We start from the raw sequence: 57,671 nt of genomic DNA, 5'->3' as shown, positions 1-57,671 counted from the left end.
GCCAGGCGCGCCCGGCCGAGCCAGTTGTACGGGCTCGTCGGGCGTACGTTGACCCGTTCGCTGAGCAGCGTCCGGGCCAGGTCGTGCCGGTCGGTCCGCAGCGCCGCCTCGACCAGGGTCTGCTGGATCGCGTCGCGCTGGGCGTGGCTGCCGCCGTAGGTGTTCAGCCGGTGCCGGATCGGGACGAGGGTGTCGATGGTGTCCGCGTATCGCCCCCGCTCGAAGGCCACCAGCGCGCGGCAGACCGGCAGGCCGACCTCCGCGGTCATCGCGTGGTTGGCCACGCCCGGGTGCGGATCGGCGAGCCAGGTCTCGCGGTCGTCGACCACCGCCTGCGCGTCGGCGATCCGGCCGGCGCCGAGGTAGGCCATCACCGCGTGGGTGTCGTTGAACGCGTAGTACGGACCGTCCGCTCGGGCCGCCCACGCGTCGGCGAGCCGGTTCCAGCGCTCGGCCTGCGGGTTGCCCGCGAGATGGATGCGCCACAACAGGGCCGAGGCGTCCAGGAGTTCCATCGCCGGCCCCGCCGACTTGTCGTGATGCAGCACCGCGTCGTAGACGGCCAGCGCGCGGTCGATCGCACCGGCCTCGATCGAGAACAGGCCGTAGTGCCACCAGTTGTGCACGTTCAGGTAGTTGCCGCCGGTCCAGTCGGCGGTGCGGGCGTCGAGGTAGCGGATGCCCTCGGCGAACCGACCCTGCATCTCGTACGTGTGCGCGACCGCGTGGATCGCCCACACATCGCGCGGATTCGCCGCCACTGCGGCCGGCCCGGCCTGTTCGGAGCGGGCGTAGTGCCCGGCCTCCTCCAGACCGAACGCGGCCATGCCCAACACCGGCCCGTAGTGCGGATCTTCTTGATCCCACGCACTCAGCGCGCCGCCGACCCGGTCGCGCAGCCGGACCGCGTCGCCGGTGAGGAAGTCGATCTGATGGCCGACCAGCAGCGCGAGCGCGTCCCGGGGGTACCCCACGGCGACCTCGTGCAGGATGTCGCCGGCCCGGTGGATGTCGCCCGCCAACCACGCGTCGGCCGCCCGCATGTGCGCGATCTCGCGCGCGCCGACCCTGGTCGGGGTGGGCACGAAGGCGGCGTAGCGCTCGCGCGCGGCCGCTGCGTCGACCCACTCGGTGCCCAACAGGCCGAGGTAGGCCGCGAACACGTTGGCCATCGGCGCGCCCGGGTCGGCCGCCAGTGCCGCCTCGACCTCGGTGCTCACCTCCGGCCGGAAGAACAACAGTGCGTCGAGCGCGCGTTCGTAGTGCCGGATCGCCTCCGGGCCCATGCCCGACAGGTCGAGCCCGTGCCGATCCACCGTGCTCATCGCGGGGGTCCTTCCGTCGCGCCGATCGCCATCGACCAACCATGGCACGGCACGATGCGCCGGCGTCGATCATCCGTGTGGCGCTCCGCGGGTCCGCCCGGCCGCGTCGCCGAAACGCCGGCCGGCGCCGACACCCGTGAGCGGGTGTCGGCGCCGGTGGTGGCAAAAACGGTGTGGAAAGACGTCAGCCCTTGCGGGTCGCCTTGGTCCGCGTCTCGGCCGGCTGGTTCGGCACGTTCCCGCCGGGGGTGCGCTCGGCCGTCGTGCCGAAGGACGCGGCGGCGGGTGCGGACCGGGCGGCACGGCTCAGGCTGTCGCTCGCGGCAGCGGTGTCGCCGTTCGAGTACTCGATCGTGCCGGGCAGCCCGATCGCGTTTCCGGCACTCTCGGCGACGTCGGCCGACAGGGCCACCTCGCCGCCGAGGATCGCGACGAGCCCGACCGCCGGGCTGTTCCGCGTCAGGTAGTCCTCCGTCGGGTCGCTCAGCCGGGTCGGGTCGCTCAGCAGGATCGGTCCGTGGACCGCGGCCAGCAGCGCGCCACCGGACATCGCGTCGTGGAACGAGGCCATGGTGGCCACGCCGACGACGCGGGTCGGGTAGAAGAAGGTCCTCGCCGCGATGGACGCGGTCTCCACCGCGTCGTAGCCCTCGACCCGGTAGAAGTCGCGGTCGCCGTCCTCGTACAAAGCGGTCGCGGCCGGTGTGCCGACACCCCAGACGTCGGCGGAGGGATGTTGCGCGAGGTAGGTCCGCACCGACGCGGGAAGGCTCCCGCCGTCGGTGAGCAGTACCACGGCGTCCAGGTTGGCCGCCGCGGGACCCGCGGAGAGCGCGTCGTAGTATTCGCGACCGGTCGCGAACAACACGTTCTTCGGGTTCGGGTTGGTCTCGTTCGCGATCGCGATGGCGGTCTCGTACTGGGAGTTCCCGGCCAATCGCTTCACGGTGTAACCCAGATCCCGCACCTTCTGCTCGACGGCGGTGTCGATCGCGAGCGGGCCGCCCAACATGTAGACGGTCGATCCGCGCGGAAGGATGCGGGCGATCTCCGCCGCCGTGGCGGCCGGCAACCGGTCGGGCTCGGACAGCAGCAGCGGCCCACCCTTGGCCGCCGCCAACGGCACGCCGACCAGACCGTCGCCGAAGTGGTCGTTGCGCGTGATCACCGCGGACTTGGCCTGCCGATAGCCCGGCTTGGCGACGCCGTTGTCGGCCCACAGCGCCTGCGAGGCGGCGGTCGCGGTCTCCACCGAACTCGCGCCGCCCAAACGGTTCACGTAGTTCTTGCGCACCGACTGCCAGGACGCGCTTCGGATGCAGTTGCCCGCGCCGCCGGCGAGCACCTGCTCCGGGGCGGCGGACCGCCGCACCGCGAGGACGTCGCAGCCGAGATCGGGCAGCCGCTTGGTGTACGCCAGGTCGACGCCGTCGGGCGAGGGCGACAGGTGTCCGTAGTTCGTGCCCGGGTCGATCCCGGACAGGTCCGCGGCAGTGCCGTCGAGTCTCATCGCGGCGGGTCGCCACTCCGACTCGGGCCGGCCCGCCGCCGTCGGCGCACGGTAGATGACGACCTGGCCCGATGCGTCGAACTCGGCGTCCCTCGCGTCGTCCCGAAGCTTGCGCAGTGTGCCGTCCGTCGTGAACAGCCATAGACGCTGGGCGTTGCCCACGCCGGACGATTTCGTGGCGACCACGACCGATCCGTCCCCGGCGATGGACATCGAGGTGATGCCGGGAGTGCCGGTCGGCTCCGTGGCGGCGAGCCGAATGTACGGCTCCGCTCGGCCGCCGTCCGCGGACACGGTGAAGACGTCGTAGTTGGTCTGCGGACCGGTACCGTGGGTGAACAGCAGCCAGTTGCCCCCGGGCCACCACACGATCGGGCCCGCGGTTTCGTTGGTCGCGTTCGGGCCGGTGTCCACGGCCCGGATGTCCGAGCCGTCCGCCCGGGCCGTGAACAGCTTCCAGCCGTATTCGGCCTGACCGTGTCGAATGGCCCAGTAGGCGACTCGGGAGCCGTCGGGCGAGAACACCGCGTCCTTGGCGGAGCCCATCCCGTTCGGCAGCGGCAACAACCGCGACTGTCCGGTGACGGGGTCCACGACGCCGACGCGGTACTGGTCCGTCTGTTCGTAAGGGGCGTCGTTGAAGCGGGTGTAGACGATCACCCCGTTGTCCCCGGCCGACGTGGCGCCGGCCGGGGCGGCACCGAGCATCACCAGACCGGTGGCGGTGATGGCTCCGGCGGACAGGGCGGACAGGAACTTCCTACGTATGGGAGTCATCCATGTCTTCCGAAAAGGGCGCCCCCGACAGAGGGTCTCCGTTCCGCGAAAGTGCGCGCATACGATCGGTTCCCCCACCCGCCGGTTGCGCGATCAAGTACAACCGGCCGGATGCTAGCGCGGCCCGCCGACACATCGCCATGGAGTTCCGGCACGGGTGTCGAAACCCTCGCGTGGCGGTTGCCGGCTCCTCGGCCGACCCGTTGCCGGCGCTCCCCACACCTGCTCAGGCGGCCTCGGGCCGTGTCGCGGCCAGTTCCGGCAACACCGTGTCGAGGGGCGCTGCCGTCACGTCCAGGATCTTCGTCGTCAGTGTCGCGTCGAGGATGGAGTCGTTCTCGGTGAGGTAGAGCATCTCCTCGACCTCGGCGATGATCGGGTTCTCCTTGCCGATCGCGCGCACCTCCTCGGCCGTCATCCGGGTCAGCCGGGGGACGGGCGAGCCGGTGAGTTCGGCGAGGCGGGCGGTGACGGCGCGGGCGGACCGGGTCGACGACGGTACGTGCCACGCCCGGCCCCAGGACTCGGTGGAGCGCGCCGCCGCGACCAGGGTGCGGGCCACGTCGCCGATGTAGGACCAACTCCGCGGTGCGTCCGGGTCGCCGGGCAGTGCGGCGGGGGTGCCGGCGAGTACGTGCGGGACGACCAGGAAGTTGTACAGCGAGGCCGCACCGGCCCCCACGAAGTCGCTCGCGCGCACCTCGGTGACCCGGACCCGGCCCGCGACGTGCGCGGCGAGCGCGTCCGTCCACATCGCCGCGCGTACGCGGCCCTTGACGGTGCTCGGCGCCATCGGCAGGTCCTCGGTCATCGGCCCGTCGACCGGGCCGTAGCCGTACACGTTGCCGAGCATCACGTAGTGCGCCCCCGAGCGCTCCGCCGCCGTGAGCAGCGCCGCGGCCAGTGGCGGCCAATCGGTGGGCCAGCGGTCGTAGGCCGGCATCGCGCAGTTGAACAATGTCCGTGCGCCGCACGTGAGTTCGACCAGGCGGGCGGCATCGGTCGCGTCGGCGGCGACGCGTTCGATCAGCGGATGCTCGGGGCCGGTGCCGCGGCGGGTGACGATCCGGACCCGCTCGCCGGACTCGGCGAGCAGCAGCGCGGTGGCCGAACCGGTGGCGCCGGCACCGACCACGACGTGGAAGACGGAGGACGAGGACATGTTCGCTCCGGGTGGGAGAGGGGAGGAAGGGGTGTCCGAAGGGACGTGATCACCCTCTCGCCCGCGCCTGGTCGTACGGTAGTGGCCGGAATGCCAAACATCCGGAGGTTCGGGCCATGCATCGAGTAGCCGTCGTGGCCGTGCCACCGGTGACCACCTTCGACCTGTCCATCCCGGAACTGGTGCTCGGCGCGGTCGACGTGGTCGACGGCGTGGCCGGCTACCGGGTCCGGGTGTGTACCGCCGAGCCCGGCGCCGTGGTCGGCACCGGCAGCCTGGACATCGTGGTGCCGCACGGCCTGGACGCGATGGACGACGCCGACACGGTGATCGTCACCGGTACCGGCGCGCGAGCGGACGCGGACCCGCGCATCCTGGCCGCGCTGCGTACCGCCGCGGCGGCGGGAAAGCGGGTGGCGTCGATCTGCACGGGGGCGTTCGTGTTGGCGCAGGCGGGTCTGCTGGACGGGCGGGCGGCCACCACGTACTGGACGATGACCGAGGAGTTCCGCCGCCGTTTCCCGGCCGTGGACCTGCGGCCGGACGTACTGTACGTCGAGGACGGGCCGATTCTGACCTCCGCCGGCCTGTCCGCCGGGATCGACCTGTGCCTGCACCTGATCCGCACCGACTACGGCGCCGCCACCGCCAACATCGTCGCGCGCCTGGTCGTCGCGGCACCGGTACGCCCGGGCGGCCAGGCCCAGTTCATCGAGTCGCCGCTCCCCCCGGAAAGCGGCGTATCGCTCGCCGACACCCGTGCCTGGGCGCTGGCCCGCCTCGACGAACCACTCACCCTGGCCGACCTCGCCGCGCACGCGAACACCAGCGTGCGCACCCTGACCCGACGCTTCCACGCCGAGACGAGCCTCAGCCCGTTGCAGTGGCTGCTTCACCAACGGGTGGACCGGGCACGGGAGTTGCTGGAGACCACCGACCTGTCGATGGAACTGGTCGCCCACCACAGCGGCATCGGCACCACCGACTCGCTGCGCAAACACCTCGCGCGCAGCACCGGTCTGACCCCGAGCGGCTACCGCGCGGCGTTCACCCGGATCCCGGCCGACTCCGGCGGCGCATCGGGTGCCTCATCGGGTGCCTCCCGCGCCGGGGGCTGAACGCCGTCGACGGGGAGGTGCCCCGACTGCTCGTCAGCCGGCCGCAGTCACCTCGATCTCGACCGGATCGTTCCGGGCCGATCGTCGTGCCGCACTCGGATTGCCGACGCAGAGTCTGTGAACCGGCTGTTCGGCGTTGGGCCGGCTGTGGAACAGTCGCGGGATGAACGATTTTGTTCTTCCGAACCGTTGCGAGGATGTGGTGCAGGATTTCGATCACGACGAAACGCCGCACACGTGCCACGGCCACGGGAACGCCGAGGTCGGACTGACGTTTCCGGTGCCGGGGAGCCCGGCGCTGCTCCAGGTGGTCAAGGAGGCGGGGACCAGTCTTCAGCTGTGGTCCGTACGAGAGGCCGGCTGGCCGTTCGGCGAGTGGATGTACACGGCGCCCCAACAGGGCGAAGAAGGCAGCCTGTTGGTCTACGACACCGGCCCGGGCGCGCTGCCCATGCTCAGGGTCACCAGTGACGGTGCGTGGACGCTTCAACTGAAGGAGCCGAGTGCGGCGCGCGAGCTTACGGAGACGCTCGCGGGTCACGGCCCGGAGGTCGTGCGCTACGACGGCCCGCCGTGCGTGGCCACGCTGACCAGTGGCGTCCCCCGATCCGGCAACGTGCAGATCCGGGTGCTGCCCGAATCCGGGGCAGCGGAAGCGTCGGCCGTGGATCCCGAGGACGCGTCAGCCGAGCCGGCGGAACGGCCGGCCGAGGTCGTGTACGTGGGCGAGGGGCAATATTGCATCACCCTGGACGGCCCACGACTCGTGGTCGTCCAGACCGCGGATACCTGGGAGTTGTCGATGCCTGCGGCTCCCTTGGACGACGAGGTTCGCCCGCCCGCCGAGCCCTCGGCCCATCGCGGGATGGGCTCGCGCACCCTCGCGGTCACTCTGCCCGACCCGGATGCCCCGGCCATCCTCGAGGTGGTCGCGTTCGCGAACGTGGGTGTGGATGTGCCGGAGTGGCCCCTCCAGGAAGGCGTGTTCCATACATACAGGGTGGGACCGGGAAACCCGACGCAGCGCTACCTGCTGTTCCCGAAGCCGAAGCGCGACGCTCCGATCGAGATCGAACTGGACGCGCCGGGCGGTGAATGGGAGCTACGGGTCACCGAGTTGGCGGGCGCGCGGCCGTTGGATCGGCGCATCAAGGGCTTCGGGAGCGACGTGCTGCGCTACGACGGGCCGCCGGCGCGCCTGGTTCTGCACGATCCGGTGGAGCCGCCGACAATCCGCCGATGGGCACGAAATCCACAGGGGGAGTGGACGTTCATCCGCCTCATTGTCGATCCGAAGGACGTGCAATCGGTCATCGGAGTCGGCCCCGAACCCGACATGATCAGTGTGTCGGGACAGGGCGCCTGGGAGATCTCGGCGCTTCCCGTCGACGACATTCGTGACTTCGATCGCTCGATCTCCGGACGCGGCCCGGAACTCGTTCGCTACACAGGGCCTGATGCCACGCTCGATATTCGTGCGGGAGCGGTGCGGCTGGGCCGGGTGTTCGTCGGTGTTCCGGCATTCGAACTGGCGCGAAGCAGGTATTACCGGGCACTTGCCCATGGCGGACGTCGGATGCTCTCCCGGCGAGTCCGTTTCCCGGTGACCGCCGGCTACTTGACCGTCAGCGCAGACGAGGGGCAGTCCTGGCGGATCGACGCGTACCCGGAGGATTGATCGCAGCGTGTGACCGGGCCCGAGCGTCGGACGGAGCCCGGCCCCGGCTCGCGGCGGTCGGTTCGGGGAAGGAGGGAGCTCCGGCTTACCCGACTCGCGCCCACGTGGGATCGTCGGACGATGTACGAACCTGGTCGGGGCAACAGTGCGGTCCCCGGGCCGATCCCGGGGCACGGGCAGGACGACACGCCCTTCACCCATCGGGGCATTGGCGACGCCGACGTGGTCTTCGATGTTCCGGTGCCGGGTCGGGTCGCCCTGATGCAGATCGAGAGTGCACCGGGTGAACACCTGCGCCTGTGGCGGATCGACCGGCCGGGTGGACCGGTCGGGCGGTGTGTCTACGCCGGGCCTCCCGAGGGCTCCGATGCGAGCATCCTGACATTGGACGAGAGGTTGCGGGCGGTGACGGCCGTGCGTGTGCGGTGTGCCGGCGCGTGGTCGTTGCAGCTCAAGCACCCGGACGCGGCGCGGGAGTTCGAGCGCTCGGTCGAGGGATTCGGCAGCGAGGTGCTCTGGTACACCGGGCCGCTCGGGGTGGGCCGGCTCACCGGCGCGCGATCGGACGGGCCGGTCGACGTGCGGTTGGCGTCGCCGTCGGTGGGGGCAGTTGCCGGCGTGTGGCAACGGATCGAGCTGTGTTCGGAACGTCCTTGGCAGTCGGGGGAGTTCCAGGTGGCGGGACCCCGGATGGTGGTTGTCGCCGCGCGCGGGGCGTGGTCGATCGATGTCGAGCCGACGCCGCCGATTCGGCCCGATCTGCCCGCAGGGACGTTCGTGCTGCACGGCGTGGGCGACCTCGCGGCGATCGTGCCGATCACGCGGGCTTCCGAGCTCTCGGTGCTCGAGGTGGTCTGGGTATCCGGGGCCGAATTCACCGTGGAGTGCGGCGAGTACGGCAGCCGACGGGCGTACCGCCATCGGATCGGGCCGGATCGGCAGTGCCTGCGGTTTCGGCTCGGCGTCGAACTTTGGGCACGCGGGGTGCCGGTCCGGATCGTCGGGCGGGGCAGCGAGTGGGAGGTGCGGACGACCTCGGCCGGCGGTGCGCGTTCGGGCACCGGTCTGGGCGTGGGCGACTTCGACGCGGCCGATGCGGCCGGGTTTCGGCTCCTGCCGATGCGCCGACCGCTGGGCCCGGAGGAACTCGTCGCGGATCGGGTGCCGACGGCCGAGGAGTGGCTGCGGCCGGTGTGGACGCCCGAAGCCGAGGCCGCCGCGGAGACACACGGCGACCCGCAGCATGCACCGGAGCCGGCCGGCAGGAAGGATTCGCGGGCCCGTCGCCTGCTTCGTCGGCTGGGATTCGGATCCCGGTCCGGCGGATGCCGCCGCACCGGCTGAGCGACGAGCCACCCGAGGCACCCCCGCCGCCCATATCGCAGGCTGAGCCGTGCCGCGGTGTCGCCGCGCCGTCCTGCCGCGCCGTCGTGCCGCAGCTCCCGCCGCCGTGCCGAGCCGCCGTGCCGAGCCGCCGTGCCGCGGCTCCGCGTCCCCGTGCAGTCGTACCTTCGCGCCGCGGTGCCGCCGTGCCGTCAGCGCGTGGGCTCGTGCCGCCGACCGCCGACCCCGCGGCGGATGCCGCCCCCTCAACGGTGTCCCGGCCCGAGCCGTGCCGGAGCGCCGACCGGCACCTGACCTGACCGGACCGTCCGGCGGGGTCCCGCATCACGCCACCTCGAACTCCGCCTCCCGCATCCCCAACAACCGTCCCAGCTCGGCGCGCCCCACGTCGGTGGCCCGGACCGCGCGGCCCGTGCCGACGCGCTCCGTCCAGTCGCGGGCTCGGAACAGGCGGCACAGTTCGGCGCCGGCGGTGCCCGCCAGGTGGTGGCGACGTTCGGTCCAGTCCAGGCACGGGCGGGCCAACGGGCGTTTGCGCGAGGTGCTCAGGTCGGCGCCCAGGTCGGTGAGCCAGTCGATGCCGGTGTCGGTGAGCGCGAAGCCGGTGTCCTGGCGGAGCAGGCCGCGGGCGGTGAGCGCGTCGGTGATGGCCACGCCGAGCCGGCCGGCCAGGTGGTCGTAGCAGGTGCGACCCCGGGCCAGGGCCGCACCGGCCGAGTGCGCGCGCAGCGAGTTCGCCGGCCGAGGGGTTACGGGTGTCGCGTAGGCGGCCAGGTCCTCGACCATCCGGGCCACTCCCGCGTCGGCGAGCCGGACGTAGCGGTGCCGGCCCTGCCGTTCCTCGACCAGCAGGCCGCCCTCGACCAGCCTGGTCAGGTGCTCGCTGATCGTGGACGGCGCGACCCCGCAGTGCCGGGCCAGCTCACCGCCGGTCCAGGCGCGCCGATCCAGCAGGGCCAGGCACACCGCCGCGCGCGTCTGGTCGGCGAGGAGCGCGGCGAGGGCCGCGAGTCGCGGGACCGAATCCGGGTCGGTGGCGCGTGCGATCGAGTCCATGCCGCCATCATCGGCCGGCCACCCTTCGGCGTGCGCCGAAGGGTGGGCCGAACCCCGGCCCACCGCGCGCTACGTACGGCGGCCCATTCGGTTCGAACCCGCAAGCCCGCAAGCCCGCCGACCCACCCGGCTCGCCCCCGACGCCCCGTCCCCCTCCTGACGCTCTGTCAAGATGGACGCGTGCTCCTACCTCTCGCGGGCGTCACCGTCGTCTCCCTGGAACAGGCCATCGCGGCGCCGTACGCGACCCGGCAACTGGCCGATCTCGGCGCGCGCGTGATCAAGATCGAGCGGCCCGGCGCGGGTGATTTCGCTCGTGCCTACGACGAAACCGTCGAGGGATTGTCGAGCCATTTCGTCTGGGCCAATCGAGGCAAGGAAAGCCTCGCGCTCGACCTCAAGGACGAGCGGGCGGCGGAAATTTTGGACCGGCTGCTCGCGCGCGCGGACGTTTTCGTGCAGAATCTGGCGCCCGGCGCGGCGGATCGCCTGGGGCTCGGCGCGGCGGATTTGCGGGCCAGATTTCCGCGGCTGATCGTCTGTGGAATATCGGGTTATGGGACTTCCGGCCCCTATCGCGACAAGAAGGCGTACGACCTGCTCGTGCAGTGCGAGGCCGGGTTGTTGTCGGTCACCGGCACGCCGGACGCGCCCGCCAAGGCGGGCATCCCGATCGCCGACATCGCCGCCGCGATGTACGCCTTCACCGGCATGCTGACCGCCCTGTACGAGCGCCGAGTCACCGGCGAGGGCAGCGCGTTCGAGGTGTCCATGCTGGATGCGCTCGGCGAGTGGATGGGCTTCCCGTACTACTTCGCGACCTACGGCGGGACGCCACCACCGCGCACCGGGGCCCGGCACGCGGCGATCGCGCCGTACGGCCCGTATCGCGCCGGCGACGGCGGCCAAGTGTTCGTCGGCGTGCAGAACGACCGCGAATGGGCCGCGCTGTGCGAGCGGGTGCTGGGTCGGCCGGACCTGGTCCGGGACCCGAGGTTTCGCACCAATTCGCTGCGGGTGGCCGGCAACGAGCGGCTCACCGAGCTGATCGAGGCGGTCTTCGCGGACCGCACCGTCGCCGAGATCGAGGCGAGCCTGGACGAGGTCGGCATCGCCAACGCCCGGATGCGCACCATCGCCGAGTTCGCCGAGCACCCGCAACACGCCGCGCGGGACCGATTGCGGCTGATCGACTCGCCCGCCGGTCCGCTGCGCGCGCTGCTGCCGCCGGTCACGGTGACCGGCCGCGAGGCGGCGATGGGCCCCATCCCGGCGGCCGGCGAGCATACGGCGGCGATCCTGGCCGAGCTCGGCATCGCGCCGAAGTGAGCGATCGGCCCGCTCGACCGGGCGCGGGGGGCAGGGCGTACGAGGGGGTGGCGGGGGCCGCCGGGGCGCGCCGGGGAAAGAAATACTTCCCCGCTCCCGGGGTCGACGACTTTTCCGTGCTAGCCTCGAGGCAGTTGCAGTAGTGGTTCCCATGAATTTCGTGAGCGCCTTACGGTCGTGACCGTCGGGCGCTTTTTGTTTATGTCGAACCAAGTTCATGTGAAAAATGGATTGCTGTTGCGACTTGGTCTTGTGCATGTGCACATTTCCATTTGGCACCACGAAGGAGACTTGTATGGCTACTGGAACCGTGAAGTGGTTCAACGCGGAAAAGGGCTTCGGCTTCATCCAGGCGGACGACGGCGGCCCGGATGTTTTCGCGCACTACTCGGCGATCCAGTCGCAGGGCTACCGTGAGCTTGTCGAGGGCCAGAAGGTCTCCTACGACGCTGTTCAGGGCCAGAAGGGCCCGCAGGCGGAGAACATCACCGTCTGACGGCACACATCTTCGACAGGCACGGCCCGCATCGATTCGGTGCGGGCCGTGCCTGCGTGCGCGGTACCCCGCCCGCGCGCCGGCGTCTCCCTGCCGGCTCGCGCGCCGGCTCGCCCGTCTGCCCGCCCGCCCTCGGTGGATGATGCGTGCATGGGATACATCGGAAACGACGAACGCCTCGGTCTGCTGCGCGTGATCCGCGCATGCGACCGGATCCTGTCCGGGGTACGACCCACCACGGTCACCGAACGGCTGGCCCGGCTGTCCGCGTACGCGCAGGACGAGGTCGACCCGGACGAATGGCCCGACATGTACGGCGACGGCGGCGCGGTCGCCCGCCTGGAGGCCCGTACGGCCGAGCTGCTCGGCACCGAGGCGGCGCTGCTGTTCCCCACCGGCACCATGGCCCAGCAGGTGGCGCTGCGTTGTCACGCCGGGGCGACCGGTTCGAACGTGGTCGGCATGCACCCGAGGGCCCATCCGGTGACCTACGAGCGCGACGCGGTGTCGATCCTCTCCGGACTTCGGCCGCTGCCGCTCACCCAGGGTCCCGGTCAGATCACCGCCGAGGACATCCGCACCGCCGGTGAGCCCTTCGGCACCCTCTTCTACGAACTCCCGCTGCGTGATCACGGGTTCGTATTGCCCTCGTGGGAGGAGCTGATCGCGACCGTGCAGGCCGCACGGGACCGCGACGCCGCGCTGCACCTGGACGGCGCGCGGTTGTGGGAGAGCACCACGCACTTCGGGCGCGGGCTCGGCGAGATCGTCGACCTGTTCGACTCGGTCTACGTCTCCTACTACAAGGGCCTGGGCGCGAGCGCCGGTGCGGCCCTGGCCGGCACCGCCGAGCTGATCGAGGAGGCGCACGCGTGGCGTCACCGCTACGGTGGGCGCCCGTTCCAGACCTGGCCGATGGCGCTGGAGGCGCTCGCCGCCCTGGATCGCACGCTGCCTCGGTTGGGCGCCCATGTCGCGCACGCCGCGACCGTGGCCGCCGGCCTGGCCCGGGTACCCGGCGCGATCGTCCACCCGGCCGTCCCACACACCCACCAGTTCCAGGTGTGGCTGCCGTACCCGGCCGAACTGCTCACCCGGGTCGCCATCGAATACGCCGGCGAGCGCGGGGTGTGGCTGGCCGGCAGGTGGACCGCGCCGGGCCCGCCGGGCCTGTCGTACACCGAGATCACCGTCGCCGAGCCCGCGCTGGAATGGACCGCCGACGAGGTCGCCGCCGAGTTCGGCGCGTTCGTGGAGCGGGTGCGCGAGAGTCGCTGACCGACGGCGCCCGGGCGCGGGCCGGATCGCGGGCCGGTTTCGGCGGTGACATGTGTCACCACCGGCGCCGACGCCGATCCGGGCATGTTGCGTCAAGGCGGGCCACTGAGCGATGCTGGCCCCGCGCCGGCCCTACCGGCGCGGGGAGGGCGTGGCAGGAACCCGGTGTGATCCCGGGACGGTCCCGCCACTGTGACCGGCTCCGCCGTACGACGTCATCCGACGGCTGCGACGTGACCGGGAGTCAGGAACTGCGCGTCTCACCCCGAGTCCGATGGGGCGAGGACCCCGGAGAGGCGCTCCAGGTGACGATTTCGTCCTGCCGGCGTTCTTGCGTACGCAGCCTCGACTGCGACACCCACTTCAGCGACATCACCGCGCGCTGCCGCGGCGCGTTCGACCACGACATCCACCACGTGGTTCGCCACGCCGGCATCGGCGGAGGCGCCCGGTGATTCTGCTCCTGTCGACATCCGACACCGACCTGCTCAGCGCCAAGGCGAGCGAGGGCGAGTGGCGCCTGGCCAACCCGGCCCGCGTCGACGTCGCCGACCTGCCCGCGCTCCTGGACGGCACCGACCTGGTCGTGGTCCGCCTGCTCGGCGGGCGACGCGCGTGGGAGGCGGGCCTGGACGCGCTGCTGGCCGGCCCGCGCCCGGTCGTCGTACTCAGCGGAGAACTCGCCGCCGACGCCGCGCTGATGGAACTGGCGACCGTACCCGCCGGGGTGAGCGCGCAGGCGCACGCCTACCTCGCCCAGGGCGGCCCGGCCAACCTGACCCAGCTGCACCGCTTCCTCTCCGACACGCTGCTGCTCACCGGACACGGCTTCGAGCCGCCCGTCGAGGTGCCCTCCTGGGGTCGGCTGGATCGGTCGGCCCGCGAGGTCGAGGGCCCGGCCGTGGGCGTGCTCTACTACCGCGCCCACCACCTCGCCGGGAACACCGCCTTCGTGGACGACCTGTGCGCGGCGATCGAGGAGGCGGGCGGGCGGCCCGTACCGATCTGGTGCGCGTCGCTGCGCGGCGCGGACGAGTCGTTGTTCGCGGCGCTGGGCGAACTCGACGCGCTGCTGGTGACCGTGCTCGCGGCGGGCGGCGCCGGCGGGGCCAAGCCCGCCGAGGTCTCCGCCGGCGGCGACGACGAGCAGTGGGACGTCGGCGCGCTCGCGGGACTGGACATCACCATCCTCCAGGCGCTGAACCTGACCACCAGCCGGGCCGAGTGGGAGGCGGGCGACGCGGGCCTGTCACCGCTGGACGCGGCCACCCAGGTCGCGGTGCCCGAGTTCGACGGGCGGCTGATCACCGTCCCGTTCTCGTTCAAGGAGACCGGCTCCGACGGGCTCACCCACTACGCGGCCGACCCCGAGCGGGCCGCGCGCGTGGCCGGGATCGCGGTGCGGCACGCCCGACTTCGGCACATTCCGGTCGGCGAGCGCAAGATCGGCATGGTGCTGTCCGCGTACCCGACCAAGCACTCCCGGATCGGCAACGCGGTCGGCCTGGACACCCCGGCCTCGGCGGTCGCGCTGCTGCGCGCGATGCGCGCGGCCGGCTACGACGTCGGCGCACCGGAGGGAGCCGACGCACTGCCCGGGCTCGAACCGCCGGACGGCGACAAGCTGATCCACGCGCTGATCGCGGCGGGCGGCCAGGACCCGGAGTGGCTGACGGAGGGTCAACTCGAAGGCAACCCGGTTCGCATCTCGGCGGCCGAGTACCGCGAGCGCTACGCCAGGCTTCCGCTCGGGCTGCGCGCGAACATCGAGGAGCACTGGGGTCCGCCGCCCGGCGAGCTGTACGTCGACCACTCGCGCGATCCCGAGGGCGAGATCGTGCTCGCGGCGTTGCGCGCGGGCAACGTGATCCTGATCATCCAACCGCCGCGCGGCTTCGGCGAGAACCCGGTGGCCATCTACCACGACCCGGACCTGCCGCCGAGTCACCACTACCTGGCCGCCTACTGGTGGCTGGACGCGCCCGCCGGCCCGGGCGGGTTCGGTGCGCACGCGCTCGTCCACCTGGGCAAGCACGGCACGTTGGAGTGGCTGCCGGGCAAGAACCTGGGCCTGTCCGCGGAATGCGGTCCGGACGCGGTGCTCGGCGATCTGCCGCTGGTGTACCCGTTCCTGGTCAACGACCCGGGCGAGGGCGCGCAGGCCAAGCGGCGCGCGCACGCGATCATCGTGGACCACCTGGTGCCGCCGATGGCGCGGGCCGAGACGTACGGCGACCTGACCCGGCTGGAGCAACTGCTCGACGAGTACGCCAACGTGCAGGCGCTCGACCCGGCCAAGGGCCCGGCGCTCCAGGCACAGATCTGGACGCTGATCCAGGCCACCAGGCTCGACCACGACCTGGGCATCACCGACCGGCCGCACGAGGCCGAGTTCGACGACCTGATCCTGCACCTGGACGGGTGGTTGTGCGAGGTCAAGGACGCGCAGATCCGCGAGGGTCTGCACATCCTGGGCAGCGCGCCCACCGGCGAGGGCCGGATCAACCTGGTCACCGCGATGTTGCGGGCGCGTCAGGTGTGGGGCGGCAAGGCCGCCGCGCTGCCCGGGCTGCGCGAATCGCTCGGCCTGGTCGAGGGCGGCAGCGCCTCGCGCACCGAGACCGACGACGCCGAGGACCGCGCGCACCGCCTGGTCGCGGCGATGGAGGCGGGCGGGTGGGACCCGGACCGGGCCCTGGCCGTCACGCACGAGGTGCTGGGCGCCGAATCGGCGGCGGTCGCCGACGTGTTGGCGTTCGCCGCGAGCGAGATCGTGCCGCGCCTGGACCGCACCAGCGACGAGATCGGCGCGGTGCTGCACGCGCTGGAGGGCGGCTACGTCGCGGCCGGCCCGAGCGGTTCGCCGCTGCGCGGGCTGGTCAACGTGCTGCCGACCGGCCGCAACTTCTACACCGTGGACCCGAAGGCGATCCCGAGCCGGTTGGCCTGGGAGACCGGACAGGCGCTCGCCGACTCGCTGTTGGCCCGCTACCGCGCCGACAACGACGGCGACTGGCCGCGCTCGGTGGGCCTTTCGGTGTGGGGCACCAGCGCGATGCGCACCAGCGGCGACGACATCGCCGAGGTGCTCGCGCTGCTGGGCGTGCGCCCGGTGTGGGACGACGCGTCGCGCCGGGTGACCGGGATCGAGGCGATCTCGCTCGCCGAGCTGGGCCGGCCGCGCGTGGACGTCACCGTGCGCATCTCCGGCTTCTTCCGGGACGCCTTCCCGCACGTGGTGCTGCTGCTCGACGACGCGGTGCGGCTGGTCGCGGAGTCGGCCGAGCCGGACGAGGACAACTACGTCCGGGCGCACGTGCGGGCGGACACCGCCCGACACGGCGACGCACGCCGCGCGACCACGCGCGTGTTCGGCTCCCGGCCCGGCGCGTACGGCGCGGGGCTGCTGCCGCTGATCGACGCGCGCACGTGGCGCGACGACGCGGACCTGGCCGAGGTGTACGCGACCTGGGGCGGCTACGCCTACGGCCGGGGCCTGGACGGGGTGTTCGCGCGCGAGGACATGGAGGACGCGTACCGCAGGATCGCGGTCGCGGCCAAGAACACCGACACGCGCGAGCACGACATCGCCGACTCGGACGACTACTTCCAGTACCACGGCGGCATGGTCGCCGCCGTGCGCGCGCTGACCGGCACCGCGCCGGCGGCCTACATCGGCGACTCGACCATGCCGGACGCGGTCCGCACCAGGACGCTCCAGCAGGAGACCGCACGGGTCTTCCGGGCCCGGGTGGTCAACCCGCGCTGGATCGAGGCGATGCGCAAGCACGGCTACAAGGGCGCGTTCGAACTGGCCGCCACGGTGGACTACCTGTTCGGCTACGACGCCACCACCGGTGTGGTCGCGGACTGGATGTACGAGAAGCTCGCGAGCGAGTACGTCCTGGACGAGACGAACCGGGAGTTCATGCGCACCTCCAACCCGTGGGCGCTGCGCGGAATCGCCGAACGACTGCTCGAAGCCGCCGACCGAGGCATGTGGGAGAAGCCGGAGGCGGCCACGCTGGACGGGCTGCGCGAGGTGTACCTGGATGTCGAGGGGGACCTCGAAGGCGGCGAGGACGCGGGGGATGGCTGAGGGCGCTTCCGAAGCCGGGCCCGAGGCCGAGGCCGAGACCGGGTCCGGGTCCGCGTCTGGGCCCGGACCGGTGTCGAGGTCGGTGTCGGGGGCGCCGTTCTCCGGCACCGGCCCGGTCTGCGTGGTCGGGATCGGGGACGACGGCTGGGTCGGGCTCTCCGAGGCGGCGCGGGCGTTGGTGGGCGCTGCCGACGTGTTGGTCGGCGGCGCCCGGCATTTGGCCATGGTGGAGGGTGGCGCGGCCGAGCGGGTCCAGTGGCCGTCGCCGTTCTCGGTGGCCTTCGTCGCCGACCTGGCCGTGTCCCGGAAGGTGTGCGTGCTGGCCAGCGGGGACCCGATGTTCTACGGCGTCGGGGCCGCGCTGGTGCGCAGGTTGGGCGCCGACCGGGTCACCGTGCTGCCGGTTTCCTCGTCGGCATCGTTGGCCTGCGCGCGGCTGGGTTGGGCGGCGCAGACCGTCGCGGTGGTCAGCGCGGTGGGTCGCCCGCTCGATACCTTGGCGGCCGAACTGTCCACGGATGCGAGGGTGTTGGTCCTGAGCGCGGATGGGCTGACGCCGGGGCGCGCGGCCGTGCTGCTGTGCGAACGCGGGTTCGGGACGAGCACGGTCACCGTACTGGAGCACCTGGGTGGTCCGGCGGAGTCGGTGTGGCAGGGCAGCGCCGACGCGCTCGCGGCGGCCCCCGAGCGGCGGTTCGCGGACCTGAACGTGGTGGCCGTCCGGTGCGAGGGGGGTCCGGGGCTGAGTCGGTTGGCGGGCCTTCCGGACGATGTCTACGAGCACGACGGCCAGTTGACCAAGCGCGAGGTCCGCGCGATGACGTTGGCCGCGCTCGGACCGCGTCGGGGCGAGCTGTTGTGGGATGTCGGCGCGGGTAGCGGAAGCATCGGGATCGAGTGGATGCGGACGCACCCGACCTGCCGGGCCGTCGGCTTCGAGACGCGCGCGGAACGGGCCGAGCGGGCCGCGGCGAACGCGATCAGACTCGGCGTGCCGGACCTGCGGATCGTGGTCGGCCGAGCGCCGGACGTGCTCTTCGGCCCGGCCCCGGACGCGATCTTCATCGGCGGCGGGCTGACCGTGCCCGGTGTGGTGGAGCGTTGCTGGGCCGCGCTGCGCCCGGGCGGGCGGTTGGTGGCGAATGCCGTCGTCGCCGAGACCGAGGCCGAGTTGTTGCGGCATCGTGCCGTGTTCGGCGGGGAGTTGACCCGCATCCAGGTCACCCGGTCCGCGCCCGTGGGCCGGTTCACCGGGTGGCGGCCGGCGATGCCGGTCACCCAGTGGGTGGCGGTCAAGCCCCGCTTCGAGTCTGTTACCCAGCCTGATTCCCGCGAGGAGTAGTGCAGCCATGACCGTCCACTTCATCGGCGCCGGCCCCGGCGCGGCCGACCTGATCACGGTGCGGGGGCTGCGGATCATCGCCGCGTCGCCGGTGTGCCTGTACGCGGGTGCGCTCGTGCCGCGCGAACTGGTCGACGCGGCGCCGCCCGGGGCCCGTCTCGTGGACACCGCCGAGCTGAACCTGGATCAGATCGTCGAGGAACTGCGCGCCGCACACGCGGCCGGGCACGATGTGGCCCGCCTCCAGTCGGGGGACACCTCGTTCTTCAGCGCGGTGGCCGAGCAGCAGCGCCGGCTCGACGCGCTGGGCATTCCGTGGGACATCACCCCGGGTGTACCGGCGTTCGCCGCCGCCGCGGCGGCGATGGGTCGCGAGCTGACGCTGCCCACGGTGGGCCAGACGGTGATCCTGACCCGAGTGGCCGGCAACGCGACGGCAATGCCGCCGGGCGAGGACCTGGCCACGCTGGGCCGCTCCGGCGCGCTGCTGGTGCTGCACCTGGCGGTGGGTCAGGTCGAGCGGGTGGTCGCCGAGTTGACCCCGCTGTACGGAGCCGAATGCCCGGTTTCGGTGGTCGCGCGCGCGTCCCGCCCGGACGAATTGATCGTGCGCGGCGAACTGGCCGATCTGGTGTCCCTGGTGCGCGACAACGGGATCAAGGCGGTGGCGATCATCATGGTCGGCCGGGTGCTGGGTGAACCGGGTTTCTGCGACAGCCACTTGTACAGCGAGATCCGCGATCGCACCGAGCCGAGGCCGGTCGGGTGAGCGGGGCGGGTCCGGATCGGGCGCCGGTCGGCGATCCGAACGGGTCGGGGCATGGAGCGGAGCTCGGTTCGAGGCCGAGTCGGGGACGCGGGTTCGGCCTAGGCTTTGTTCGGTGCGGCGCGGCCGATGATGGTGCCCGTGCGATTGATTGCGATCACGTCTACGGTGATCGGCAGTTCGCTGCCGCGCAGCAGGGCTCGGGCGGCGTCGCGGGCGGCTTCCGCGACGGCGTCGCCGAGCGGGACGTCGGCCGCGCGGGCCAGTTCGAGCGCGTGCAGGGCGGTGTTCGCGGCCCGGATGTGCGCGGCCAACTCGGCGTTGCCGCCGACCGCCGTGGCCCGGTCGGCGAGGGCGTCCAGGTTCACCTGCGAGCGGCCCGAGTGCAGGTCGAGGTGACCGTCGGCGAGCTTGGAGAACTTGGCGAAGCCGCCGGCGATGGTCAGGCGCGGAATCGGGTGCCGGCGCAGGTACTTGAGCAGCGCGCCGGCGAAGTCGCCCATGTCCAACAATGCCGTGCCGGACAGGCCGTACACCTCGGCGCCCACCCGCTCCGAGGTGGTGCCGGTCGCGCCGAGCACGTGCGTCTCGCCGGTGGCCAGCGCGACGTCGATGCCACGGCGGATGGAGTCGATCCAGGCCGAGCACGAGTACGGGATGACGACGCCGGTGGTGCCCAGGATGGACAGGCCGCCGAGGATGCCCAGGCGCGGATTCCAGGTCTGTTCGGCGATCCGGGCGCCGTCGTCCACCGACAACTCGACCGTGACGTCACCGGAACCGCCGTGCGCGGCGGCCACTCGGGCCACCGCTTCCCGGATCAGCCTGCGCGGGACGGGATTGACGGCGGGTTCGCCGACCGCGAGTGGCAGGCCGGGCAGGGTCACCGTGCCGACGCCGGGGCCGGCACGGAAGGTCACGCCGGTGCCGGGCGCCGCGTGCCGCACGGTGGCCCGGATCAGCGCACCGTGCGTGACATCGGGGTCGTCGCCGGCGTCCTTGACCACACCCGCCATGGCGGCTTCGGCCGCGCGGTCGTCGGTCGAGGGGCGAACGGTGGTCGCCGGCTCGTTGGCGGAAAGCCCGCCGGTCGTCGGCCGCGCCGTCGTGAGTTGCTCGACGGCGAGTGCGAACGCGGGTGTCTGGCCGCCCGGCAGCCACACGGTCACCGGGTCGGGGAATTCGCCGGTCAGCAGGGCCTGGTAGGCGGCGGTCGCCGCGGCGGTCGCGCATGCTCCGGTGGTCCAGCCCCGGCGCAGGCTATCGGGGCGGGTCATCGGTCGAGGAGCCAATCGTGAGCGGATCGAAGGAAGCACGCACCGACGCGCCCGGCGACGGGTCGCCGAGCGGCGGGCCGACCGGCGGCCGCGTGGTGCTGCTGCTGGGAGGTACCGCGGAGGCTCGGGTGCTTGCCGCGCGGCTGGCGGCCGTACCGGGGCTGCGGGTCGTGTCGTCGCTGGCCGGGCGTACCAGCGCGCCCGTGTTGCCGGTCGGCGAGACCCGGGTGGGTGGCTTCGGCGGCGTGCCCGGCCTGGTCGCGTGGTTGCGGGCACGGGCCGCGGTGGCGGTCGTCGACGCCACCCACCCGTTCGCCGCCCGGATCTCGGCGAACGCGGTCACCGCGTGTGCCGAGGCGGGCGTCCCGCTGCTGCGCCTGCAACGGCCGGGGTGGACCGCCGTACCGGGTGACCGCTGGTATCCGGTCGACTCCGCGGACGAGGCCGCCCGTGTACTGCCCGGCCTGGCCCGGCGGGTGTTCCTGACCACGGGCCGTCTGGAGACCGCGCCGTACGCACACCTGGACGACCTGTGGTTCCTGCTGCGCAGCGTCGAGCCGCCGACCGGGGCACTGCCGCGGGCCTGCGAAGTCCTGTTGTCCCGAGGGCCGTTCACGGTCGAGGACGAGATCGCGCTGCTGCGCGACCGGCGCATCGACGCGATCGTGACCAAGGACAGCGGCGGCGCCCCGACCGCGGCCAAGCTCACCGCCGCCCGCGAGCTGGGCCTGCCGGTGGTGCTGATCCGCCGCCCCGAGGTACGCGCGCCGCAGCAGGTCACCGACGCGGCGGCCGCCGCGCGGTGGGTCCTGAGCGGGTCGGCCGCGGCGGCCGGAACGTGAGTCGCGCACGCCACTCACTGTGACACACGGCCGCCGCGGGTCGATCTTGGCGCCCCGGTCGGGCAGTGGGCCGCTCGCGCCGAGCCACCGCCCCGGTCGGGGCGGGCCGACCCGACCCAGGATCGTCGACACGGGTGCCCCGGGTCGTCAGGCCGGGTAGCGCCGCGGCGTGTACACGCCGGTGCCGCCGTCCGGCCGGCGGTAGGTGCGGGTCTGCGACGAGCCGATGATCAGCAGCGTACGCATGTCGACCACCTCCGGATCCAGATCGGCCAACCGGACCACGTGCACCGCCTCGGTCGGACCGCCGACGTCGCGGCCCACCACCACCGGGGTGTCCGGCGCGCGGTGCTTGAGGAACAGGTCGCGGGCCTCGGCGACCTGGGTGCGCCGGGTCTTGGAGGCCGGGTTGTAGATCGCGACCGCGAGGTCCGCCTCGGCGGCGGCGGTCAGCCGACGCTCGATCACGTCCCACGGCTTGAGGATCGCGGACAGGCTGATCACGCAGAAGTCGTGGCCCAGCGGCGCCCCCGCACGAGACGCCACGGCCTGCATCGCGGACAACCCGGCGACCACCCGGACCGGGACCTCGGTCGCCGTCTCGTGCGCGGCCTCCAGCACGGCGGACGCCATCGCGAACACGCCCGCGTCGCCGGAGGAGACCACCGCGACTCGGCCTCCCGCCTCGGCCAATCCGATGGCGTGGCGCGCACGTTCGGCCTCGACCCGGTTGTCGGTGCGATGCCGCTTCTGGCCGGGACGGGGCTGGACGCGATCCACGTACGGGCCGTAGCCGACCACGTGGTCCGCGGCGGCGAGCGCGGCGTGCGCGTCGGGGGTGAGCCACTCCGGACCGGCCGGCCCGAGACCGACCACGTCGATCGAGCCGAGTTCGCCGGTGGGTTCGGGCAGCACGTACGCCGGCTCGGGCACCCGCGGGGTGCGGTTGGTCGCGAACTCGCCGCCGGGGGAGGCGGATGGAGTGATCACGAGGGAGAAGTACGGGACGTCGTCCGGCACCACGTCGGCGAGCGGGCGCACCTGCTGCCGATCGGTGGTCGCGCGCTCCACGTACCACGTGCGATCGGCCAGCCCGGCCTGCTCGAACGCGCCGCGTACGGCCGGGAAATGCCGCTTGCCGAGCTTGATCACCGCGGCCGAGTCGGTGGTTCGCAACCGCGCCGCGAGCACGTCGGCCGGGAGCGTGCCGGGCAGGATCGTGAGCACCTCGTCGTGTTGTACGAGGGGCCGGCCCAGTACGGCCGCGGCGCCGCTGACCGAGGTCACCCCGGGGACGACCTCGACCGGGTAGCGGTCGGCGAGGCGTTCGTGCCAGTACATGTACGAGCCGTAGAAGAACGGGTCGCCCTCGCACAACACCGCGACGTCGCGACCGGCGTCCAGATGCGCGGCGATCTCGGCGGCGGTCGAGTCGTAGTAGTCGGCGAGCGCGCCGTCGTACCCGCCGGGGTGATCGGTGCTCTCGGTGGTCACCGGGTATTCGAGCGGGAGGCGAAGCTGAGTGTCGTTCAGATACGGCTCGGCGATGGTGATCGCGACGCCGCGTGCACCCTTTTTGACCGGATAGGCGACCACGTCGGCCGAGGTGATCAGGCGATGGGCCTTGAGGGTGATCAGCTCGGGGTCGCCCGGGCCGAGGCCGATGCCGTACAGGCGGCCGGTGGTGGTCACGCTGTGCTCCTGGGGTGGGTGGGTGTGCAGGTGGTGTCGGGCGGTGGTGCGGTGGTGCGGGGTGGTCGGGTTCGTCGGTGGGCTCGGGTCCGGCTTCGGCGCCCCGCTGCCGGCGCGCTGCCCCGGATCCGCGGCTGCGGACTCCGGTCCGATGCCTATTCTTGTTCGCTCGCCAGTGCGTTCAGCGCGGCGGCGGTCATCGCGCTGCCGCCGCGGCGACCGTGTACGACGAGGTAGGGGATGCCGGCCGGGTGCTCGGCCAGGGCCTGCTTGGACTCGGCCGCGCCGATGAAGCCGACCGGGATCCCGATGATCGCGGCGGGGTGCGGGGCGCCCCGGTCGATCAGTTCGAGCAATCGGAACAGCGCGGTGGGCGCGTTGCCGACCGCGACCACGGCACCGGCGAGGTCGTCTACCCACAGGTCCACGGCGGCGGCGCTGCGGGTGGTGCGCTGCTCGGCGGCCAGGACCGGCGTACGCGGGTCGGCGAGCAGGCAACGCACGTCGTTGTCCTTGGGCAGCCGCTTGCGGGTCACTCCGGACGCGACCATGTTGGCATCGCACAGGATCGGCGCACCGGCCCGCAACGCCTCGGCCCCGACCCGCGCCACCTCGGGATGGAAGCCGACATCCCGCGGCAGGTCGGTCATGCCGCACGCGTGGATCATCCGGACGACGACGCGCGAGACGTCCTCGGGGAAGCGGGTCAGGTCCGCCTCGGCCCGGATGGTCGCGAACGAACGCCGGTAGATCTCGGCTCCGTCCTTGATCCAGTCGTCCACGTCGGCTGCTCCTTTGTCCGAGGGGGTGGTGATGGTCGTCATCGGTATGGGTGGGTCGCGGTCGTGGTCGCGCGGACGGACGGGAGCCGCGCCCGATGCACACGCCGGGCGAAGGCGTCGACCGTCATCCAGGGGTGGACGGTGTGGGTGGGCCCGGAACGGGCGGGTGCACCGAGGGTGGCGGTGTCGCCGCCCGGCCGGGCGGGACGGTTTCGTACGTGCCGTCCTCGCGGGCGACCAGGAGCGTCGCGCCGGCGGGCTTGCCGCATGCCCGGGAACAGCCGACCCAGTGGGTGTCCGCGCGGTCGACGGCTCGGGGAACATCGGCGGGCGGATGACCTGTCGCCCGGTGGTCCCTCGCACGACGACCCGCCGGAAGGGGAGCCATTGTCGGGGCGCCCGAACGATCCGTGCCCACGAGCGTGGCGTCGGGGGACGAGCGGCCCAGCGCGTGTCGAGCGGCCTCCGAGCGGACGTCGGCCAGTGCTCGGCGGCACGCGCCCAGGCCGCTGCACGCGGTCACGCCGCGCCACGGGGAAGCGGGGTCGCACGGCAGGCCGGCTGCTTCGAGGGCGGCCACGGTCGCGGCGGGGTCGGTCACGTCACGGACCACGACGCCTCGGGCACTGGTGATCCGCAACTCGGTCCGCAAGCCGACCAGGGCGGCCAGATGATGCCGCGTCAAGCGTCCGAGTGGCACCAGGGCCCCGACGGCGAAGCGGCCGTCGGATTGCGCGAGCACCCCGATCGGTGGCCGGCTGCCGCCGCGGTGACGGGGCGGCGCGGCGCTCGCGGTGGTCGGCGCGTGGTCGCGGCTGGGCGCGGAGCCCTCGGACGGGGCGGGCTCGGCCGCGAGGGCGGCAGCGAAATGGGCTGCCCCGCCGGGGAGTTCGCGGATGTGCCAGGCGCCGGTGTGGGCGCGGGCGGTCAGGAACGCGCGGGCCGCGTGCACGATGGCCGCCGGGGCGTCGGCGGGGCCGAGGCGCAGGGTGGTGTCGTGGCCGGCCACGTGCAGCGCCAAGGTGTGCTCGGTGAGTGCGACGAGGTCCAGGTCGTGGCGGGACGAGGCGATCGGGAGCCCGCCGTCGTCGATGCCGATCAGGAAGCGGCCGGAGAGGGCGGCCAGGTCCGGGGCCGCGCACAGGGCATGGTCGACGGCGGTGAGTACGGCGTCGGCATCCAGCAGGGCGCTCGGATCGCGGCCGGCGAGTGGGCTCGCGAGGATGTTGCGCACGCGGTCGTGGCTGCGGGAGGGCATCAGGCCGGCCGCGGCGATGGCGTCGGCCAGGGCGGGCAGGTCGGCTTCGGCGAGGCCACGCAGTTGCATGTTGGCGCGTGCCGTCAGGTCGACCGAGCCCGTACCGAATCGCCGTGCCAGGACGGCGAGTTCGCGTAGCTGCGCGGGGACCAGCCGGCCGCCGGGGAGGCGTACGCGCGCGATCAGGCCGTCGTCGGCCGGGGACGCGTCCACGACTCCGGGGCAGGCGTCGTCGCGCTCCCGGACCACCACCGCATCCACCGCCCTTCGTCGCGCCTCGATGTCTCGTATCGGTACGCCCGGCCCGTCACCCCATGCCGGTTGCCGACCGGCCAGATGCGACACTGTTGCATATGGACGACGGCGTGCAGCACCCCACCCCCGACCCGGTCGTCGAGGCGGTGCGGCAGATCCGCGCGCACGGCGAGCGGGTCACGGTGGCGCGCACCGCGGTGCTTCGGGTACTCGCGGACGCCGACGAGCATCTGAGCGCCGACGCGATCTTCGCCGCGGTGTCCCGCGCGGCGCCGGGCGTGCACCGGACCACCATCTACCGCGCGTTGGACGCCCTCGAACGCCTCGACCTGGTCGCCTTCACCCGCCTGCGCCACGACGCGGCCACCTATCACCTGGCGGGCCACCTGGTGGGCGGCACCCACGTCCTCGTACGTTGCCGCCTCTGCGGAACGGTCAGCCACGCGCCGGGCGACCTGCTGGACGAGGTCGCCTCCCGGCTGGCCGCCGAACAGGGCTTCGCCCTCGACCCGACGGCTGTCGCGCTGACCGGCCGCTGCGAGACGTGTACGAAGCACGTAGGCCCCCTCGACCACACCCACGTGAACAAACCCCCCAGGCACCCCTGAACCGGGCGTCAGCCGGCGAAGGACGCGGTCTCGGCGGCCGATCCGGCAGCGCGGCGACGCCTCGCCGCCCGACAAGCCTCGCCGACGGCGCGGCCGACTTCCACCCGTCGGGGCACGCCGACGCCCGCCGCGCCCGGCCCCGCCTGCGCCGTCGGCCCGCTTTGGGTACGCGGGGCCGGCGGGCGCGGAGTTCGGGCCGAGTGGGATCAGGTGGGTTGGACGAAGCGGTAGCCGGCTGCCAGGAGCCGGGGGAGCCACTGTTCGAGTGCGGCGACGGTTTGGGAGCGGTCGCCGCCCGCGTCGTGGTTGAGGATGATCGAGCCGGTCGTGGTCGCGGCCAGGACGCGCTCGACGATCTCGCTGGTGCCCGGCTGCTCCCAGTCGCGCGGATCGACCGACCAGCCCAGTGGACGAAGGCCGTTCGCGCTCAGTGTGCCCATCACCTCGGGTGACCAGCGGTTGTACGGCGCGCGGAACCAGCCGACCCGAAGGCCCGGCAGCACACGGTCGATCGCGATCAGGTTGCGTTCCACCTCCTCCGCGACGCCGGCCGGCGGGAGTTGTTGCAGATTGGCGTGCGACCACGAGTGGCCGGCGATCGTGTGGCCCTCGTCGTGGACCGCGCGGAGCAGTTCGGGGTGGAGCTCGACCTCCGTGCCCACGACGCAGAACGTCGCGCGGACCCGGAATCGCCGCAACACACGCAGCACCTGCGGGGTGTACTCGGGATGTGGTCCGTCGTCGAAGGTCACCGCGATCCGCTGCGGTCCGGCCTTGACCTCGCGCACCGGTTCCTGGGCGAAGGCGGGGCGGGGGGTGGGCTGTCCGTCGGTGGCGACGGCGGACGGGGTGGCGACGGAGAGAAGACCGAGGGTGGCGGCGGCGCTCATCAGCAACGTACGGCGCGACGTGGCGGAGGTGGTGTCCATGTCGAGTGTCTTGCACATGTCCGGGACCGCGATCGCGAGGACACGCACGACTCGGCCGGACTTCACTGTTTCGGCGCAACAAGGTTCGAGCGGGCCCGGATCCGACCTCGGCGGTACGCCGCACCCCGCGCTCATCCCCGCGGTCGACCCGGACCTGATCCGTCCGTCGATGTCCCGCGCCTACCCCTGCTGCCAATATTCGGTACATGATCACATCACGGGGGACCACCGCTTCGTCTTCGTCCTTGCCCGATCCCGTCGTTCCGCCCGCCCCGCGCTGGGCGATCCTGGCCGCGCACGCGGCGGCATTGACTCCGTTGCCGTCGGCGATCTGGCGGTTCGGGCTCGTGTTCGGCAACCACGGCGGATACACCGAGCAGGGCTACGCGAACATGCACATGACGGGATGGGGCGCGCCTTGGGTGATCTTCCTCAGTCTGAGTACCGAACTGGCCGCCCTTCTCACCCTCGGGCTGGTTCGCCCGTGGGGTGAACGTCCGCCGCGCTGGGTCCCGTTCGTGGGTGGGCGAAGGATGGATCCGGTGGTCGTCACCCGGGTTGCCTACATCGGAGTGGCGGTTCTCGTCCTGTTGTGGGCCCAGTTCCTGTTCTGGTGGCTCGTCCCGCACGACGACATGACCGAATCCGGCGCCGACCTGCTCGGCGTGCTGTATCTGCCGCTGGTGCTGTGGGCGCCGCTCCTGGCGATCGTGACCCGTTCGTACCACCGGCGCCACCTCGGCGAACCCGCCCCGGACGGCGCCGCGTAGTGTCCGGAGCGGCGCCTTTCGGTAGTCTTTCCGATAATGGAAAAGCTACGTTGCGTTCAAGAATCCTTCGAAACGGCTATTGCACGTAGGTGTCATCTACTCGGCTCAGCGCCAGACGACGTTGCAACCATGCCATTATCATTGCAACGAATGTCGCGTTGATGCGTTGCAATGAATGAAAAGTGAACGCTAGGCTGGGGCGCCAGGGAAGCGCGAAGGGAGATCGTGATGCCGGGAGGCAGACTCACCCAGCAGGAACGCCGGCAGATCGCATCGGGGTTGGCCGACAGCCTCGCCTACGCGGAGATCGCCCGAGGTCTCGACCGCCCGACCTCGACGATCACGCGCGAGGTGACGCGCAACGGCGGCCCCACCGCCTACCGTGCCGACCTGGCCCACCGCGCCACCGAACGCCGCGCCCACCGGCGCAAGCACACGCCGCCCCGGGGACAGGAGGCGCCGACGCAGGGCCACGGGCGCGACGACGAGGCCCTGCGCGAGTACGAGGAGACGTTCACCACCCTGTTCATGCAACAGGGCCTGCCCAAAATGACGTCCCGGGTGCTGACCTGCCTTTTCACCACCAACGCGGGCAGTCTCACCGCGTCCGAACTCGTCCGGCGCCTCCAGGTCAGCCCGGCGTCCGTCTCCAAGGCGGTCGCCTTCCTCGAAAGCCAGGGCCTCATCCGCCGGGAACGCGACGAACGCCGCCGCGAGCGCTACCTCGTCGACAACGACGCCTGGTACCAGTCGACGATCGCCGGCGCCCGCGGCGTGGCCCAACTCGCCGAGACCGCGCGGCAGGGCGTCGGCGTCCTCGGTCGCGACTCCCCGGCCGCCGCCCGCCTGGAGAACCTCGCCCGCTTCAGCGACTTCATCAGCGAGAGCATCATCCGCGCCGCGGAGCAGGCCCGCGAGGTCCTGCACACGAAAGCCGAAGCGACCCCGGGCGACACCGCCGAGTCGGGTTCGGAGCGCGCGTAGGCAGCCGTCTCGACCGGCCGGGTGGCGGCCCGACCCCGCGGCCCGGGCGGGCGCCCGGCGCCGAGGCGGTGTCACCCATTCGGCGCCGCTGCTACTCGCGGCCGGCGTGGTGTCGTTCGGTGGCCACGCCGACCACGATGCCGAGCAGGGCCGCCATGCCCATCAGGCCCGCCTGGATCTCGAAGGCTCGGCTGAAGCCGTCCACCGTGGCCTGCCCGGCGAGGACGCCGGAGGCCATCCGGTCCTTGGTGTGATTCGTCGCGACCGTGACCAGGACCGCGATGCCGACCGCCGCGCCGAGCTGCTGACAGGTCGTCACCATGGCCGAGGCGACGCCGCCCTCGCCCTCGCCCGCACCGCCGGTCGCGGTGTGGATGATCGCGACGAAGGCCACGCCCAGCCCCAGGCCGGTGACCACCAACGCGGGCAGCAGATGCCCGGTGTACGAACTGTGCTCGTCCAGGCGGCTCATCAGCCACATGCCGCCCGCGGCGATCGCCGGGCCCACGCTGACCGGCAACAACGGTCCACGGTTGGCGATCAGTTTGGTGGACACCGCAGCTCCCAGGCCCATGCCGACGCTGAACGGCAGGAACGCCAGGCCGGTGTCCATCGGCGACCACCCCTGGATCCGCTGCATGTACAGGGTCAGGAAGAAGAACATCGCGAACAGGCCGCCGGCCGCGACCAGGACCAGGACGTCCGCGAGCACCAGGTGCCGCATCCGCAACAGCGCGCGAGGCAAAAGGGGTTCGGCCGCCGAACGCTGGCGCAGGGCGAAGCCGAGGGCGAGCACCGCCGCGACGGCCAGGCCGAGCAGGGTCCGGGTCGAGCTCCACGGGTGGGTGGGGGTCTCCACGACGGTGTACACCAGCGTCAGCACGGCGGCGGTCCCGATCGCCGCACCGGCGAAGTCCGGTACCCGGCGCGCCGCTTCGCGATCGTCCGGTCCGATCACTCGGGGCAGCGCGAGCAGCGTCAGGGCGCCGATGGGCAAATTGATCAAAAAGATCCAGCGCCAGTGCGCCCACTCGACGAGCGCGCCGCCGAGCAACAGTCCGGTGGCTGCGCCGAGTCCGGTGAGCGCGGCCCATGTGCCGAGCGCGCGGGCCCGTTCGGCCGGTTGGCGGAACGTCGCCAGCAGGATGGCCAGCGCGGCGGGGGAGAGCAGCGCACCGGCGATGCCCTGTGCGGCGCGCGCGCCGATCAGCACGCCCGAATCGGGTGCGATCCCGCACACGGCCGAGGCCAGTACGAACAGCACCAGGCTGATGCCGAACAGGCGGCGCCGACCCAGCAGATCGGCCAACCCGCCGCCGATCAACAGAAAGCCGCCGAAGGTCAGGAAGTACGCGTTGGTGACCCAGGACAGCGAACTCTCGGTGAAGTCGAGATCGTCGCCGATGGTCGGCAGCGCGACGTTGACGATCGTGTCGTCGACGAGCAGCACGAACTGGGCGACGCATACGAGCAGCAGGACGAGCTTCGGGTTCACCGAGCGACCGGGGGAGACGGCTGCGGCGACTGCGTCGGACGCGCCGGAGGAGGCGGAGCCGGCCCCGATCGTGGACTCGGTGGCGGGTATCCCTGAGGAAGCCATCGGATATTCCTACGTTCGTAGAAGTAAGTTCTATAGTTGTAGAGAAAATTTCTACGAGCGTCAAGCTCGGGGATAATGGACACATGCCGCACGTCAACGACCCCGACAGCACGCCCGAGCCCCCCGCCGCGCCCTCCGTCCCACCGGAGGCAGCCGTAACTCCCGTCACCGCCGACGCGCGCGGTTCCGCCGCCGGCTCGTCCGCCGGTTCGGGGCGGGTGGACCGGCGCGCACTGATGCTGGACGCGTCGATCCGGGTGCTTGCCACCAACGGCCTGCGCGGGCTGACCCACCGTGCGGTGCAGGAGGAAGCGGGGCTGCCCAATGGCTCGGTCACGTACTACTTCAAGACCCGGGACCAGCTGATCCTGGCGGTGGTCGAGCGGATGGCCACGCTGGACAGGGCATACGCCGGCGAGGTCACCCACAAGCTGATGCGGATGACGGCGGTTCGGCCGATCGCGATCGACTACGCGGAACTGGCCCACTTCATCCGCACGTGGTGGGACGCGACCCGCGAAGTGCAGTTGGCTCGCCTGGAACTGGAACTGGCGGGCGCGCGCGAGCCGTTGGTGCGCGAGACGATGATCCGTTGCCAGGCCGAGTTCCGCGGTTTCGCGGAGCTGGTCGCGCTGGCGTTGGGGTCCACGAACGCGCGCCTGGACGGGCACATCATGCTCGCGCTGCTTCAGGGAGTGCTGTTCGACCACGTCACGCGCGACTGGGACGACCCGCGGATTCTGGAGATCGGTCTGCGCCGGGTGATCGAGTCGGTGATGCTTTGACCCGGATCCGCCGTGAGCCGTGGCTCGACCTGGGCGGCCAGGGGCTCGGCTCGGCCCGAGCGCGCGGGAGTGGGCGGCCGGGCCGGCCGTCGGAGTGATGCGACGGCGGGTTCGGCCTGCGGGGCGGCACGCATGCGCCGCCGGTCAGCGCTTGTGGACGGGCGTGTCCGAGTCGTGGACCACGTTCGTGATCCGGCTGACTCCGTCGACGCGCGCGGACAACGACGGCAGGATGCCGAGCGAAGGCCCGACGGCCAAGGCCACGATCATCAGCGCGCCCATCGCGGCGGCCTGCGTGGTGCGCCGGGTCCACCAGCGCACGCCCGACGGCCGATCGCCTCGGATGCGCGCCGCCGGCGCCCGGTCGTGGGTCCCTCGGTCGGGTACGCGGTGCACGTGCGTGAAAACCGCTCGACGAACAGACATCTGCTCCGACTCCCCATCCATCGCACGCCACTCTTCGACGGTCGTGGCGTAGCACCGCCGATCCCCTGCCGTGCTCCATACACTGTCGTGCTTTTCGGCCCCGACGTCACTGGGAATCCGGCCGCCTCACAGGGTTCTCACAAAGTTGTGACACTTCGCTGTTCGCAGGGGCGCGAGGACGGGAGCGATGCGGGGAATCGGCGCATACCGATCCCGAGGACAGGCAGCGTGGCGGCCGGCCCGATTCGGGGGACCGGTCAGTTGCCGAGTTCCACCGGCAGGGTGCTCAGGCCGCGGACTCGGACCGACGGCTGCCAGGAAATCGGCGCGTGGCGGCGGGCCTTCGGGAAGCGGGTCAGGACGGTGCGGACCGCGAGTTCGGCCTCCAGGCGGGCCAGCGGTGCGCCGATGCAGTAGTGGATGCCCTGGCCGAAGCTCAGGTGGCGGGCCGGATCGGGGCGGTCCAACTGGATCCGGTCCGGGCGCGCGTAGCGGCGCGGGTCGCGGTTGGCCGAGGCGATGGACAGGAAGACCGTGTCGCCGGCCGGGATGGTGACACCGCCGAGTTCGATGTCTTCGAGCGGGAAGCGGCGAATCGCGAGCAGGGCCGGCGACATGTGCCGGGCCACCTCCTCGACCAACACCGGAACCGCCGCCGGATCGGCGCGCAGCGCTTCGCGCAACGCCGCGTCCTCGATCGTCGCGTACAGGGCGCCGGCCATCAGGTTGGCCGAGTTCTCGTAGCCCGCGAAGAGCAACAGGAACGCCAGGGAGGTCAGTTCGTCCTCACTGAGCCGGTCTTCGGCGTCCCGGGCGGCGATCAGCGCGGACAGCAGATCGGGTCCGGGGTCGGCGCGCTTGGCGGCGAGCAGCGCGACGAAGAACGCGTACATCTCGCGCACCGTCGAGCGGATGCCCTCGCGGGTGGCGTCCGCGCCCAGTACGGCGTTGGTCCAGGTGCGGAAGTCGGACCGGGACTCGGCCGGGACGCCGAGCAGTTCGCAGATCACCCCGACCGCGAAGGGCGATGCGAAGTCCGCGACCAGGTCGACCCGTTCGCGGCCGGCGAGGTCGTCGGCCAGGGATTCGACGGTACGTTCGAGGCGGGGACGCAGGTCGGCGGTGTGCCGCGGGGTGAATGCCTGGCCGGCGAGGCGGCGCAGGCGGGTGTGGTCGGGCGGGTCCATGTTGAGCAGGTTGGCGTCCAGGGCGGGCGGGAGTTCGAATCCTTGGTAACCGCCGGGCTTGGCATGCCTCTTGTCCAGCGAGAACCGCGGGTCGCCGAGTGCCGCCTGGACATCCGCGTTCCTGGTGACCAACCACGCGGGGCTGCCGTCCGGCGCGACGATCGCGTGTACGGGGCCGGCTTCACGCATCCGGGCGAAGACGCCGTGTGGGTCGTGGGCCATGGCGCGGGCGACATCCACCGGAAACCGCTTTCGTTCGGCAACAACGTATTTGTCAACCTAGCGCTCAGCCGACTCGCGAGGCGAACGCGCGCACCCGACTCGGGAGCGGGAACGTTCATGTACGGGCCGGCTCGGGGTCGCGGGCCCCGCTGCCAGGACACCGGCCGTGACGGCGGCGGCCCGGTCGCTCCGGCCGGCGGCCGGATCCGCCACCGGTCGGAGCCACCGGATGGTGTCGGGAGATCGGCGGTCGACTGCACCGTTACAGGCGGTTCAGGAAGCCCGCGCCCGGCGGGGTGATCAACCGCCGTTCCAAGTGCGGGTCAGGAAGTCCGCGATCAGGGGCGCGATTTCCGGGAGTTTGTCCTCCAGGGCGAAGTGGCCGGTGTCCAGGATGTGCAATTCGGCGTCCGGCACGTCGGCGAGGTAGGCGTGTGCGCCGGGTTCCGGGAAGAAGATGTCGTTGCGGCCCCAGACGATGAGCGTCGCCGGGCGGTGCTCGGCCAGCCACGCCTGCCACTGCGGGTACAGCGCGACGTTGGTGTGGTAGTTCAGCGCCAGATCGACCTGGGCCTCCTTGCGCCCCGGCCGGTCCAGGAAGTGCTGGTCCAGGGTCCAGCCGTCGGGGGCCACCAGGGTGGGGTCGGTCGTGCCGCCCTCGTACTGGCTCCGGGTGACCGGCAGCACCAGGAGTTCGGCGGCCTTCTCCCGAGCGCCCGGCACGTCGGGGGTGAGCGCGATGAAGTCACGGGCCATCTCGGACAGGCCCTCGGCGTACGCGTTGGCGTTCTGCACGATCAGCCCGGCCACCGCCGCCGGTCGCCGCTCGGCCAGCCGCAGGCCGATCGGGCCGCCGAAGTCGAAGGTGTAGAGCACGTACCGATCCAGGCCGAGTGTGTCCACGAATCCCTCGACCACGTCGGCGAGGCGGTCGAACGAATAGGTGAACCCGACCGGCACCTCGGTGTGCCCGAACCCGGGGTAGTCCGGCGCGATCAGCCGAAAGTCGTTGCCCAGCGCGTCCATGAGCCGCCGGAACTGATGCGAGGCCGACGGAAACCCGTGCAACAGAAGCATCGTGGGCGCATCCGCGGGCCCGGCCTCCCGATAGAACACCCGAGCCCCGTCGACGTCCACGAACCGGTGTGCAACCTGGGGAATGGCGGCGATGCCCATGATTTCTACCTTCGTCGGCGTGCTGATGCGTCAGTTGTACCGCCGAACGAACTAATGGGTCAAGCACTTTCAAAGCGTTAGATGTATCTCCGCTGGAGGGGTCGTCCGGCGAAAGATCCCCTTCCCGGCAGGCGGCCTACCGCATGGACTGGGTGACGTTGGCCTCCGTGTGATCCCAGTTGTCCGCGGCCTTGCGAACCCGGGTCACCCGCTCCTGCATGTCTTCGAGCAGGTGGGCCAGTTTCTCCGTCCAACGGTCGTGCACGTACTGGACGGCTTTGGTGACCTCCAGATTCCGACCCACGACGGCGTGATCGGTGCCTCGGAGCGAGTTCTGCACGCCGCCCTGGACCTCGCCGCGCAGTTGCTCCAGTCGCGTCGCCGAGGTGCTGAGCACGCCCGCGTCGACCCGGACCGATCCACCGCCGCCGGGGTCGATCGTCGACTGGAGTCTGGTCTCCACCGGGCCGGCGGGCTTGGCTTCGGGCGGCGCGGGCGGCGCGGAACCCTGGTATCGCCATGGGTTGATAATCATGTCCATGCTCTCGCCGTCGGCCATCGGAACCCTTTTCGTGCTGCGGGAAATTAATCGGCCCGACCGGGCCGCGAAGTGTGACCGAGCATACTTGCGGCCGAGGCCCGGAAGCGGATTCATCCGTACGGGATGAAAGTGGAAAATAGCATTCCGCTTGCGTTTCGATGTTCGGCGCGGAGACCCATTTGCCGGATGATCCGGACCTTTCGCATGAAACGCGGCCGGTATCACCGAGTCGACACATCTTGCGCCGGAAGTGGGTGGGCTCGGCTGCTAATCTCGTCGCCATTCCGGGCGGCCGGCGCGGATCGAGTGGCTTTATGAAGTCGGGGGATTGTTTTCGTGACGTTGACCGTCGAGGACCTTGAAGCCTGTTCACCGGACGCGCTCGATGCCGTCGCCGCTTCCTGGGAACAACTGAGCGCGGCGATGAGCGGTCGGCGGGAGTCCGTGGAGCACGACGTGATCGGGCCCTTGCGCGGCGGCGGTTGGGACAGCAAGGACGGCCGTCGGGCGGTGGAGCTCATCGGCTACGTCGGTGCCCAACTGGAGGCCATCCGCGCCGAGTCCGGCGCTATGGCATCGATCGCTCGGGAGGCCGCGGGCGAATTGCGGGCGGCGCAGAACGCGGTGCGGGAGGCGCTCGAAGCAGCTCGCCGAAGCAGGATCACCCGGCGCCCGGACGGCCGCCTCACCTGGCAGGCCGACACCGACAGCGAGCACGCCTCGCTCGAATCCCAGGCCAAGGACATAGCCGCCCGCATTGCCGCAGCGCTGCAGAAGGCGACCGACGCGGACGTCGTCGCCGCCAATACGATGCGCAAGAATGTGGATTTCGGCCCAAAGGACGACTTCAACGTCCGCGCGCTCGGAGGAGACTCGACCGCCGACGCGATGCGCGCCACCGAACTCCTGGCCAAGCTCGACACCGGGAAGGTGAATGCGCAGGATCTCGCGCTCCTGGAAACCCTGCTCAAACAGAACGGCGCGAACCCGGGCTTCGATGCCGAGTTGATGAGAATGCTCGGTCCAGGACGTCTGCTCGACGCCACCGAAAAACTGGAAGCCTTGGGCGGCGCGGCCGGGCCGAAGGCGACGCGCGAAACGGCCAAGCTGATCGAGGGGCGGGTCAGGGGCGCGTTGTCCACCGCCAGTGCGGAACTGGCGGGCGACGCCGAGTGGATGCGGCGTCTCAAGGAGGCCGGGCGCGAGGTCGAGCAGACGACCGGCGGACCGGGCGCCGCGTCGATTTTCGGATATCAAAAACTTGATCGGCTGCTCCGGGAAGGTACGTACGACACCAAGTTCCTGGGTGCGGTGGGCGAGGATCTGTTGGCGTTCGACAAGTCCATGAACAACGGTCAGGGCTGGGGCCCGGATCCTGCCCGTGACCCGGTCAACGGGTTCCTGGTCACCCTTTCCCACAACCCCGACGCGTCGACGGACTTCTTCACCGGCCCCAAGGGCAAGGAACACGTCGAGCAGATCGGCTTCGCACACGCCCTCGTGGATCCGCTGAACCCGGTCAGCCGGGAACGACCCCACCTCGATGCGTTCGGCGATGCCCTTGTTGCGGCCACCACGGGCCGACTGACCACGCCTGCCATGGCCGGTGCGGTGGAGAACGTGATGAATACGCTCGGTGCGAAGGGCGCTCCCGCGATCCTGAGCGAGTCCGGCGCCCTGCGTGGGAGTGTGACCGAGGTTCTGGCAAAGAATTCGGAATCCTTGCATCTTGCGCTGACCCAGGAAAGTGCGGTGGGTCGGCGCAGGCATCAACGGGGTATCCGCCGGTGCGATCTTCAAGGCTGCGGCGGCAGTCAATACCCATCCCATCCTCGCCCCTGTCGCGGCCATCGCGACCGCAGGCGTTAACGGGATCGTCGGGGAGTTCTTTCAAGCGTATCCGCCCGACGCAAGTGAGCACGCGAGGGAGCAAGTACACGGCGCGTATGTCAGCGGACGGGTACAGGTGGAAGGTGTCATGAAAACCTGGATGGCGGAAAATCCGAGCTATAAGAACGTGGAACTCGGCAACGAGGCCGGTCGTGCCTACAGCGCTGTCATCCCGTCGGAAATCGTGATGAAGTGAAAGCGTTTCGGGGTCGGCGCGGTGTCGTTGTGCTCGTCGGCGTGGTGGCCCTCGGGCTGGTCGTGGCGCTGATCGTGTTCTTGTCGACACGGAGCACGTCGGATCGACCGCGGAGCTATTGCTGGGGGTTGCTGCCCGCCGACGAGTTGGCGGCGTTGCTGCCGCCGGGAGAGTACGGGGAGGCAGCGGGGAAGGGGGCGCTTCGTTATCCGGCCGCGAACAGCGACGGGTGCATGGTGTACACGAAGATTCGGGGGCGGCCGCAGCTCGCGTTCCGGTACGTCCTTGACAAGGACTACCGGTCGACCGACCAGCACTACGGCATCGGCGGCCGCCTGCCGATTTCGACGCCGCTGGGTGATGGGCTGCTCGGCATGGCCTCGGATCTCGACGGCTGGCTACGGGTTCCGCCGTGCATGGCCGATGGGGAGACATCGTTCGCCCGAGTGACCGCCGAGGATCTGCGCATCCCCGAGCGGAATCATCCATTTTCCCGACTCGGGCTTCCCGGGAGAGCCGGGAACCGGGAGCGCATCGCGGCGACGATGGTGGCGTTGACCAACTCGGCGCGGCGGAAAGCGGGTTGCACGATGCCGGAGTTGCCCGCGCCTGCTCGACGGGGCGAGGTCGTGGCGACCGCGTTTGCGCAGGGGGCGACGCTGTGCGGAGTGCCGATCGCCGGGGTCGCACTTGGTGCGCATCCCACGTGGGTCGAGCGCTGGTCGGGACGCGATTCCGGGTGGGAGGACTGCATCGTTTCGGATGAGGCGAAGCCCGAAGAGGTGTCGGCGCTTCGGTTGGAAGTGCGTCGTGGCGTACTCGCCGACCTCGAATACGCGCGAGCGCCCACTCCCGAGACTGTGGGAAGGGTTGCCGAGTCGTATGTGCTCGACGGCAAGGGCTCGGAATACTTCGCCAGGTGTTCGGCGGGCAGTGTGAACTACCTGCTGACGATCAGGGCGGGGGTGCCGTTGCCGGCCTCGGATGCCATCCTGCGCGCCGTGCTCGCCGCCAACGCCGCGCGCGATGGTTGCGAGCCGCCGGCCTGAGGGTTCTGGACGGCTTTGGTGATCCGGCCGCCGACCCCAGGTCATACCGAAAGCGGCATGTAGTGCGGTCCAAAGAGTATTGGACGGGCATGTCGTCGCCGGGGGAAGCTCCCTGTGATGGGGCTCGCGGCGAAGGGAATGGCGATGGCACGGTCGGCGGCCGGGGAGGGTGTGCTGCCCGCACACTACGTGGCGGGGGAGTTCACCCGGGCGGGTAGCGGAGCGTTTGCGCTGGTGAACCCGGTGGACGGGGCCGTCGCGGGGGAGGTTCCCGAGGCCGATCGAGCGGTCGTGGATGCCGCGGTCGTGGCCGCGCGTGGTGCGCTCGGCGAGTGGGGCTCGGCCGGTGTCGAGGTGCGGGCCGAGGCGATGCGGCGGATCGCGGACGGGATCCAGGCCCGGTTCGACGAATTCGTGGACGCCGAGGTCGCCGACACCGGCAAGCCGCGCGAGCTCGCGGCCGGCGTCGACATCCCGCGCGCGATCGGCAACTTTCGCGCCTACGCCGATCTGCTCTACGGGCGGCCCGAGCGCGCCCACTCGACCGCCGTGCCCGGGTGGAGCGGCGGCGTCGGCCGGGCGCTCAACTACACCGTGCGCCGTCCGCTGGGCGTGGTCGCGATCATCTCGCCGTGGAACCTCCCGCTCCTGCTGCTGACCTGGAAGGTGGCGCCCGCCCTCGCGGCCGGCAACACCGTGGTCGCCAAGCCGTCCGAGGAGACGCCGTCCACCGCGACGCTGCTCGCCGAAGTGATCCACGAAGCCGGTCTGCCGGCCGGTACGTTCAATCTGATCCACGGTCACGGCGCGGGTGCCGCCGGGGAGTTCCTCACCGCGCATGCGGGTGTGGACGCGATCGCGTTCACCGGCGAGTCGGCCACCGGCAGCGCGATCATGCGCAAGGCCGCCGAGCACATCACCCCGGTGTCCTTCGAACTCGGCGGCAAGAACCCGGCGATCGTGTTCGCCGACGCGGACTTCGAGGAGGCCGTGGCGGGCACCGTACGGTCCGCCTTCACCCACTCCGGGCAGATCTGCCTGTGTACCGAGCGGGTCTACGTCGAGCGCTCGATCTTCGCCGCCTTCGTGGCCGAGCTCGGGGCAGGGGCCCGGGCGTTGACCGGCTACGGGCCGATGATCTCGGCCGCGCACCGGGACAAGGTGCTGTCGTACTACCGGCTTGCGGTCGAGGAGGGCGCCACGGTCGTCGCGGGCGGCGGTGTGCCGAGCTTCGGTGACGAGCGCGACCGGGGGTTCCACGTCGAGCCGACCGTGCTCACCGGTCTGGCGCAGAGCGCGCGCACCGTGCGGGAGGAGGTCTTCGGGCCGATCTGCCACGTGCTGCCGTTCGACACCGAGGACGAGGCGATCGCGCTCGCCAACGACAGCCGGTACGGCCTGGCCGCGACCGTATGGACCCGCGACCTGTCCCGCGCGCACCGGGTCGCCCCGCGCGTCGAGGCCGGGATCGTGTGGGTCAACTGCTGGAATCTGCGGGACCTGCGCACGCCGTTCGGCGGGATCAAGGCATCCGGGATCGGCCGGGAGGGCGGCGAGTACTCGTTGGACTTCTTCTCCGAGCCGGTCAACATCTGCATCAAGATCTGAAGGACCGGTTCGTGACAGTGACGGAGACAGAGACAGCGATGAATGCCATCGATGCCGCCGCGGCGCGGCTGCTCGACGCGGAGCGGAGCGGTGTGCCGTGTGCGCCGATCCGCGACCTGATCACCGGCGTCGAGGACGCGTACGCGGTCCAGGAGCGGCTGACCCTGGGCCGGCTCGCCGAGGGCCGCCGGCTGGTCGGGCGCAAGATCGGCCTGACCTCCGCCGCCGTACAGCGCCAACTCGGGGTGCGGGAACCGGACTTCGGCATGCTGTACGCGGACATGGCGGTGCCGGACGGCGCCGAGGTGCCGGTCGGCGCCGTGCTCCAGCCCAGGGCCGAGGCCGAGGTCGCGCTCGTGCTGGAGGCCGACCTGACGCACGAGCGGCACACCGTCGCCGACCTGATCCGGGCCACCGCCTTCGCACTGCCCGCGATCGAGGTGTGCGGCAGCCGGGTGCGGGACTGGGACATCACCCTTGCGGACACCGTCGCGGACAACGCCTCCTCCGGGATGTACGTGCTCGGCACCCGGCCGGTGGCGCTCGGCGGCCTGGACCTGCGCCTCGCCGGCATGGTTCTGGAGCGGCGCGGCGAACCGGTCTCCACCGGCACCGGCGCGGCTTGCCTGGGTCACCCGTTGAACGCGGCGCTCTGGCTCGCGGACACCCTCGTCCGGCTCGGCCGACCGCTGCGCGCCGGGGACACCGTGCTCACCGGCGCGCTCGGCCCGATGGTGGCGGTCGCCCCGGGCGACGTGCTGGAGGCCCGGATCGACGGGCTCGGCGACGTCCGGGTCGCATTCGCGGCGACGAACTCGGAGGAGGAGACCTCATGAACGCCCCTCAGGCAGCCGACCCCCAGGCAGCCGACCCCCAGGCAGCCGACCCCCGAGCTGTCGACCCCCAGCCGGTAACCCCTCAACTCGTCGCCCATCTGGCCGCGACCCTCGACGAGGCCGCCCTCGCCCACCGGACCGTGGCCCGCCTCACCGACACCACCGACCTCGATCTGGCCGCCGCGTACCGGGTGCAGCGTGCCGTGATCGACCGCCGGCTGGCCCGGGGCGAGGCGCTGATCGGCGTCAAGATGGGCTTCACCAGCCGCGCCAAGATGATGCAAATGGGCGTGGACGACGTGATCTGGGGCCTGCTCACCGACGCGATGCTGGTCGAGGAGGGCGGTGTGCTCGACCCGGCCGAGCTGATCCATCCCCGGATCGAGCCGGAGATCGCGTTCCTGATCGGCAGCCCGCTGTCCGGCACGGTCACCCCCGCCGAGGCGGTGCGCGCGATCGCCGGCGTCGCGGTCGCCTACGAGGTGCTGGACTCGCGCTACGCCGACTTCGATTTCACACTTCCCGACGTGATCGCGGACAACGCGTCGGCGGCCGGCTTCGGGTTCGGTACCTGGCACGATCCGGCCGGGCTGGACCTGAGCAACCTGGGCCTGCTCGTCGAGATCGACGGGCGGGTCGTGACGAGCGGCTCCTCGGCGGCGATCCTGGGCAACCCGCTGCGTTCGCTGATCGCGGCGGCCCGACTGGCCGCCGAGGCCGGCCTCGAACTCCGGCCCGGATGGGTCGTGCTCGCGGGGGCTGCCACCGCCGCGATGCCACTGCCCGGGGGCGTGCACGTGCGCGTGTCCGCGGCCGGCCTCGGCCGCGCGGAGGTGACCACCCGATGAGCGCCGACGACGGCATCCTGGTCGCCGGCAAGGCCACCCCGCGCGGCCGGTTCCCACACGTCAAGCGGGCCGGTGACTTCGTCTACGTGTCCGGCACCAGCTCCCGGCGGCCGGACGGCACCTTCGTCGGTGCGAGCGCCGACGCGATGGGTACCACGGACCTCGACATCCGGGCGCAGACCCGGGCGGTGATCGAGAACATCGCCGACCTGCTGGCGGCGGTCGGCGGCGGCCTGGCCGATGCGGTCTCGCTCACCACCTACCTGGTCGGCATGAACGATTTCGGCGGCTACAACGAGGTCTACGCCGAGTACTTCGACGAGACCGGCCCCACCCGCACGACCGTCGCGGTGCACCAACTCCCGCATCCGCACCTGCTGATCGAGATCTCCTGCGTCGCGTACCTGCCGCAGCCGAACCGATCCGCCCCGTCGAACCCCACCGGCGCCGTCGAGTCCTGAAGCGACAGCCACGGCGAGAGAAAGGGACCGCAGATGAGCCTGCCGAAACTGACCAATGGCCTGCCGTTCAACTTCAACAGGTGGATCGACGAACACCGGGACCTGCTGAAGCCGCCGGTCGGCAACATCCAGATCTGGACCGAGGCCGACCTTGTGGTCACCGTGGTCGGCGGGCCCAACCAGCGCACCGACTTCCACGACGACCCGATCGAGGAGTTCTTCTACCAGCTCCAGGGCAACATGGTGCTCCGGGTGATGGAGGAAGAGGGCAAGCCGCCGGTCGACATCCAGATCAACGAGGGCGACGTCTTCCTCCTGCCACCGCACGTGCGGCACTCGCCGCAGCGACCGGAGGCGGGCAGCATCGGCCTGGTGGTCGAGTTCGGCCGGGCCGAGGGTCTGATCGACGCGTTCGAGTGGTACTGCGTCGAGTGTCACCGGCTGGTGAACCGCCTTCCGGTGCAACTGCGCTCGATCGTCGACGACCTACCGCCGCTGTTCGAGGCGTTCTACGACGGCGACCGGACCTGCCCGCACTGCGGCGCGGTTCACCCGGGCCGGCAATGGCCGGACGCGCTGCGCCCACGGACCGTGCCGCGAGGCGACGCCTCAGCGTGACCCCGGCGCCCCGTATCGGACCCCGCCACCCGATCTCCACCACTGCCCCGACCGTCGGCCGAGCCCGGCGGTGAACCACGGAGGTTCCGTGACTGTCATCGACGTTCACTCGCACGTCTTCCCGAGGATCTCGCAGGCCGAGAGCCGCATTCTGACGGGCGCGGGCGAGCCGTGGCTGCGGGTCCACGGTGACGGCACCGGGATGATGATGAGCGGCGAGGACGAGTACCGACCGGTGATCGCGCCGCTGTGGGACCCCGAGCGCCGGTTGGCCGACATGGACGCGCTCGGCGTGGACGTGCAGGCGATCTCCTCGACGCCGCTGATGTTCGGCTACGCGGCCGAGACCGCCCGTGCGGTCGAGTGGTGCGATCTGGTCAACGACCGCATCCTGGACTACTGCTCGCTCGACCCGGAACGGTTGTTGCCGCTGAGTCAGGTCCCGCTCCAGGACATCGGCGCGGCCTGCGAGACCGCGTCCCGGGCGGCGGCGGCCGGGCATCGCGGTGTGCACATCGGCAATCACGTCGGCGAGCGATACCTCGGCGACGACGGGATCGTGGAGTTCCTCGCGCACTGTGCCGCCGAGGAGATCCCGGTGCTCGTGCACCCGTGGGACATGCTCGGCGGCGAGCGCATGCGCGGGCACATGTTGCCGTGGCTGGTCGGGATGCCCGCGGAGACCCAGCTGAGCATCCTCGGGATGATCCTCCAGGGTGCGTTCGAGAAGTTGCCCGAGTCGCTGAAGTTGTGCTTCTGCCACGGCGGCGGCAGCTTCGCGTTCCTGCTCGGCCGAGCCGACAACGCCTGGCACAACCGGGATCTGGTCCGGGCCGATTCGCCCAGGCCGCCGTCGGAGTACGTACGCCGGTTCTACGTCGACTCGGCCGTGTTCGACCCGCGCGCGCTGCGGCTGCTGGTCGAGGTGATGGGGCCGGACCGGGTCATGCTCGGTACCGACTTCCCGTTCCCGCTGGGCGAGTCGGACCCCGGTGGGGTGGTCCGGGACTGCCCGGAACTGACCGCGAAACAGCGTGAGTTGATTCTCGGCGGCAACGCGACACGGTTCTTCGGACTCGATGGGCGGCGAGCCGATGCCACCGGGCCCGCAGGCACCGCGGGGGAGTCGGCGCGAGAGCCGGCGCGGGGCGCGACGCGGGACACGACACCGGATGCGACGCGGGACACCGCGCAGAACACGACGCGGGGCGCGGCGTCGGAGCCGGCGCCAGGGCCGGAGTCGGCGCGACAGTTGGCGGAACTCACGAAGGGGCTGAAGCGATGACCGACCGGACCAAGGTCGCCATCATCGGGTCGGGCAACATCGGCAGCGACCTGATGATCAAGATTCTCCGGGTGTCCCAAACGCTCGAACTCGCCGCGATGGTGGGCATCGACCCCGCATCGGAGGGCCTGGCCAGGGCGACCCGGCTCGGCGTGCCGACCACGGACGAGGGCGTCGAGGGTCTGATCGCGCTGCCCGGGTTCGCGGACATCGAGATCGTCTTCGACGCGACCTCGGCGGGCGCGCACCGGCACAACGCGAAGGTGCTCGCGCCGTACGGGAAGCGGCTGATCGACCTGACGCCGGCCGCGCTCGGCCCGTATGTGATTCCGCCGGTCAACCTGGACGAGCACCTGGACGCGGCCGACCTGAACATGGTCACCTGCGGCGGCCAGGCAACGGTGCCGATCGTCGCCGCGGTGTCGCGGACAACGCCGGTGCGCTACGCGGAGATCGTCGCGTCCATCTCCTCCCGCTCGGCCGGCCCCGGCACCCGGGCCAACATCGACGAGTTCACCGAGACCACCTCGCACGCCCTGGAACAGGTCGGCGGCGCGGCCCGCGGCAAGGCGATCATCGTGCTGAACCCGGCCGAACCGCCGATGATCATGCGGGACACGGTGTACTGCGTGGTCGGCGAGGACGCCGACGAGGCGGCGGTGACCACGTCCATCCTGACCATGGTCGCCGAGGTCGCCGAGTACGTGCCGGGTTACCGGCTCAAGCAGGACGTGCAGTTCCGAGCCATCGGCCCGGACGACCCGTTGGCCGAGCTCGCGGGCGGAGCAGGCCGGTTGGTCTCGGTCTTCCTGGAGGTCGAGGGCGCGGCCCACTATCTGCCGGCCTACGCCGGAAACCTGGACATCATGACGTCGGCCGCGCTGCGCGTGGCGGAGAGGTCGGCCACCCGATGACGTACGAGATCTACGTTCAGGACGTGACCCTGCGGGACGGCATGCACGCCATCCGGCACCGGTACACCACCGACCAGGTCCGCGAGATCGCCGCCGCGCTGGACGCGGCCGGCGTGGATGCGATCGAGGTCGCGCACGGCGACGGGCTGGCCGGGTCGAGCGTCAACTACGGGCCGGGCGCGCACTCCGACGACGAGTGGATCGCGGCGGCGGCCGAGGTGGTCACCCGGGCCAAGCTCACCACGCTGCTGCTGCCGGGCATCGGCACCCTGGCCGAACTGCGCCGGGCCTACGACCTGGGCGTGCGCTCGGTCCGGGTGGCCACGCACTGCACCGAGGCGGACATCTCCGCCCAGCACATCGCCGCGGCGCGCGAGCTGGGCATGGACGTGGCCGGTTTCCTGATGATGAGCCATCTCGCACCGGCGGACGAACTGGCGCGCCAGGCCCGGCTGATGGAGTCGTACGGCGCGCACTGCGTGTACGTCACCGACTCGGGCGGCCGGCTCACCATGGACGGCGTTCGCGACCGGGTGCGGGCGTACCGCGAGGTGCTGGCGCCGGAGACCGAGATCGGCATCCACGCACACCACAACCTCGGTCTGGGCGTGGCCAATTCGGTCGTCGCGGTCGAGCACGGCGTGCGCCGGGTGGATGCCTCGCTGGCCGGGATGGGCGCGGGTGCGGGCAACTGTCCGTTGGAGGCGTTCGTCGCGGTCGCGGACCTGATGGGCTGGCGGCACGGCTGCGAGGTCTTCCGGCTGATGGACGCGGCGGACGACATCGTGCGCCCGTTGCAGGACCGTCCGGTCCAGGTCGACCGGGAGACCCTGACCCTCGGCTATGCGGGCGTGTACAGCAGCTTCCTGCGCCACGCCGAGGACGCGGCCGTCCGCTACGGCCTGGACACCCGGGACATCCTGGTCGAGGTCGGCCGGCGCGGCATGGTCGGGGGCCAGGAGGACATGATCGTCGACATCGCGCTGGACCTGGTGAACGCCGCGACGTAGCGGGCGGGCAAGGGGAGGAATCGGTGCCGCCGAGGGGGCGGCGCCGGCTCCTCCCTTCGTCCTTTGTGCGACGAATACCGACCCAGACCTTGACTGGTATAGACCATTCGTATTGAGTGAGCCCCGCAACACCCCGTCCAGGGGCCTCGATCGAGGCAAGCGCCGGTCCCGGAACGGCCATTGGAGTACGTGTATCGGTACTTCCGTCGATCACGCGCAGTGCGTCCTCCTGCGCGAGGGAGTGGGCTTTCCATGTCGAGAAAACGGATCGTGGCGTTCCTGTTGGCCATCGCGGTCGTCGGGGCGTTGGCGGCAGTCCTGCCGTTCGCCTCGACCGCGTCCGCGGCGAGTTGTGCGACCGGATGGAACTCGTCGGCCGTCTACACGGGCGGTGCGACCGCCTCGTACAACGGCCACAACTGGGGCGCCAAGTGGTGGACTCAGGGAGAAGTGCCCGGCACCGCGGACGTCTGGGCGGATCAGGGCTCGTGCGGCGGTGGCGGCGGCACGACCACGGGTGGCTCCACCGGTGGCTCGACCGGGGGTGGCGGAGGCACCTGTACGTACCCGAACTGGGTCGCGGGCACGTCGTATTCGGTCGGTGACGTGGTGCGCTACACCAACGGCAACCTCTACCGGGCGAAGAACGCGAACCCGGGCTACGACCCGGTGATCAGTACGTGGTTCTGGGAGCCGTTCACGTGCGGCGGGTCGGCCACCGGCGGTACGACCACCGGTGGCGGCACGGGCGGCAACGGTGGCAACCCCGGCGACTTCGTGGTGAGCGAGGCGCAGTTCAACCAGATGTTCCCGAGCCGGAACCCGTTCTACACCTACGCCGGTCTGACCGCCGCGCTGAGCGCCTACCCGGGCTTCGCCAACACCGGCAGCGACACGGTGAAGAAGCAGGAGGCGGCGGCGTTCCTGGCCAACGTCAGCCACGAGACCGGCGGACTGGTGTACATCGTCGAGCAGAATACGGCGAACTACCCGCACTACTGCGACGCCAATCAGCCGTACGGCTGCCCGGCCGGGCAGGCCGCCTACTACGGACGAGGCCCGATCCAGCTGAGCTGGAACTTCAACTACAAGGCGGCGGGGGACGCGCTGGGCATCAACCTGCTCAACAACCCCAACCTCGTCCAGACCGATCCGGCCGTCGCCTGGAAGACCGGCCTCTGGTACTGGAACACCCAGAACGGCCCCGGCACGATGACCGCGCACAACGCGATGGTCAACGGGGCGGGCTTCGGCGAGACGATCCGCAGCATCAATGGCGCGTTGGAGTGCAACGGCGGCAATCCCGCGCAGGTGCAGAGCCGGATCAACCGCTACCAGTCGTTCGTTGCGATCCTGGGCACGACTGCCGGCAACAACCTGAGCTGCTGAGTCCGGGCGCGGGGCGGGCGGGCCCGAGGACCTGCCTCGGACGCCCGTCCCGCGGCCGTCGCGGTGTGCGCGAGCGTGCGGCGTCGTGGATCAGGCCGGCGGTGCCGGCGGTTCGCCCTCGACGGTGACCCGGGCGACGGTGTCGTAGAAGCACAGGTGCCCGGCGATGTCCGGGACCGCGTCGATCGGATCGGGGTAGGCCCAGGCCACGTCCGTCCGCAGAGCGGTGTCGCCATTGCCGAGGTAGCTCCAGTAGGACGCCTGGCCCTTGAACGGACACGTGGTGTGCGTGTCGGTGGGCTTGAAACGGGTCAGGTCCACGTCGTCCGGCGGCAGGTAGTACCGGATCGGCAACCCGGTCTCGTACAGCACGACCGGGCGCTCGGAACGGGCGACGACCTCGCCGTCGATCTCGACCGTCACGGTCTGTGTGCTGTGCACGGTCGTCACGTGGTGGCCCCGCAGGGGTGTCGGCATGCGCGTCTCCTCCGGTATCGCCGGCGGTCGTGGTATCGCCGGCCGTCCTTCGGTCAACGATCGCGGTCGGCGAACCATTCCGGCGCGGCGCGCGGCGGCATGGGTCGAGCCGGCCGCGGAACGTGTGAGAAACGTGTGGATCGATTCGATTGGTATAGACCTATTGCCCGGCTCTCGGTCACCGGCTAGCGTCTCCAACGTGCGCGCCGGCACCACAGCAGGGCCCGAATTACCGTTCCAGCGAACCGAGTTGCACTCGGGACGAGAAATGGAGTCGAGCACATGCGCAAGGCTATGGCGGGTGTCGCGTTGACCGCGGCGTTGTTGGGCGTGGGGGCTGCCGCGCAGCCCGCGATGGCGGATCCGGCACCGGGCGGCAGCTTCATCTTCTACGGCTACCACCCGTCGCAGGCGTCCTGTGACGCGGCCGGCCGCGCGGCCGCACCGGCGCACGGCCCGGTGTACCTCTGTCTCAACAACGGCGGCACCCTCTGGTCGCTCTGGGTGCACTAGAACCACGATCCGAGGGCCGGGCCCGGCCCTCGGGCGAGGCCATGAAAGGGGCGGCGCCACCGCGAGGTGGGCCGCCCCGTTCGGCGCGCCGGGCGCCGGTCAGGCCGGTGCCGCCACGATGGCGGAGGCGGCTCGGGAGGAGTCCTTGGCTCGGAAGGCGACGAGGCGGCGATCGGGGGAGATCGCGCTGCTGGGCGGGACCAGGGCGAAGGCCATCACGAGTTCGTTCCGGTCCGGCTCCATGGTCGGGTAGACCAGGAGGCAGCCACGACGCGGCGCGGCCAGGCCGTCGGCGATCGGGTCGCCGATCGAAGGGCCGCTACCGGCGATTCGCCGGGCTGCGTAACGATGCTGTGGAGGACTGACCTTGTTGAACAACGTGCCCGTGCGTCGGTTCCGGCTGACCACCGCCAGCGGGCCGAAGCCGTGCAAAGTCACCGAGGCACGATCGGGATCCTGGAGCTGCGGGACGATCACAACCCAATCCTCGATGTGACCGGCGATCCTGGGGTTCTCCAGGTACACCAGGTCCGGACCGAACTGACTCGGATCCGACCAGCGCAGCTCGCGCAACACGGGCAGCAGCCGCGAGTTCGTGATCCGGCCGAGGTATGCCGGGTACCGACGCAGTCGATCCTCGACCGGAAAGGCCAGCTCGACCTGCTCCTGGCCCAGTGCGCCGATCACCGGGCCGAACTGCCCGACATTGTGCCGGAGGTCGGCCGCCTTCGTCGGATATCCCGAACGCTCCACCCACAACCCCGGCGACCGGGTCTCCACCAACTCCGCGTTGAACATCTTGTTGCGTGCCGTCGGCTTGAGCCACGGCAGCCGTTGAGTGACCAGTGGTGGGATCTGAGCCGGGGTCACCTGCGGTGCGCCGTCGACGAGTTCGGCGTACAGCCGGAGTTGGTCGCGAAACTCCTCCTCGTCGCGACAGATGGCCTCGAACGCCTCGTACAGGTCGCCGTTGCGACCGCCCTCGTCCCGGCCGATGTACAGCCGGACCAGGTCGCGATAGTTCTTCCGGAACCCGAACCAGCGCCCCATCTGCATGAGCGTGTCGGCGGCGAGCGTCTTGCGCCGGTAGTAGGAGACGGTCAGGCCTTCGATGGTGAAGCCGCGGGAGAGCTTGGCGCCGCCGACCAGGATCCGCCAGACCTTCTGTCGGTCGAAGTCCGCGGTGCGCTGCTCGATCTCCTTGTCGCCGTTGATCACCACGACCGGACTGCCGATCGAGTCCTCGATCCGCATCGCGGCGATGCCGATGTACGGTGCGATGTCGGTGTACGACGCGGGGATCGCCGCGCCCGCCGCGTGCGCCTCGCTGACCGGCCGCACGTCCTGCTCGTACAACTGCCGCAGCCGTGCCTGCGCGCCCGAGCCGAGGTAGCCCGCGCGGCGCCAGATCGCGTTGATCAACTCGGCCTGGTCCCGGTGTACATGCGTCTTCACCGACTCGTGCACGAGCATGGTGTGATGCCGGAAGTGGTCGGCGCCGAGGCCGTGGTCCTCGCGGAACAACTTGATCGCGCCGGTCAACACGAACATGTCGATCGCGGTGCACAGGTCGCTGTCGTCGTCATCGTGCAGCGGCCGGACCGAGCGCACGTGGGCCAGACCGGCCGAGTTGGCCACCGTGCGCTCGTCGGCGGGAATCGTGGAATCGATGTCGTGGAAGTCGGCGACGCCCATATAGCCGTCCGGGCGATCCAGCGAGATGACGAAGTCCTTGGGAAAGATGTCCTCGGCGTCGGCCGGATCGATGAACACGTTGGCGAACGGCGTCGCCGTGTAACCGACGTACTGGGCGCGCGGCAACATCCCGAGCAGTTCCGAGATGATCCCGTTGATCGCGGTGCGCTGAACCTGGTCCTGCGCCCACTTCCTGGGGTCCGAGGTGTTCACCGACGCCTGATCGGACTCGTCGTCGATGATCAGCGTCGGGATCTCGCCGCGCTCGGTCTTGATCCGGCCGAGGTCCTTGACCAGCTTCTTGAGCACCGAGGCGTTCTTCTTGACCACCATCAACCGGGCCGAACTTCGGTGCAGGTTCTCCGGCGCGTGCAGCGGAGTGAACCGGTCGGCCTTCTCGAACTCCATTGCGCTGAGCCCCTGGCGCAGTGCCTGGTAGTCGTCCTGATGCCGGGTCAGCCGAACGATGTCGAAGCCGCCCAGCCGAGACGGCAGCGCACCATGGCGCAGGAACTTGCCGTCCAGCCGGTCCCGGTCGTCCAGGTAGTCGTAGTCGCGAAACGCGAGGGTTCCCGAGTCCGGATCCTGGCCGTAGTAGATGTTCTCGACGCCGACCAGTTCCATGTCCAACCGGCGCTGGGTCTGCGCACGCAACGCCTCGATGGTGCCGGTGAGCACGATCACCAGGCGGTATCCCGCGTCGATCGCCTTGGCGATGACACCGGTGAAGTTCGCGGTCTTGCCGCTCTGCACGTAGCCGACCACCAGGCCCTTGGACTGGTAGGGCTGCTCACAGGTCGGGTCGGCGAGCCGTTCGACCACGCGGGTGGTGTTGCGATCGAGCGCGGCGACGGCCTCCGGGGCCCATTTCTTGCCGAGCAGGGTGGCGCGATAGGCGTCCCAGTAGTGGCTGTGGTGTTGCGCCACGTCCTGGGTGTACCAGGGATCCCAGCTCTCGTCGGTGATCACCACGGCGCCGCTGCCGCGGGCGAACGGCGAGCGCCGGTCCAGGAGGTCGCGGGTCGCCGGATCCAGGCCCAGGGCCTGGTACGTCGCGGCGCGGCGTTCCCCGGTGTTCGGCACGGTCTCGCCGTCGGCGAAGTCCCAGCGGCTGAGCCGGTCGCGCCACAGGATCAGCAACGGGTCGTCCGGGTGCGCGTGGTGCAGTCGGCGGCGCAGTGCCCGCTCGCCGAGGTCGGGGAGCGGCCCGCCGTGTTCCTCGGCCTGGTAGGCCAACGCCTTCGCCAGGTTTCTGGGGCCGGTGACCATGCCGCCGAAGGCGGCTCGATGCAGTGCGAGCAGCGCGAGGTCGTCGGTCACCGGGGCTCGTCCTTAGCGGAGTTCGACTCGGACAGGTCGGACGCGACGTCAGGCGGGAGCGTGCGCAGGTCGACGGTGTGGTCGAGTCCGTCGGGGGAGGGCGCGATCGAGGGGATCAGATCGGCGACGTCGATGCGGTAGTCGATGTCCACGATGCGCACCATGAGGGACTCGGGGAGCGGTGCGAGGATGCTTTCGGTCAGTCGAGGAAAGTCCGCATCCACCGGGAACGCGAGCGTGGCTTCGACCGGTGCCCAACGATGCTCGCGCGGGATCGCGTGTCCTCCCGCGGTGACCAGCAGACGTCGGGCGTCGAAGTCGTCGAGGACACCAGGTGCCTGTACTCGGATAATCGAGCGGATGCCCTCGATCAGGCCGAGCACCGTGCGTCCGGCGTCGCTCTCCTCGACCATGTGCGAGACGAACCACAGCGGTCGATCGCGATGCGGCTCGAGCTGGGTCAGCCCGTGGATCGTGTGCACGCGGGCCCGCCCGCCAACGGTCTTGACCTCGATGTCGTAAGGGCCGACCGTGAAGTCGTGGTCGGCGCACTTCGGGCTTTGCCACGCGTCGACAGCCGCGTGCCAACCCCGGGCCGCCGCCAGGCCGATCAGCGTGAGCAGTTCGCCGAAGAGGCCGATTTCCTCTTCGAGTGACATCTGCCGACCTCGGGCCAACAGCTTGCGCCAAGCCATCACCGTCGTCTGCACCGCCGCCACCGGCGCGACGCCCTCCATCTGGATGCGATCCGCGATCTCGCAACACACGATGTGGAACTCACGGAGCAGCTTGGTCTGTTCGATGAAAACGTGCAGGAACTGCTCACCCCCGTCCAACACACACACCGCCCGAATCCCCTGCATCCCCAGGCGCGGCGCCTTCGTGCCGGGCGGGACCGGGATCCGCAGCGCCGGTCGCAGGCCGCCCGCTTCCAGGTGCCAGTACAGCGGTGGGTCGCCCTCGACCGGGATCAGCATCGGCATCCGGTTGTCGAGGTGGTCGCGCAGCGCGTCGCAGCTCAGATGCCTGCTGCGATGGTCGGCGCTCACGAGGTGCCCTCGGAGCCGTACTTGGCGGTCTCGCTCTTGACCGCGGCCAGCAGCAGCGACTGCCATAGGTCCAGGTTGTCCTTGACCCGTGGGCCGATCCGCTCACCCGTGAACGCCTCGTTCATCAGCAGGTACAGCAGCGTCTTGAGCACCGGCACGTCGTTGAGGCCGCCACGTCGGCCGCCGAGCAGCGCGGCGCGGAACTGCTTGTTCAGCAGCAGCCGGCGCTCCTCACGCTCGATCGCGAAGAACACGTCGCCGCCGAGTGGCACCCAGCGCACCTCGATCGGCTCCTCGCCGGGCAGGAACGGGAGTTCCTCCTCGATCGCGGCGCGCAGCTCCGGAGCGAAGCCCCTCCCGGGCGGCAGCACCGCCTTGCGCTCGCGGGTGGTGGTGCGTGCCTGCCGGTACGCCCCCTCGGCGTCCTTCAGGAAGTCCAGGAACGAGCGCCCGTCGGCGTCGGTGGCACGTTCGACCGCGTCCACGAAGCCCGGAATCGGCTGCAGTTCGGCCTTCTTGACGGTGAGTCCGAACGCGTGTTCCGACTCGGCGGGCAGGTCGAATTCGATCCGGGCCAGCGACAGGTGCTGCTCGCCCTGGCGCAGTCCGTGCCAGCCGCCGGCCTGCACCAGTCGGTCGTTGCGGTAGGCGTACAGGCCCTGGCGGGCCAGGATGCCGCCGGGGAGGCGGAATTGCTCGGCGTTGGAGCGCGGCGTCCACACATGGGCGGTCAGCTCCAGCGGGCCCACCCCGTCCAGGGCGGTGCTGAACGTACGCGGATAGCCGGGGAGGCCGGAGATCGGGTAGCCGAACGGGTCCACGCCCTGGACCTGCCAGGTCATCGGCGGCGTGGCGTCGTCGGTGCCGGAGACCGCGATGGTGATCCGGATTCGCCCGTCGGAGAGAAAGCGGTGCAGGTGCAGCCCGAGGTGGTCGGCCAGCGAACGCATGGTCTTGGTGAGGTAGATGTCGGTCTGTCCGGCGTCGCCGCGTGCGGGGAAGTCGCGGACGCCGTCCCAGCGCACCGCGGTGCCGTTCCACATCACGTATTCGTCGTACAGGTCCAGGAAACGCTTGGCGAACTCCAACTCGACGATGTCGCACTGGAAGCTCTCCTGCGCCTGCTCGGTACGCCAGCGCCGGCCCACCGTGCCGGCCCGCTTGGCCCGGCTGATCACGGTGACGCTCTCCGCGTGGCTGAAGGACGCCGCCTTCAGGCCCATCCCGAACATGCCGAGCGCCTTGTCGCCGTACGCGCGCCGCTTGCCCACGGTCATCGCGGTGTCCAACTCGGCCTCGGTCATCCCGCGTCCGTTGTCCACGATGACCAGCGAGGTCAGCAGGTCGCCGCTGCGCTGGAAGTGCACGACGACATCCGAGGCGCCGGCGTCGATCGAGTTGTCCACCAGGTCGGCCACGGCCTCCTCGAAGCGGTAGCCCTGACTGGCCAGTCCCTTGATGTACCCGGGATCCGGGGGCAGGTGCTTGCTGCCGCTCGTAGGTACGTCGAAACGCCAGTCGTCCATGCCCACCCCTGCATCCCACACCCTCGGTGCGCGCATTCGCGCGCCCGCCCCATGCGCTGGACCGACCGTAGCGGTTGGGCCGGCAACCCAAAAGCGGAACGCCCGACTCGTGACCGCGCCGCACTCGGATCGAGGCCGCGGACAGGGGTGTTCGGCTACAGCCCCCGGCGCAACCGGGGGCGGGCGAAGTCGTGCCAGTGGCTCGGGAATTCCGTCTCGACGCGCTGTGCGAACACGACTTCCTCGCCGTAGAGCAGCCCCCACGTGAAGGCGCTCTCGCCCGCGGCGTGGGCCGCGATGGCCAGTCGGCGCAGGGCCTTGCGGGTCTGCACGCTGTCCTGGTGCGTGCCCAGCAGTTCCTGCATCTCCTTGGCCCGCGTGGTCAGCTGCTTGGCGGGTTTGCCCAGCGCCGGGCGGGTGGCCTCGCCGGCGTAGCGGACCCGCTTGGCCGCCTTGCGCACCTCGTGCAGGGCCGTGTCGCGGGCCCGCCCGGCGGGGGAGCGCAGCGCGACCCGGGCCCGCCTGGAGATCCGCCGGTCGCTGCGACGCAGGGCCGCCGCGGCCGGGCGGCGGGCCGGTTGGCCGGCCCGGGCGGTGAACGGCGGGCGGGCGACCAGGGTGTCCAGCGCGTCCAGGAGGGCGAAGTAGCGCGCGCCGTCGAGTTCGGAGAGGACGCGGGTCCGGGCCTCGGCGGTGCGCCGCGCGTCCCAGGCGGTCAGCCGGGCCTCCACCGGTCCGAGTACCGCCTCCGCGGGCAGCGCGGCGATGCGTTCGCGCAGTCGTTCGACAAGCACCTCCTGATCCCGAACCCGACCCAACTCGGCGGCCAGCCACTTGAGTTCGGCGCCCAGGATGCCGGTCACCCGCTCGTCGAGCACCTTCGAGAAGACCCGGAACGCGCTGCGCAGCCGCCGGGTGGCGACCCGCATCTTGTGCACCGCGTCGGGCTCGTCGAGCCGAACCCGGGGGTCGTACGCGAGCAGCGTGTCGACCTGTTCGAGAACGTAGTCCAGGGCCAGCGCGCCGGCGCTTCCGGCACGCGGCTTCGCCACCCGGCGCTCGGCCCGCCGGCCCGCCTCGGCCAGCGCGTGCCCGAGCTTGGACGCGGTCTCCGCGCGCCGCCAACCCCCCTTGACCAGCCGCCGATCCAGCACGTCCAGCAGCCCCGGCTCACCCTCCACCAGTTCGACCTCGACCTCGGTCCAGGACATCGTGGTCACGCCCGACCCGGCGAACACCTCGGCGGTCACCGCGTCGTGCGCGATCTCGGCCAGGGTCGGCCCGCCCGCCCGCACGAGCCGCACCTCGCGCACGGTCCGCAGCCGCACCGTCGGCACCGGCTCGCCGTCGCGCGTGTACGCCCGGATCCGCACCGCGAGCTCGGCCGGCACCTCCCGCTCGGACGCGCCCAGCGGCACCCGCACCTCGTCCCGCGCGTCCACCCCGGCGGGCAGCTTCAGATGCCACCCGGCATCCGCGCCCCCGGTCCGCCGGCGCAACGTGATTCCGCGCGCGGCCAGCGCCAGACCCGGGGTGTCGAAGTACATCGCGTCCAACTCGACGGTCTTGCCGGCCTCGACCCGCACCCCGCCCGACATCCCGGCGAAGTCGGGCACACCGACCCCGCCCGGCGCGACATACTTGCGCTCGACCTCACGCACGACCTCGGCCATGGCACGCACCTGCTTCCTGCGGCGTCGGGAGGGGCTCGACCGGGTCGTCGGGCGCCCTGCGGGGGGTGATGGCCGACGCGTCCGGAGCCGGAGCCCGCCGACCGGGCTCGCGGATATCTGTGCCCGATTCGGCCGACCCGACACGGGTGGGCGCCGGTCAGGTGTCGAAGGTCCAGGCGAACATGGCGTGGTCGGATTCGGTGTCGGCCGCGGCGGCGCGGTAGGTCGCGAGGGCGGCCTCGTTGTCGCGTTCGGTGAGTACCCACATGCCGTAGCAGCCGCGCTTGCGGGCCAGCTCGGCCAGCGCCTCGGTGAGGGCGCGGCCGATGCCGTGGCGCCGGTGGTCGTCGGCGACGGCCAGTTCGTACAGGAACATCTCGGTGCCCTTGTCCGGATGTGTCGTCTCCACGCCGGTGACCATCCCGACCGGGGTGGCGCCCACGTAGGCGAGCAGGATGTGATGCCCCGCCTCGCCCAGGAAGCGGGCCGCCCAGTCCGGACGTACCGGGTCGTCGAAGAGGTCCCCGGCCGCGATCACGTCCGCCACCGTCGTCACACGCCGAATCGTCGCCACATTCGTATCCACGACGACATTCAACGAGATTCGGCCCCATTCCAGAAGCCACTGTAGGTAATGGACACCCCATGGTTGGCGTGGGTTCCGGGACTCTTCGGCGGTAAATACACGGCTATTGGTGCAGGTCGGGTGTGCGCTCTCGTGGCCGCGGCGGCAGGCCGCACGGCTATTTGTCGGACGACCTCATGCCGAACGACAGTGCGCGGCGCACGTCGCGGCCGGCCTGGCGGGATTGGGCCCAGACGGTGCGCGAGATCGCGCCGATCGGGCCGAGTGTCGCGTGCCAACCGTGGGCGATCGCGCGCGTGGTGGGTGTCAGGACCGACGTCCTCGCCCATGTCAGCGGTCGCCCGATCAGTACGCGCAGCGTCCGAGCGGTCGCGCCGCCCAGGTGCACGGTGCGGCGCCCGATCCGGATCGCCGGTCGGACCGTCGTGAAGCGCAGCCCGCGGGCGATCGACCGGGTGGCCGATATGGTCTTGCGGCCGGCCCATCGGCCCAGGCGCATGGTTTCGCGGCCGGCCCAGCGCGCCGGCACCACGGTCAGCAAGCGCAGCGCCCGACCGATCAGCCGGGCCAGGAGCACGGTCTTGCGGCCGGCCCAGCGCAGCGGCAGCACGATCAGGAAGTGCAGCGCCCGGCCGAGTGCGCGGACGAGGCGGACGACCCGATGCCAGGCCCAGACCACCGGTCGGGCGACAGCCACCTCGAACACGATCGCGATGCCGCGCCCGGCGAGCCGCAGCGCGCGCACGGTGCCTCGACCGGCCCAGCGGATCGGGACGACGAGGCCGAGGTACAGCGCGTGTGCGCCGAAGCGGGCGCCCAGGCGCAGGCCGCGCCCGATCAGGTCGGCTCCGCGGGCCAGGCTGCGCCATACCCATCCGGCCGGCGTCAGCACCACGTGCCGGAGTACGAAGCCCACGCCCCGCCCGAGCACGACCAGGCCACGTCGGCCGACCCGGGCGCCGGCCACGACTCCGCGCCACAGCCACTTCAGCGGCACGAGCAGTACGTAGTGGAGCCACCGCCCGAAGCCGCGACCGAGCACCCTGGCGGCCCGCCAACCCCACCGGGCGGGCACCACGAGAAGGAAGTACAGGGCGCGTGCGGTCGCGGTGCCCAGCAGGTGGGCGGCGCGGATCACGAATCGGGAGAGCGCAACCAGCGCGGCGCCGAGCGGAGGCAGCAGCGCGGTCCGGACCCACCGCAGCGGCAGCACGACGGCATAGCGGCCGAACAGCCGCAGCCCGCGCCACAACACGCCGACGGCCAGCCACCGCAACCCCCGGCCCACCGCGAACACACCGACCCGCACGCCCTTCGCGAGCGGGACCAGGATCAGCCCCCACACCCATATGTCGAGCCGGCGCCCGATGGCCAGGATCGCCCGCACGCTCGGGATCAGGAACCAGTTCCGCACCGCGAACCTGAGCGCGCGTCCCAGCACCACCAGAAGCCGACCTGCCGGGAACAGGATCCGGTCCCGGGTGCCCCGGCCGAGCACCTTGAGCAGTTCCCAGGCCAATCGGATCGGCAACAACACGATCACCGCGAGGATGCGGATCGGCCAGCGGATCAGGTCGTAGATCAGGCCGGTCGGTTCCGGTGCGCGCGCGGGGGCCTGACGACCTGTCGTCGGTTGGTCGGTCGCGCGACGGTCCGTCTTCCGAAGGTCCGTCACTTCTCGGTCCGTCGGGTGATCGAGCGGCACCCGGGCAACCGTCGTCCGTCCGTCGTGGGCCGGGAGTTCGTCGTCGTGCCGCGCGGCCGAAGGGCTCTTGCGCAGATCAACCGGAACATGACCGTCCGGTTGATCGTGGTCGTGTGCCATTTCCTGCATGCGTCCCCCCGAGGTGGGCCCGGCACCCCGCCGGATCCCGCCTCCTTGGGACACCGTGGCCGGTGAATCCTCACGCTTCGCGCTCGAACAATCTTCCGGGCGGAGATCGACGCGGGGATCGACGCGGAGTCCATGCGGAGTCGATGCGGACGAACGCCCCGGCCCCCGCCTCCCGCCCTCCGGCGACGCCGCCGGCGCGCAGGCCCGGTCCGCGTGTCGCCGAGGCGTTCGCGGGCCGGGCCCCGGGCCGGTCAGACCTCTTGGCGGGCCGGTTCGGGAA

Annotated in this window: 49 protein-coding genes and 1 riboswitch (2 of these 50 cut by a window edge); of the genes, 27 read left to right on the top strand and 22 right to left on the bottom strand. The window is 71.2% G+C overall.

The features are described 5' to 3' along the window. From A3IC_RS0111725 to A3IC_RS0111715, 3 genes are all read right to left on the bottom strand, one after another. Positions 1-1,325 carry the 5' portion of a tetratricopeptide repeat protein gene (locus A3IC_RS0111725; protein ID WP_020550242.1) on the bottom strand. Its footprint begins 91 nt before the window's first position, so the window shows 1,325 of its 1,416 coding nt (coding positions 1-1,325); it begins with the start codon at positions 1,323-1,325; its stop codon lies off the left edge, out of view. A 184-nt stretch (positions 1,326-1,509) separates the two neighbouring features. Then, positions 1,510-3,612 (bottom strand): cell wall-binding repeat-containing protein, encoded by a 2,103-nt coding sequence (locus tag A3IC_RS0111720; protein WP_020550241.1) that lies wholly within the window; start codon positions 3,610-3,612, stop codon positions 1,510-1,512. Positions 3,613-3,838: 226 nt separating this feature from the next. Then, positions 3,839-4,774, bottom strand: a complete 936-nt coding sequence (locus A3IC_RS0111715) for an NAD-dependent epimerase/dehydratase family protein (RefSeq protein WP_020550240.1) — start codon at positions 4,772-4,774, stop codon at positions 3,839-3,841. A 116-nt stretch (positions 4,775-4,890) separates the two neighbouring features. On the opposite strand from A3IC_RS0111715, the gene A3IC_RS0111710 reads away from it, so the two are divergent. The 3 genes from A3IC_RS0111710 (at position 4,891) to A3IC_RS0111700 (ending at position 8,914) form a co-directional block, all read left to right on the top strand. After that, positions 4,891-5,892 (top strand): GlxA family transcriptional regulator, encoded by a 1,002-nt coding sequence (locus A3IC_RS0111710; protein ID WP_040876457.1) that lies wholly within the window; start codon positions 4,891-4,893, stop codon positions 5,890-5,892. A gap of 202 nt (positions 5,893-6,094) precedes the next feature. Next, positions 6,095-7,570, top strand: a complete 1,476-nt coding sequence (locus A3IC_RS0111705) for a hypothetical protein (RefSeq protein WP_158695917.1) — start codon at positions 6,095-6,097, stop codon at positions 7,568-7,570. A 120-nt stretch (positions 7,571-7,690) separates the two neighbouring features. Further along, positions 7,691-8,914: a hypothetical protein gene (locus tag A3IC_RS0111700; RefSeq protein ID WP_020550237.1), complete on the top strand. Its 1,224-nt coding sequence runs from the start codon at positions 7,691-7,693 to the stop codon at positions 8,912-8,914. A gap of 324 nt (positions 8,915-9,238) precedes the next feature. On the opposite strand, the gene A3IC_RS0111695 is transcribed toward A3IC_RS0111700, so the two are convergent. Then, complete coding sequence (locus A3IC_RS0111695; RefSeq protein ID WP_020550236.1) at positions 9,239-9,970, bottom strand: ArsR/SmtB family transcription factor; 732 nt, start codon at positions 9,968-9,970, stop codon at positions 9,239-9,241. 180 nt (positions 9,971-10,150) lie between these two features. Between A3IC_RS0111695 and A3IC_RS0111690 the strand changes: the two genes are divergently transcribed. The 7 genes from A3IC_RS0111690 (at position 10,151) to cobM (ending at position 19,283) form a co-directional block, all read left to right on the top strand. Next, positions 10,151-11,299 (top strand): CaiB/BaiF CoA transferase family protein, encoded by a 1,149-nt coding sequence (locus tag A3IC_RS0111690; RefSeq protein ID WP_020550235.1) that lies wholly within the window; start codon positions 10,151-10,153, stop codon positions 11,297-11,299. Between the two features lie 295 nt (positions 11,300-11,594). Then, positions 11,595-11,795: a cold-shock protein gene (locus tag A3IC_RS0111685; RefSeq protein ID WP_026218153.1), complete on the top strand. Its 201-nt coding sequence runs from the start codon at positions 11,595-11,597 to the stop codon at positions 11,793-11,795. 150 nt (positions 11,796-11,945) lie between these two features. Then, positions 11,946-13,073, top strand: coding sequence for a threonine aldolase family protein (locus A3IC_RS0111680; protein WP_020550233.1), 1,128 nt, complete (start codon positions 11,946-11,948; stop codon positions 13,071-13,073). A 155-nt stretch (positions 13,074-13,228) separates the two neighbouring features. Continuing rightward, a riboswitch (cobalamin riboswitch) is annotated at positions 13,229-13,327 on the top strand. Beyond that, complete coding sequence (locus tag A3IC_RS68535) at positions 13,307-13,528, top strand: hypothetical protein (protein WP_026218152.1); 222 nt, start codon at positions 13,307-13,309, stop codon at positions 13,526-13,528. Its footprint overlaps the riboswitch before it by 21 nt. Next, complete coding sequence (gene cobN / locus A3IC_RS0111670) at positions 13,525-17,172, top strand: cobaltochelatase subunit CobN (RefSeq protein ID WP_020550231.1); 3,648 nt, start codon at positions 13,525-13,527, stop codon at positions 17,170-17,172. The genes A3IC_RS68535 and cobN overlap by 4 nt, the downstream gene beginning before the upstream one ends. A gap of 82 nt (positions 17,173-17,254) precedes the next feature. Further along, on the top strand, positions 17,255-18,514 hold the full coding sequence (gene cbiE, locus A3IC_RS0111665; RefSeq protein WP_020550230.1) for a precorrin-6y C5,15-methyltransferase (decarboxylating) subunit CbiE: 1,260 nt from the start codon (positions 17,255-17,257) through the stop codon (positions 18,512-18,514). A gap of 7 nt (positions 18,515-18,521) precedes the next feature. Continuing rightward, positions 18,522-19,283, top strand: a complete 762-nt coding sequence (gene cobM / locus A3IC_RS0111660) for a precorrin-4 C(11)-methyltransferase (protein ID WP_020550229.1) — start codon at positions 18,522-18,524, stop codon at positions 19,281-19,283. A 98-nt stretch (positions 19,284-19,381) separates the two neighbouring features. On the opposite strand, the gene A3IC_RS0111655 is transcribed toward cobM, so the two are convergent. Continuing rightward, positions 19,382-20,557 (bottom strand): cobalt-precorrin-5B (C(1))-methyltransferase, encoded by a 1,176-nt coding sequence (locus A3IC_RS0111655; RefSeq protein WP_020550228.1) that lies wholly within the window; start codon positions 20,555-20,557, stop codon positions 19,382-19,384. Positions 20,558-20,574: 17 nt separating this feature from the next. Between A3IC_RS0111655 and A3IC_RS0111650 the strand changes: the two genes are divergently transcribed. Next, positions 20,575-21,399 (top strand): cobalt-precorrin-6A reductase, encoded by an 825-nt coding sequence (locus A3IC_RS0111650; protein ID WP_020550227.1) that lies wholly within the window; start codon positions 20,575-20,577, stop codon positions 21,397-21,399. Positions 21,400-21,546: 147 nt separating this feature from the next. Here A3IC_RS0111650 and A3IC_RS0111645 read toward each other — a convergent pair whose 3' ends face one another. The 3 genes from A3IC_RS0111645 to A3IC_RS53820 form a co-directional block, all read right to left on the bottom strand. After that, a complete protein-coding gene (locus A3IC_RS0111645) occupies positions 21,547-23,091 on the bottom strand; it encodes a precorrin-2 C(20)-methyltransferase (RefSeq protein WP_020550226.1) in 1,545 nt (514 codons plus the stop codon). Positions 23,092-23,246: 155 nt separating this feature from the next. Next, positions 23,247-23,915: a precorrin-8X methylmutase gene (locus tag A3IC_RS0111640; protein WP_020550225.1), complete on the bottom strand. Its 669-nt coding sequence runs from the start codon at positions 23,913-23,915 to the stop codon at positions 23,247-23,249. Between the two features lie 82 nt (positions 23,916-23,997). Further along, entirely contained in the window at positions 23,998-25,392 is a 1,395-nt protein-coding gene (locus A3IC_RS53820) for a hypothetical protein (RefSeq protein ID WP_020550224.1), read from the bottom strand. A gap of 92 nt (positions 25,393-25,484) precedes the next feature. On the opposite strand from A3IC_RS53820, the gene A3IC_RS53815 reads away from it, so the two are divergent. Beyond that, positions 25,485-25,994 carry a Fur family transcriptional regulator gene (locus A3IC_RS53815; protein ID WP_020550223.1) on the top strand — a complete coding sequence of 170 codons (510 nt, stop codon included), beginning with the start codon at positions 25,485-25,487 and terminating at the stop codon, positions 25,992-25,994. 206 nt (positions 25,995-26,200) lie between these two features. Here the strand turns inward: A3IC_RS53815 and A3IC_RS53810 are convergent, their stop codons facing one another. Next, positions 26,201-26,923, bottom strand: a complete 723-nt coding sequence (locus A3IC_RS53810) for a polysaccharide deacetylase family protein (RefSeq protein WP_158695916.1) — start codon at positions 26,921-26,923, stop codon at positions 26,201-26,203. 245 nt (positions 26,924-27,168) lie between these two features. Here A3IC_RS53810 and A3IC_RS0111620 point away from each other — a divergent pair, with 245 nt between their 5' ends. Further along, a complete protein-coding gene (locus A3IC_RS0111620) occupies positions 27,169-27,693 on the top strand; it encodes a hypothetical protein (protein ID WP_020550221.1) in 525 nt (174 codons plus the stop codon). A gap of 228 nt (positions 27,694-27,921) precedes the next feature. Beyond that, positions 27,922-28,677 carry a helix-turn-helix domain-containing protein gene (locus tag A3IC_RS73450; protein WP_020550220.1) on the top strand — a complete coding sequence of 252 codons (756 nt, stop codon included), beginning with the start codon at positions 27,922-27,924 and terminating at the stop codon, positions 28,675-28,677. 91 nt (positions 28,678-28,768) lie between these two features. Here A3IC_RS73450 and A3IC_RS0111610 read toward each other — a convergent pair whose 3' ends face one another. Further along, positions 28,769-30,277: an MFS transporter gene (locus A3IC_RS0111610; RefSeq protein ID WP_020550219.1), complete on the bottom strand. Its 1,509-nt coding sequence runs from the start codon at positions 30,275-30,277 to the stop codon at positions 28,769-28,771. 83 nt (positions 30,278-30,360) lie between these two features. Here A3IC_RS0111610 and A3IC_RS62165 point away from each other — a divergent pair, with 83 nt between their 5' ends. Next, positions 30,361-31,062 (top strand): TetR/AcrR family transcriptional regulator, encoded by a 702-nt coding sequence (locus tag A3IC_RS62165; RefSeq protein WP_020550218.1) that lies wholly within the window; start codon positions 30,361-30,363, stop codon positions 31,060-31,062. Between the two features lie 144 nt (positions 31,063-31,206). Here A3IC_RS62165 and A3IC_RS0111600 read toward each other — a convergent pair whose 3' ends face one another. The 4 genes from A3IC_RS0111600 to A3IC_RS0111585 form a co-directional block, all read right to left on the bottom strand. Continuing rightward, on the bottom strand, positions 31,207-31,488 hold the full coding sequence (locus tag A3IC_RS0111600) for a hypothetical protein (protein WP_158695915.1): 282 nt from the start codon (positions 31,486-31,488) through the stop codon (positions 31,207-31,209). Positions 31,489-31,745: 257 nt separating this feature from the next. After that, entirely contained in the window at positions 31,746-32,897 is a 1,152-nt protein-coding gene (locus A3IC_RS0111595; protein WP_020550216.1) for a cytochrome P450 family protein, read from the bottom strand. Positions 32,898-33,197: 300 nt separating this feature from the next. Further along, positions 33,198-34,073: an alpha/beta fold hydrolase gene (locus A3IC_RS0111590; protein ID WP_020550215.1), complete on the bottom strand. Its 876-nt coding sequence runs from the start codon at positions 34,071-34,073 to the stop codon at positions 33,198-33,200. A gap of 136 nt (positions 34,074-34,209) precedes the next feature. Then, positions 34,210-34,614 carry a hypothetical protein gene (locus A3IC_RS0111585; RefSeq protein WP_158695914.1) on the bottom strand — a complete coding sequence of 135 codons (405 nt, stop codon included), beginning with the start codon at positions 34,612-34,614 and terminating at the stop codon, positions 34,210-34,212. Between the two features lie 336 nt (positions 34,615-34,950). Here A3IC_RS0111585 and A3IC_RS0111580 point away from each other — a divergent pair, with 336 nt between their 5' ends. From A3IC_RS0111580 to A3IC_RS0111525, 11 genes are all read left to right on the top strand, one after another. Further along, complete coding sequence (locus A3IC_RS0111580; RefSeq protein ID WP_020550213.1) at positions 34,951-36,483, top strand: hypothetical protein; 1,533 nt, start codon at positions 34,951-34,953, stop codon at positions 36,481-36,483. Positions 36,484-36,729: 246 nt separating this feature from the next. Continuing rightward, positions 36,730-37,749 (top strand): hypothetical protein, encoded by a 1,020-nt coding sequence (locus A3IC_RS0111570; protein ID WP_020550212.1) that lies wholly within the window; start codon positions 36,730-36,732, stop codon positions 37,747-37,749. Between the two features lie 144 nt (positions 37,750-37,893). Next, entirely contained in the window at positions 37,894-39,357 is a 1,464-nt protein-coding gene (locus tag A3IC_RS0111565) for a 2-hydroxymuconic semialdehyde dehydrogenase (RefSeq protein WP_040876484.1), read from the top strand. Positions 39,358-39,395: 38 nt separating this feature from the next. After that, positions 39,396-40,193, top strand: a complete 798-nt coding sequence (locus tag A3IC_RS0111560; protein WP_020550210.1) for a 2-keto-4-pentenoate hydratase — start codon at positions 39,396-39,398, stop codon at positions 40,191-40,193. After that, complete coding sequence (locus A3IC_RS0111555) at positions 40,190-41,041, top strand: 2-keto-4-pentenoate hydratase (protein ID WP_079026386.1); 852 nt, start codon at positions 40,190-40,192, stop codon at positions 41,039-41,041. The genes A3IC_RS0111560 and A3IC_RS0111555 overlap by 4 nt, the downstream gene beginning before the upstream one ends. Continuing rightward, the gene (locus A3IC_RS0111550; protein WP_020550208.1) at positions 41,038-41,502 is read left to right on the top strand and encodes a RidA family protein; all 465 of its coding nucleotides are present in this window, start codon (positions 41,038-41,040) and stop codon (positions 41,500-41,502) included. The genes A3IC_RS0111555 and A3IC_RS0111550 overlap by 4 nt, the downstream gene beginning before the upstream one ends. A gap of 33 nt (positions 41,503-41,535) precedes the next feature. Continuing rightward, a complete protein-coding gene (locus A3IC_RS0111545) occupies positions 41,536-42,120 on the top strand; it encodes a 3-hydroxyanthranilate 3,4-dioxygenase (RefSeq protein ID WP_020550207.1) in 585 nt (194 codons plus the stop codon). An 88-nt stretch (positions 42,121-42,208) separates the two neighbouring features. Beyond that, a complete protein-coding gene (locus tag A3IC_RS53800) occupies positions 42,209-43,405 on the top strand; it encodes an amidohydrolase family protein (protein ID WP_079026391.1) in 1,197 nt (398 codons plus the stop codon). Next, positions 43,402-44,319, top strand: coding sequence for an acetaldehyde dehydrogenase (acetylating) (locus tag A3IC_RS0111535; RefSeq protein WP_020550205.1), 918 nt, complete (start codon positions 43,402-43,404; stop codon positions 44,317-44,319). The genes A3IC_RS53800 and A3IC_RS0111535 overlap by 4 nt, the downstream gene beginning before the upstream one ends. After that, positions 44,316-45,329, top strand: coding sequence for a 4-hydroxy-2-oxovalerate aldolase (dmpG, locus tag A3IC_RS0111530; protein ID WP_020550204.1), 1,014 nt, complete (start codon positions 44,316-44,318; stop codon positions 45,327-45,329). Before A3IC_RS0111535 ends, dmpG begins: the two co-directional genes overlap by 4 nt. A 252-nt stretch (positions 45,330-45,581) precedes the next feature. Beyond that, complete coding sequence (locus tag A3IC_RS0111525; protein WP_026218145.1) at positions 45,582-46,718, top strand: glycoside hydrolase family 19 protein; 1,137 nt, start codon at positions 45,582-45,584, stop codon at positions 46,716-46,718. 90 nt (positions 46,719-46,808) lie between these two features. Here the strand turns inward: A3IC_RS0111525 and A3IC_RS0111520 are convergent, their stop codons facing one another. Continuing rightward, complete coding sequence (locus A3IC_RS0111520) at positions 46,809-47,195, bottom strand: DUF427 domain-containing protein (RefSeq protein ID WP_020550202.1); 387 nt, start codon at positions 47,193-47,195, stop codon at positions 46,809-46,811. Positions 47,196-47,477: 282 nt separating this feature from the next. On the opposite strand from A3IC_RS0111520, the gene A3IC_RS0111515 reads away from it, so the two are divergent. After that, positions 47,478-47,708 (top strand): hypothetical protein, encoded by a 231-nt coding sequence (locus A3IC_RS0111515; protein ID WP_158695913.1) that lies wholly within the window; start codon positions 47,478-47,480, stop codon positions 47,706-47,708. 99 nt (positions 47,709-47,807) lie between these two features. Here A3IC_RS0111515 and A3IC_RS0111510 read toward each other — a convergent pair whose 3' ends face one another. The 7 genes from A3IC_RS0111510 to A3IC_RS0111480 all read right to left on the bottom strand — a co-directional run. Next, positions 47,808-50,723: a Z1 domain-containing protein gene (locus A3IC_RS0111510; RefSeq protein WP_020550200.1), complete on the bottom strand. Its 2,916-nt coding sequence runs from the start codon at positions 50,721-50,723 to the stop codon at positions 47,808-47,810. Then, positions 50,720-51,772, bottom strand: coding sequence for a PD-(D/E)XK motif protein (locus A3IC_RS53795; protein ID WP_020550199.1), 1,053 nt, complete (start codon positions 51,770-51,772; stop codon positions 50,720-50,722). The genes A3IC_RS0111510 and A3IC_RS53795 overlap by 4 nt, the downstream gene beginning before the upstream one ends. Further along, on the bottom strand, positions 51,769-53,298 hold the full coding sequence (locus tag A3IC_RS0111500; protein ID WP_020550198.1) for an ATP-binding protein: 1,530 nt from the start codon (positions 53,296-53,298) through the stop codon (positions 51,769-51,771). Before A3IC_RS0111500 ends, A3IC_RS53795 begins: the two co-directional genes overlap by 4 nt. Before the next feature lie 155 nt (positions 53,299-53,453). Beyond that, complete coding sequence (locus tag A3IC_RS0111495; RefSeq protein ID WP_020550197.1) at positions 53,454-54,971, bottom strand: CYTH and CHAD domain-containing protein; 1,518 nt, start codon at positions 54,969-54,971, stop codon at positions 53,454-53,456. 157 nt (positions 54,972-55,128) lie between these two features. Continuing rightward, a complete protein-coding gene (locus A3IC_RS0111490) occupies positions 55,129-55,527 on the bottom strand; it encodes a GNAT family N-acetyltransferase (RefSeq protein WP_020550196.1) in 399 nt (132 codons plus the stop codon). Between the two features lie 187 nt (positions 55,528-55,714). Beyond that, positions 55,715-57,232, bottom strand: a complete 1,518-nt coding sequence (locus A3IC_RS0111485) for a hypothetical protein (RefSeq protein ID WP_158695912.1) — start codon at positions 57,230-57,232, stop codon at positions 55,715-55,717. Positions 57,233-57,642: 410 nt separating this feature from the next. After that, positions 57,643-57,671, bottom strand: the end of a protein-coding gene (locus A3IC_RS0111480; RefSeq protein WP_158695911.1) for an MFS transporter. It continues 391 nt past the right edge of the window; the window shows 29 of its 420 coding nt (coding positions 392-420); its start codon lies off the right edge, out of view; it ends in the stop codon at positions 57,643-57,645.

The sequence above is a fragment of the Embleya scabrispora DSM 41855 genome (assembly GCF_000372745.1).
GTDB lineage: Bacteria > Actinomycetota > Actinomycetes > Streptomycetales > Streptomycetaceae > Embleya > Embleya scabrispora.
Note: the sequence above shows the minus strand (reverse complement) of the source record. Positions and strands in the feature narration are given on the sequence as shown.

Coding starts and splice junctions, on each gene's coding strand:
- A3IC_RS0111520 (WP_020550202.1), bottom strand. CDS start 47,195: ATGCCGACACCCCTGCGGGGCCACCACGTGACGACCGTGCACAGCACA.
- A3IC_RS0111720 (WP_020550241.1), bottom strand. CDS start 3,612: ATGACTCCCATACGTAGGAAGTTCCTGTCCGCCCTGTCCGCCGGAGCC.
- A3IC_RS0111600 (WP_158695915.1), bottom strand. CDS start 31,488: ATGTCTGTTCGTCGAGCGGTTTTCACGCACGTGCACCGCGTACCCGAC.
- A3IC_RS0111680 (WP_020550233.1), top strand. CDS start 11,946: ATGGGATACATCGGAAACGACGAACGCCTCGGTCTGCTGCGCGTGATC.
- A3IC_RS0111585 (WP_158695914.1), bottom strand. CDS start 34,614: ATGGACATGATTATCAACCCATGGCGATACCAGGGTTCCGCGCCGCCC.
- cobM (WP_020550229.1), top strand. CDS start 18,522: ATGACCGTCCACTTCATCGGCGCCGGCCCCGGCGCGGCCGACCTGATC.
- A3IC_RS53815 (WP_020550223.1), top strand. CDS start 25,485: ATGGACGACGGCGTGCAGCACCCCACCCCCGACCCGGTCGTCGAGGCG.
- A3IC_RS0111515 (WP_158695913.1), top strand. CDS start 47,478: ATGCGCAAGGCTATGGCGGGTGTCGCGTTGACCGCGGCGTTGTTGGGC.
- A3IC_RS0111555 (WP_079026386.1), top strand. CDS start 40,190: ATGAACGCCCCTCAGGCAGCCGACCCCCAGGCAGCCGACCCCCAGGCA.
- A3IC_RS0111545 (WP_020550207.1), top strand. CDS start 41,536: ATGAGCCTGCCGAAACTGACCAATGGCCTGCCGTTCAACTTCAACAGG.
- A3IC_RS0111500 (WP_020550198.1), bottom strand. CDS start 53,298: ATGGACGACTGGCGTTTCGACGTACCTACGAGCGGCAGCAAGCACCTG.
- A3IC_RS0111710 (WP_040876457.1), top strand. CDS start 4,891: ATGCATCGAGTAGCCGTCGTGGCCGTGCCACCGGTGACCACCTTCGAC.
- A3IC_RS53810 (WP_158695916.1), bottom strand. CDS start 26,923: ATGGACACCACCTCCGCCACGTCGCGCCGTACGTTGCTGATGAGCGCC.
- A3IC_RS73450 (WP_020550220.1), top strand. CDS start 27,922: ATGCCGGGAGGCAGACTCACCCAGCAGGAACGCCGGCAGATCGCATCG.
- A3IC_RS0111550 (WP_020550208.1), top strand. CDS start 41,038: ATGAGCGCCGACGACGGCATCCTGGTCGCCGGCAAGGCCACCCCGCGC.
- A3IC_RS62165 (WP_020550218.1), top strand. CDS start 30,361: ATGCCGCACGTCAACGACCCCGACAGCACGCCCGAGCCCCCCGCCGCG.
- A3IC_RS0111590 (WP_020550215.1), bottom strand. CDS start 34,073: ATGGGCATCGCCGCCATTCCCCAGGTTGCACACCGGTTCGTGGACGTC.
- A3IC_RS0111655 (WP_020550228.1), bottom strand. CDS start 20,557: ATGACCCGCCCCGATAGCCTGCGCCGGGGCTGGACCACCGGAGCATGC.
- A3IC_RS0111715 (WP_020550240.1), bottom strand. CDS start 4,774: ATGTCCTCGTCCTCCGTCTTCCACGTCGTGGTCGGTGCCGGCGCCACC.
- A3IC_RS0111565 (WP_040876484.1), top strand. CDS start 37,894: ATGGCACGGTCGGCGGCCGGGGAGGGTGTGCTGCCCGCACACTACGTG.
- A3IC_RS0111560 (WP_020550210.1), top strand. CDS start 39,396: ATGAATGCCATCGATGCCGCCGCGGCGCGGCTGCTCGACGCGGAGCGG.
- A3IC_RS0111700 (WP_020550237.1), top strand. CDS start 7,691: ATGTACGAACCTGGTCGGGGCAACAGTGCGGTCCCCGGGCCGATCCCG.
- dmpG (WP_020550204.1), top strand. CDS start 44,316: ATGACGTACGAGATCTACGTTCAGGACGTGACCCTGCGGGACGGCATG.
- A3IC_RS0111535 (WP_020550205.1), top strand. CDS start 43,402: ATGACCGACCGGACCAAGGTCGCCATCATCGGGTCGGGCAACATCGGC.
- A3IC_RS0111640 (WP_020550225.1), bottom strand. CDS start 23,915: ATGACGACCATCACCACCCCCTCGGACAAAGGAGCAGCCGACGTGGAC.
- A3IC_RS0111495 (WP_020550197.1), bottom strand. CDS start 54,971: ATGGCCGAGGTCGTGCGTGAGGTCGAGCGCAAGTATGTCGCGCCGGGC.
- A3IC_RS0111695 (WP_020550236.1), bottom strand. CDS start 9,970: ATGGACTCGATCGCACGCGCCACCGACCCGGATTCGGTCCCGCGACTC.
- A3IC_RS0111595 (WP_020550216.1), bottom strand. CDS start 32,897: ATGGCCCACGACCCACACGGCGTCTTCGCCCGGATGCGTGAAGCCGGC.
- A3IC_RS0111525 (WP_026218145.1), top strand. CDS start 45,582: ATGTCGAGAAAACGGATCGTGGCGTTCCTGTTGGCCATCGCGGTCGTC.
- A3IC_RS0111685 (WP_026218153.1), top strand. CDS start 11,595: ATGGCTACTGGAACCGTGAAGTGGTTCAACGCGGAAAAGGGCTTCGGC.
- A3IC_RS0111610 (WP_020550219.1), bottom strand. CDS start 30,277: ATGGCTTCCTCAGGGATACCCGCCACCGAGTCCACGATCGGGGCCGGC.